This window comes from Tsuneonella flava (assembly GCF_002870965.1).
Taxonomy (GTDB): Bacteria; Pseudomonadota; Alphaproteobacteria; order Sphingomonadales; family Sphingomonadaceae; genus Tsuneonella; species Tsuneonella flava.
This window is the reverse complement of the sequence record NZ_PHSO01000007.1, coordinates 1-57,671: the sequence shown is the minus strand read 5'-3', so window position 1 is coordinate 57,671 and position 57,671 is coordinate 1. Positions and strand designations below refer to the sequence as shown.

General features: G+C 61.8%; 53 protein-coding genes and 2 pseudogenes (1 of these 55 running past the window's edge). 30 read left to right on the top strand and 25 right to left on the bottom strand.

Going from position 1 to position 57,671, the window contains the following annotated elements; genetic code table 11:
* Nucleotides 1-638, bottom strand: partial view of a hypothetical protein gene (locus CV013_RS12445; protein ID WP_123639968.1) — the 5' portion only. Its footprint begins 70 nt before the window's first position; 638 of the gene's 708 nt are visible here — the first part of the coding sequence; its start codon is at nt 636-638; the stop codon falls past the left edge of the window.
* Between the two features lie 272 nt (nt 639-910).
* Here CV013_RS12445 and CV013_RS12440 point away from each other — a divergent pair, with 272 nt between their 5' ends.
* Both CV013_RS12440 and CV013_RS12435 read left to right on the top strand, forming a co-directional pair.
* Entirely contained in the window at nt 911-1,645 is a 735-nt protein-coding gene (locus CV013_RS12440; RefSeq protein WP_102156025.1) for a hypothetical protein, read from the top strand.
* Complete coding sequence (locus tag CV013_RS12435) at nt 1,642-8,322, top strand: putative Ig domain-containing protein (RefSeq protein WP_109862140.1); 6,681 nt, start codon at nt 1,642-1,644, stop codon at nt 8,320-8,322. Before CV013_RS12440 ends, CV013_RS12435 begins: the two co-directional genes overlap by 4 nt.
* Before the next feature lie 88 nt (nt 8,323-8,410).
* Here CV013_RS12435 and CV013_RS12430 read toward each other — a convergent pair whose 3' ends face one another.
* Both CV013_RS12430 and CV013_RS12420 read right to left on the bottom strand, forming a co-directional pair.
* On the bottom strand, nt 8,411-8,695 hold the full coding sequence (locus CV013_RS12430; protein WP_223805305.1) for a conjugal transfer protein TraD: 285 nt from the start codon (nt 8,693-8,695) through the stop codon (nt 8,411-8,413).
* Nucleotides 8,696-8,815: 120 nt separating this feature from the next.
* Nucleotides 8,816-10,022, bottom strand: a pseudogene (locus CV013_RS12420) (IS3 family transposase).
* Between the two features lie 210 nt (nt 10,023-10,232).
* Between CV013_RS12420 and CV013_RS12415 the strand changes: the two are divergent.
* Nucleotides 10,233-10,589, top strand: a complete 357-nt coding sequence (locus CV013_RS12415) for a ParD-like family protein (RefSeq protein ID WP_102156023.1) — start codon at nt 10,233-10,235, stop codon at nt 10,587-10,589.
* Nucleotides 10,586-11,173 carry a zeta toxin family protein gene (locus tag CV013_RS12410; protein ID WP_102156022.1) on the top strand — a complete coding sequence of 196 codons (588 nt, stop codon included), beginning with the start codon at nt 10,586-10,588 and terminating at the stop codon, nt 11,171-11,173. The genes CV013_RS12415 and CV013_RS12410 overlap by 4 nt, the downstream gene beginning before the upstream one ends.
* Here the strand turns inward: CV013_RS12410 and CV013_RS15975 are convergent.
* The 3 genes and pseudogenes from CV013_RS15975 to CV013_RS16060 form a co-directional block, all read right to left on the bottom strand.
* Nucleotides 11,162-11,491 (bottom strand): deaminase, encoded by a 330-nt coding sequence (locus CV013_RS15975; RefSeq protein WP_102156021.1) that lies wholly within the window; start codon nt 11,489-11,491, stop codon nt 11,162-11,164. The two genes, CV013_RS12410 and CV013_RS15975, sit on opposite strands and share 12 nt — an antisense overlap.
* Complete coding sequence (locus tag CV013_RS16065) at nt 11,454-11,882, bottom strand: DNA -binding domain-containing protein (protein WP_223805329.1); 429 nt, start codon at nt 11,880-11,882, stop codon at nt 11,454-11,456. Before CV013_RS16065 ends, CV013_RS15975 begins: the two co-directional genes overlap by 38 nt.
* Before the next feature lie 328 nt (nt 11,883-12,210).
* Nucleotides 12,211-12,300: pseudogene (locus CV013_RS16060) on the bottom strand (hypothetical protein); the annotation flags it as partial.
* Nucleotides 12,301-12,600: 300 nt separating this feature from the next.
* Between CV013_RS16060 and CV013_RS12395 the strand changes: the two are divergent.
* The 7 genes from CV013_RS12395 (at nt 12,601) to CV013_RS12370 (ending at nt 18,252) form a co-directional block, all read left to right on the top strand.
* On the top strand, nt 12,601-13,347 hold the full coding sequence (locus tag CV013_RS12395; RefSeq protein ID WP_102156020.1) for a LuxR family transcriptional regulator: 747 nt from the start codon (nt 12,601-12,603) through the stop codon (nt 13,345-13,347).
* Nucleotides 13,348-13,430: 83 nt separating this feature from the next.
* A complete protein-coding gene (locus CV013_RS12390; protein WP_102156019.1) occupies nt 13,431-14,051 on the top strand; it encodes an acyl-homoserine-lactone synthase in 621 nt (206 codons plus the stop codon).
* Nucleotides 14,052-14,062: 11 nt separating this feature from the next.
* Nucleotides 14,063-14,956, top strand: coding sequence for a phytanoyl-CoA dioxygenase family protein (locus CV013_RS12385; protein ID WP_102156018.1), 894 nt, complete (start codon nt 14,063-14,065; stop codon nt 14,954-14,956).
* 10 nt (nt 14,957-14,966) lie between these two features.
* Complete coding sequence (locus CV013_RS12380) at nt 14,967-15,554, top strand: GntR family transcriptional regulator (RefSeq protein WP_157935778.1); 588 nt, start codon at nt 14,967-14,969, stop codon at nt 15,552-15,554.
* Between the two features lie 113 nt (nt 15,555-15,667).
* On the top strand, nt 15,668-15,799 hold the full coding sequence (locus CV013_RS15580; RefSeq protein ID WP_123639966.1) for a benenodin family lasso peptide: 132 nt from the start codon (nt 15,668-15,670) through the stop codon (nt 15,797-15,799).
* A 63-nt stretch (nt 15,800-15,862) separates the two neighbouring features.
* Complete coding sequence (locus tag CV013_RS12375; protein WP_157935777.1) at nt 15,863-16,510, top strand: lasso peptide biosynthesis B2 protein; 648 nt, start codon at nt 15,863-15,865, stop codon at nt 16,508-16,510.
* Nucleotides 16,507-18,252: an asparagine synthase-related protein gene (locus CV013_RS12370; RefSeq protein WP_102156015.1), complete on the top strand. Its 1,746-nt coding sequence runs from the start codon at nt 16,507-16,509 to the stop codon at nt 18,250-18,252. Before CV013_RS12375 ends, CV013_RS12370 begins: the two co-directional genes overlap by 4 nt.
* Here CV013_RS12370 and CV013_RS12365 read toward each other — a convergent pair.
* From CV013_RS12365 to CV013_RS12340, 6 genes are all read right to left on the bottom strand, one after another.
* Nucleotides 18,229-20,310 carry an Atxe2 family lasso peptide isopeptidase gene (locus tag CV013_RS12365; protein WP_157935776.1) on the bottom strand — a complete coding sequence of 694 codons (2,082 nt, stop codon included), beginning with the start codon at nt 20,308-20,310 and terminating at the stop codon, nt 18,229-18,231. The two genes, CV013_RS12370 and CV013_RS12365, sit on opposite strands and share 24 nt — an antisense overlap.
* Before the next feature lie 14 nt (nt 20,311-20,324).
* Nucleotides 20,325-23,261: a TonB-dependent receptor gene (locus CV013_RS12360; RefSeq protein ID WP_102156013.1), complete on the bottom strand. Its 2,937-nt coding sequence runs from the start codon at nt 23,259-23,261 to the stop codon at nt 20,325-20,327.
* Nucleotides 23,262-23,369: 108 nt separating this feature from the next.
* On the bottom strand, nt 23,370-24,383 hold the full coding sequence (locus tag CV013_RS12355; RefSeq protein WP_102156012.1) for a FecR family protein: 1,014 nt from the start codon (nt 24,381-24,383) through the stop codon (nt 23,370-23,372).
* Nucleotides 24,383-24,946, bottom strand: a complete 564-nt coding sequence (locus CV013_RS12350; RefSeq protein WP_102156011.1) for an RNA polymerase sigma factor — start codon at nt 24,944-24,946, stop codon at nt 24,383-24,385. Before CV013_RS12350 ends, CV013_RS12355 begins: the two co-directional genes overlap by 1 nt.
* Nucleotides 24,947-25,396: 450 nt before the next feature.
* Nucleotides 25,397-25,951, bottom strand: a complete 555-nt coding sequence (locus tag CV013_RS12345) for a hypothetical protein (protein ID WP_123639964.1) — start codon at nt 25,949-25,951, stop codon at nt 25,397-25,399.
* Entirely contained in the window at nt 25,923-26,843 is a 921-nt protein-coding gene (locus tag CV013_RS12340) for a HEPN domain-containing protein (protein WP_102156009.1), read from the bottom strand. The genes CV013_RS12345 and CV013_RS12340 overlap by 29 nt, the downstream gene beginning before the upstream one ends.
* 563 nt (nt 26,844-27,406) lie before the next feature.
* Between CV013_RS12340 and CV013_RS12335 the strand changes: the two genes are divergently transcribed.
* The 13 genes from CV013_RS12335 to CV013_RS12280 all read left to right on the top strand — a co-directional run bounded on the left by CV013_RS12335 (nt 27,407) and on the right by CV013_RS12280 (nt 38,875).
* Nucleotides 27,407-27,793, top strand: a complete 387-nt coding sequence (locus tag CV013_RS12335; RefSeq protein ID WP_102156008.1) for an MbcA/ParS/Xre antitoxin family protein — start codon at nt 27,407-27,409, stop codon at nt 27,791-27,793.
* Between the two features lie 2 nt (nt 27,794-27,795).
* Nucleotides 27,796-28,476, top strand: coding sequence for an RES family NAD+ phosphorylase (locus tag CV013_RS12330; protein ID WP_102156007.1), 681 nt, complete (start codon nt 27,796-27,798; stop codon nt 28,474-28,476).
* Nucleotides 28,477-28,915: 439 nt separating this feature from the next.
* Nucleotides 28,916-29,890, top strand: a complete 975-nt coding sequence (locus tag CV013_RS12325) for an ArdC family protein (protein ID WP_102156006.1) — start codon at nt 28,916-28,918, stop codon at nt 29,888-29,890.
* Nucleotides 29,887-30,291, top strand: coding sequence for a DUF2958 domain-containing protein (locus tag CV013_RS12320; protein ID WP_102156005.1), 405 nt, complete (start codon nt 29,887-29,889; stop codon nt 30,289-30,291). Before CV013_RS12325 ends, CV013_RS12320 begins: the two co-directional genes overlap by 4 nt.
* A gap of 102 nt (nt 30,292-30,393) precedes the next feature.
* Nucleotides 30,394-32,178 (top strand): ParB/RepB/Spo0J family partition protein, encoded by a 1,785-nt coding sequence (locus CV013_RS12315; RefSeq protein ID WP_102156004.1) that lies wholly within the window; start codon nt 30,394-30,396, stop codon nt 32,176-32,178.
* Nucleotides 32,179-32,328: 150 nt separating this feature from the next.
* Nucleotides 32,329-32,583, top strand: a complete 255-nt coding sequence (locus CV013_RS12310) for an HNH endonuclease (RefSeq protein WP_102156003.1) — start codon at nt 32,329-32,331, stop codon at nt 32,581-32,583.
* Between the two features lie 439 nt (nt 32,584-33,022).
* Nucleotides 33,023-33,355, top strand: a complete 333-nt coding sequence (locus tag CV013_RS12305) for a DUF736 domain-containing protein (RefSeq protein ID WP_030540676.1) — start codon at nt 33,023-33,025, stop codon at nt 33,353-33,355.
* 175 nt (nt 33,356-33,530) lie between these two features.
* On the top strand, nt 33,531-33,785 hold the full coding sequence (locus CV013_RS12300; RefSeq protein WP_102156002.1) for a helix-turn-helix transcriptional regulator: 255 nt from the start codon (nt 33,531-33,533) through the stop codon (nt 33,783-33,785).
* On the top strand, nt 33,778-34,377 hold the full coding sequence (locus tag CV013_RS12295) for a S26 family signal peptidase (protein ID WP_102156001.1): 600 nt from the start codon (nt 33,778-33,780) through the stop codon (nt 34,375-34,377). Before CV013_RS12300 ends, CV013_RS12295 begins: the two co-directional genes overlap by 8 nt.
* On the top strand, nt 34,365-35,030 hold the full coding sequence (locus CV013_RS12290; RefSeq protein ID WP_102156000.1) for a lytic transglycosylase domain-containing protein: 666 nt from the start codon (nt 34,365-34,367) through the stop codon (nt 35,028-35,030). Before CV013_RS12295 ends, CV013_RS12290 begins: the two co-directional genes overlap by 13 nt.
* A gap of 210 nt (nt 35,031-35,240) precedes the next feature.
* Nucleotides 35,241-35,375 (top strand): hypothetical protein, encoded by a 135-nt coding sequence (locus tag CV013_RS15955; RefSeq protein WP_268968803.1) that lies wholly within the window; start codon nt 35,241-35,243, stop codon nt 35,373-35,375.
* Nucleotides 35,376-35,666: 291 nt separating this feature from the next.
* A complete protein-coding gene (rlxS, locus tag CV013_RS12285; RefSeq protein ID WP_102155999.1) occupies nt 35,667-37,643 on the top strand; it encodes a relaxase/mobilization nuclease RlxS in 1,977 nt (658 codons plus the stop codon).
* Nucleotides 37,644-37,789: 146 nt separating this feature from the next.
* A complete protein-coding gene (locus CV013_RS12280) occupies nt 37,790-38,875 on the top strand; it encodes a hypothetical protein (RefSeq protein ID WP_102155998.1) in 1,086 nt (361 codons plus the stop codon).
* Between the two features lie 16 nt (nt 38,876-38,891).
* On the opposite strand, the gene CV013_RS12275 is transcribed toward CV013_RS12280, so the two are convergent.
* The 12 genes from CV013_RS12275 to CV013_RS12220 form a co-directional block, all read right to left on the bottom strand.
* On the bottom strand, nt 38,892-40,286 hold the full coding sequence (locus tag CV013_RS12275) for a hypothetical protein (protein ID WP_102155997.1): 1,395 nt from the start codon (nt 40,284-40,286) through the stop codon (nt 38,892-38,894).
* Between the two features lie 382 nt (nt 40,287-40,668).
* A complete protein-coding gene (locus CV013_RS12270) occupies nt 40,669-41,082 on the bottom strand; it encodes a DUF2513 domain-containing protein (RefSeq protein WP_102155996.1) in 414 nt (137 codons plus the stop codon).
* 150 nt (nt 41,083-41,232) lie between these two features.
* Complete coding sequence (locus tag CV013_RS12265) at nt 41,233-42,069, bottom strand: hypothetical protein (RefSeq protein ID WP_102155995.1); 837 nt, start codon at nt 42,067-42,069, stop codon at nt 41,233-41,235.
* A 138-nt stretch (nt 42,070-42,207) separates the two neighbouring features.
* Entirely contained in the window at nt 42,208-42,918 is a 711-nt protein-coding gene (locus CV013_RS12260; RefSeq protein ID WP_102155994.1) for a response regulator transcription factor, read from the bottom strand.
* Entirely contained in the window at nt 42,911-45,559 is a 2,649-nt protein-coding gene (locus CV013_RS12255; protein ID WP_102155993.1) for a sensor histidine kinase, read from the bottom strand. The genes CV013_RS12260 and CV013_RS12255 overlap by 8 nt, the downstream gene beginning before the upstream one ends.
* Nucleotides 45,560-45,570: 11 nt before the next feature.
* Complete coding sequence (gene kdpC / locus CV013_RS12250; protein WP_102156230.1) at nt 45,571-46,125, bottom strand: potassium-transporting ATPase subunit KdpC; 555 nt, start codon at nt 46,123-46,125, stop codon at nt 45,571-45,573.
* A gap of 28 nt (nt 46,126-46,153) precedes the next feature.
* Complete coding sequence (kdpA, locus tag CV013_RS12245; protein WP_190276531.1) at nt 46,154-47,812, bottom strand: potassium-transporting ATPase subunit KdpA; 1,659 nt, start codon at nt 47,810-47,812, stop codon at nt 46,154-46,156.
* A gap of 18 nt (nt 47,813-47,830) precedes the next feature.
* Nucleotides 47,831-49,840, bottom strand: coding sequence for a potassium-transporting ATPase subunit KdpB (gene kdpB / locus CV013_RS12240; protein ID WP_102155992.1), 2,010 nt, complete (start codon nt 49,838-49,840; stop codon nt 47,831-47,833).
* Complete coding sequence (kdpF, locus tag CV013_RS12235; protein ID WP_102155991.1) at nt 49,840-49,929, bottom strand: K(+)-transporting ATPase subunit F; 90 nt, start codon at nt 49,927-49,929, stop codon at nt 49,840-49,842. The genes kdpB and kdpF overlap by 1 nt, the downstream gene beginning before the upstream one ends.
* 151 nt (nt 49,930-50,080) lie before the next feature.
* Nucleotides 50,081-50,713: a tyrosine-type recombinase/integrase gene (locus CV013_RS12230; RefSeq protein WP_102155990.1), complete on the bottom strand. Its 633-nt coding sequence runs from the start codon at nt 50,711-50,713 to the stop codon at nt 50,081-50,083.
* Nucleotides 50,714-50,905: 192 nt separating this feature from the next.
* Complete coding sequence (locus CV013_RS12225) at nt 50,906-51,808, bottom strand: ImmA/IrrE family metallo-endopeptidase (RefSeq protein ID WP_102155989.1); 903 nt, start codon at nt 51,806-51,808, stop codon at nt 50,906-50,908.
* Nucleotides 51,805-52,128 (bottom strand): helix-turn-helix domain-containing protein, encoded by a 324-nt coding sequence (locus tag CV013_RS12220; protein WP_102155988.1) that lies wholly within the window; start codon nt 52,126-52,128, stop codon nt 51,805-51,807. Before CV013_RS12220 ends, CV013_RS12225 begins: the two co-directional genes overlap by 4 nt.
* Nucleotides 52,129-52,259: 131 nt before the next feature.
* Between CV013_RS12220 and CV013_RS12215 the strand changes: the two genes are divergently transcribed.
* Genes CV013_RS12215 through CV013_RS12195 form a run of 5 tightly spaced genes read left to right on the top strand, consistent with a single transcriptional unit; the run spans nt 52,260 to nt 56,539 of the window.
* Nucleotides 52,260-52,493 carry a DUF2188 domain-containing protein gene (locus tag CV013_RS12215; protein ID WP_102155987.1) on the top strand — a complete coding sequence of 78 codons (234 nt, stop codon included), beginning with the start codon at nt 52,260-52,262 and terminating at the stop codon, nt 52,491-52,493.
* Between the two features lie 52 nt (nt 52,494-52,545).
* The gene (locus tag CV013_RS12210) at nt 52,546-54,123 is read left to right on the top strand and encodes an adenylate/guanylate cyclase domain-containing protein (RefSeq protein ID WP_102155986.1); all 1,578 of its coding nucleotides are present in this window, start codon (nt 52,546-52,548) and stop codon (nt 54,121-54,123) included.
* 6 nt (nt 54,124-54,129) lie between these two features.
* Complete coding sequence (locus CV013_RS12205; protein ID WP_123639961.1) at nt 54,130-54,852, top strand: E2 domain-containing protein; 723 nt, start codon at nt 54,130-54,132, stop codon at nt 54,850-54,852.
* A gap of 17 nt (nt 54,853-54,869) precedes the next feature.
* Entirely contained in the window at nt 54,870-55,805 is a 936-nt protein-coding gene (locus CV013_RS12200) for a TIR domain-containing protein (protein ID WP_102155984.1), read from the top strand.
* 20 nt (nt 55,806-55,825) lie between these two features.
* On the top strand, nt 55,826-56,539 hold the full coding sequence (locus CV013_RS12195; RefSeq protein ID WP_102155983.1) for an adenylate/guanylate cyclase domain-containing protein: 714 nt from the start codon (nt 55,826-55,828) through the stop codon (nt 56,537-56,539).
* A 163-nt stretch (nt 56,540-56,702) separates the two neighbouring features.
* Here CV013_RS12195 and CV013_RS15730 read toward each other — a convergent pair whose 3' ends face one another.
* Nucleotides 56,703-56,879: a hypothetical protein gene (locus CV013_RS15730; protein WP_198591873.1), complete on the bottom strand. Its 177-nt coding sequence runs from the start codon at nt 56,877-56,879 to the stop codon at nt 56,703-56,705.
* A 205-nt stretch (nt 56,880-57,084) separates the two neighbouring features.
* Here CV013_RS15730 and CV013_RS12185 point away from each other — a divergent pair.
* Nucleotides 57,085-57,671, top strand: a 587-nt coding sequence (locus CV013_RS12185) for a type IV secretory system conjugative DNA transfer family protein (protein ID WP_198591872.1), incomplete at its 3' end; no start/stop codon positions are given.

Genomic DNA, 57,671 nt, shown 5'->3' with positions numbered 1-57,671 from the left:
TCACGGCCTGAGGTTTGAGGCGACCAATCGAACGATTTTCCTGCGCGCGTCCACGATCTGACGACCTGTTTCACATTTTTGCCTTGGGTGAGACGTACCATCAGGCATAACTTATCATTCCCGGCATCCTCTGCCGCGAACAAGTCAAGACGGACAATGTTCGCAGACTTTACGAGAAAGTCGCCTGTGCTGACTGACGGAGTCCCGCTGCCCAGTTCGGCCGCTGCCTTATCAAAGCCGAATAGAAACCGCTCGAACATCCGTGGGGCTTCCTGTGCTTTGCGCTGGGTAGTCGGATCGCCCGCAATGTGGCCTCGAAATGCAATCCGGGTCTCGCGGAAAATCTGCACCCGGCCAACTTCATATTCCCGAAAATTGCTACAATCCTTGCCAGCATGAGTGGAGATGATGAAGGGCGGTACCACCAAGGCTTCGCTCGGATCAAGAACACCTCTACGCGATTGCCCCTCCATTCTGGAGCCGGGACCTGCTTCGATACAACCAGCTTTGAGATGATAGTCGGGGATCGAACGGCGGATATTGTTGATGCGCCGATGGTCTTCAGCTGAAAACTGGGGGCACTCTTGTCCAGAACGATCTGCAGCAAAGCTGATTGCCGCTACTGTTGCGATTTGCAACCGTGGCCTTCGAGGCATTCGGCCATGCTCCTGTGAACTGTCCCGAGGTTGGCTTGTGCAATGCTAATGACAAGTTAATGGGCAAGTGGCCTCGATATTTCGACAACGACTTCCAAAATTCAGAAGTGCCGCAAACTGATCATCGGATTTTCTGTAAAATTCGATATTTATAAACACCCGCGACTTGACCAAAAATCGGCTTGCGATAGCTTCCAGTTCTCGGAGGCAAGATCACTGATGAAGATTCGCAGATTGTATAGGAAAATCGCAGGATGAAGCGTCGGCGTTTCCTGTCGGGCGTTGCCGCGAGCGGCTTGGCGTTGTCTCTGCCTGCTTGCAGTTTGACGGACGACACCCCCACCTATCGCTATCGCCTGAAGGTGGAGGTGGAGACGCCTGAAGGTCTCAAGACCGGTTCCAGCGTGATCGAGGTTGAGCAGAGCATGGGTCGTTCGGCGGGGACCGGCTTTGGCGAGATCATAATGCGCCGGGTGCATGGGGAGGCGGTGGCGGTTGATCTGCCCGGTGGGCGCACGCTGTTCGCGCTGCGGCGTTCCGAGGACGAGACCGACTGGGCCGGGAATGTCATGCAATATCTCGCGCCCAAAATAGCAGGCGAGAAATTCAGCGAGCAATTCGACAATGTGCTGCTGATAAAGGGAGAGCATGAACTGCCGCGCTACTGGCCGCCCTTTGCAGGCGGACTGGTCCTGTCCGGCTACCCGATGCTGGTGACTTTCGGTGACCTCGCCGATCCGACCAGCGTGGCGCTGGTAGATCCAGACGACTTGGCCGCGAGCTTTGGCGACGGCTACGCGCTCAAGCGCATTACCGTGCAGATGACCAATGATCCGGTGACCACCGGGATTGAGAAGCGGCTGGGTTGGTTGAATAGATTTCGTAAGTCGTACTTCGATGGATCATCAACCGTGTCCGAAGATATGACGACAGATCGCCTGACTGCACACTTGACTAGCGGAAGTTTTTCAACGGAGCTTGCTCGATGAATCGCGAGGTATTCTTATCCCTACTTGCTCTCGATTCCTACAATCGAGGGTATGGCCAAAATGTTGGTGACCTGAGCAATTCCGGGATGATCGGTAATGCAACGATTGTGCGGCAATCGAACACAGACGAGGCTTCGGACGAAGTAGCCGCCGGTTTCTACGCCATTGCCTATAACTGGGATGGCCAGACAGTCATTTCCTATCGCGGCACCAATTTCGAGATCAACTGGAGTATCAGCGATTTCCTGAACAGTCCTGCGGTGCAGGACGCCTGGAATGGCTGGTCGCTGGGGGCAGGCTTTTCCTCCGCAGGCCAAGGCCAGCTGGCAATCGATTTTTACGAAGCCGTGGCCGGGGTGGATTCGATCTACGATACCAACGGAGGCACGACAATCCTGACCGGCCACTCGCTCGGCGGTGGACTGGCGGGCTATGTCGGAGCTCTTGGTCGAGTCGATTCTGTCGGTTTCGACCACATGCCCTTCCTGCAGGCGGCGCAAGCGCAAGCGATTGCGGTGGCGGTTTCGCGTGCGCTGGCAGCAGCAGCTCAGGAGTTTGGCTCGTCAGTTACCATTCCCGAACTGGCACTTGCAGCCCCTCTTGGTGCCAGCAGTGATTTGTATGACGCCGTCGTTGCGTTCACCGATACATTCACCGACGAATGGAACAGGATCAAGCCAGATACCGACACGATGACGGGGTACTATCTCGAAGGAGAGGTACTTGAGGATGTCCGGAACCTTGATGAGCTGGTCAACGGAGTCGACCTTACCAATTTGTCGGAAATTTTGTTGGGTAGCCTGCTCAACATTATTGGTGTTGCGGGTTCATATTCCGAAGATGTCGTCCAAAAGACAGAGATTTCCAATCGCGATGCTGATCAGGAGCTGTCCCCTGTTTCGCTCCACTCCATGTCGCTCCTCACGATAAATTTATTTGGTGAGAAACAGTGGTCAACAGAAGGCGGCGGAACCGGCTGGGAAACCGCAGCTCAGCACATTTTCCCTTCCCTGAGCAGTGACGACATCGGCGGCGCGCTCGACCTTGACAGCTATCCGGGCGTGGCGAGTGCGGGTGCGAAGATGAGCACCATGATCGCATACTCAGCGATCAATGAAGGCGAGCGTGTCTTTGGCGATACCGGCATTCGGGCTCTTTTCAGCGATGCCGATGATTTCGGAAACGCAATTAGCAAGCTGCCAAGTTTTGTGTCGGATGATGTAAAATCGAGCATTGGTTCGCTCGTTGTCGAATTTGCAGGGCTTCTGGCTCTAAATAAGGTTTTGCAAGCCGATTGGCCTACCGCAGTGCGAGGCGTGCTGAGCTACGGCCCAGGCGAGACGGGCGGAACAGGCTTTTGGATTGACCTGAGCGACAAGACCTGGTCGCTCAACCAGGTCTTGGGCTCTTCATACAAACCGGAATCGGCTACGGGCTTGGCCGAAAATCTGGTTCGCGCCTCGCTCGGACCAGCCTACAGCACCTCTGGTCGGGACTTTATCCTTGGGCAGTTGACGAGTTGGCTGTCGCTCGGCGGGCAGAATACCGATGCTGCTGCTTTCAGGGACGTGACCGGAATTTCCATTAGCCTGACTCAGGGCTCTCTGTTCGAGACCGGGGAAACGGGCGGTCGAAGCCTGATCGTCGGAACGGACGGTGCGGAAAATGTTGCGCTCCGCGAGTCGAATGGTCCGGCCATTGTTCTGGGCGGAGGAGGTGCAGACAACATCACCGGTACGTCTCAAGATGATGCCTTCATTGGTGGAGCAGGCGATGACACGTTTTCTGGCGGTGACGGCAAGGACTGGTTCTTTGCAGGCAGCGGCAATAACATTATCGATGGCGGTGAGGGATATGACACAGCAATCTATAGCGATGCGGGAACGGTAGTCATCAGCTTGGACAGTTCGAGCCCTGGAGGCGAACTACAAATTCATGGCAACGGACCCAACGATACTTTGAGTTCTGTCGAACTTGTAAGAAGTCAGGCAAGCACCACGATCTTTGACCTAAAGGGGGCGATCGGGCCGGATGTCAGCCTGACAGTCGAGGCAATTGGTAACGGTGTTGCCGGTTCAAACGTTCGGCAGATAATTGCCGCTGGCGGTCTCTCGCATGGCATCGGGATTGATCTGAATCGAGTGTCTGGTCAAGGCCAAATCTACAACACCGAAACAGGCGGCGTAATTTCTCTCGTCAATTTTCATACACAGATTGTCGCCACTGAATTTGACGATGAAATAGCTGATGGCAGCGACGCAGAGAAGGTGATAGCAGCCGGCGGCGGCAACGACTTTATCTCGGTTGAGGGAACATCTTCCCAAGCGATCATTTTTGGCGGCGAGGGCGCCGACGCGATCATCGGTGGCGACGGCAATGATGTATTGATCGACTACGCTTATCAGCAGGATGACCTGCGCAGCATTTTGGTTTCCGTTGGCGCAGGGGCAACGACCGAGCGGCTTGGGTATGGCGCTATCACGGCAGGGGCCGGGAATGATACGATTGTCGTCGGTCGCGATCTACCAGAAGTGGATGAACTCGGACTAATCCCGTACGGTCCGATCGGGGCCGGCTTCCATCTTGACCCCGGTGCGGGGGACGATACGGTCCACCTAGTTGGTGGCGACAGTGTGTATTACTATCGCTACAGTGCCGGAGATGGAAACGACCATATATTTGCCAACAGCAAGGTTTCTATTGTTCCTATTGGACCGCGACGGGACGGCTCATATTATATCGCTACACGCCTTGTTAATCAACGGGTTTTTGCATTCGACCTTTCAGACTATGCTTCGTCTGAAATCTCCGGCTCATTCCAGATTTCCAGCATCTACACGCTTGAACCGGGCGTCGAGGAAATATTGACCCCCGAAGGTATGCCCCCCCAACTTCACGAAATTTCTGGCAGCCTGACCATCTCCCTTGCCGATGGGGGGGCAATTGTCCTGTCCGGCTATATAATCAACTATCTCGGAAACCTTGACGACCTGTTTCAAACCGATGTGTTTTCCGTCGACCTTCCCTGGCGTATCGAGGCCGCGGACTTCGGCGAAATCAATTTCACATTTGGTAGCCCATCCCCATCCCCATCCTCTTCCCCTCCGCTAGCCGCTGCGGCCAGCTTTGCCGCGGTGAGCCAGGGTGCCACGGCGTCTCAGGGCGACAACTTCATGGTTGTCGGCGATCAATCGCTGATAGGCGGCGAAGGGACTGATCGGCTCATTGTGACCTGGGCGCTTGACACGCTTACTTCCACACTCGACGGCAATTCAATCACAATTTCAGACCGGTGGGGCCTGATTGGTTCAACTACCTTGACTGATTTCGAAGAGATTTACGACGCAGCTGAGGACAAGACCTACACCATCGAAGAATTCCACCAACTCCTTCTTAGCGGTGCCAATAATGATGATACGGAAGGCACTGAAAACGATGATGTCCTTGAGGGTACGGACGCGCGTGACCGCATCTATGGATATGAAGGCGACGATGCCCTCACAGGCCTTGCAGGCAACGACTTGCTTGATGGCGGGGTCGGCGCTGACGAAATGGCGGGCGGCACGGGCAACGACACCTACATCGTCGATGATGCGGAAGACATAGTTACCGAAAATGCCAACGAAGGAACGGACTTGGTCCGCAGCAGCATCGACCTCACACTTGCGGCCAACGTTGAACGCCTCGAACTGCTTGATGGTGCAGCTAACGGTACCGGCAACGAGCTCGACAATCGCATTACGGGCAATAGCGCTTCCAATGTCCTGTCCGGCCTTGATGGCGATGACAATCTGATTGGCCTGGCGGGCGATGATACGCTCCTGGGCGGGAGCGGAAGCGATCAACTCATTGGAGGTGACGGCGATGATACGCTTGACGGTGGGGACGGCAATGACACCCTGCTAGGCGGCGCGGGCGCTGATACGATGTCGGGTGGTTTGGGCGATGACAGCTACTTTGTCGATGATGCCGGAGATAGTGTCGTTGAGGCAGTCGATGAAGGCAATGATACGGTTTTCACGTCACTTGAGGACTATCAGGCGCCGGACAATATCGAGAGGGTCGTGCTGCGCGATGGGGCAGTCGATGCCTACGCCAATGATACCGGAACGGAAATTCAGGGCAATGAGCTCGACAATCTCCTCCTCGGCAGCATTGGCAATGACCGCCTTTACGGGTCGGACGGCGATGACGAGCTCTATGGTAACGAGGGAAGCGACCACCTCGATGCTGGCGATGGATCGAACTACGTCGAAGGCGGCGACGGTGATGATGTTATCAGAGCGGGAGGCGGAGATGATGTGCTCTTCGGCGATGAAGGCAACGACACTATCTATGCCGGGACCGGTTCCAACTATGTCGAAGGCGGCAACGGTGATGATGTCATTCATGGTGGTGACGAAGTAACCGACTGGAGTTCACCAGATCAGGGTGCCGCGCACTATGATGTTCTTTATGGCGACGTTGGTAACGATACCATCTACGGCTATGCTGGTGACGATAGACTTGTCGGTGACGATGGTGACGACATTCTCCTCGGTGGGGGCGGTTCGGACTGGTTCTACGGGGGTGCCGGAGACGACCTGCTCATCGGAGATGGGATCGCAACGCTCGCTGATATCGGCAGCTATGTTTCGAGTCAGGACTCCGGCTACAATGTCGACGACGTAGACATCGTTTTTTATGATAGAAACCGGCAAGACTTCACGATCACGGCACTGGGCAACAACTGGTTCAGGATCGAGGACGCAACGGGTACTACGACCGACGTCGACTATGTCGTCAATGCGGAAGCAATTGCGTTCAACCAATATGACCCTGTTACAGGCGATTATCTCGATACCGACTATATCTCGCTGCTAAGCGAAGACACTGCTTTCTCGCTCGTTCCGCCACTTGACCTGCCAGAAGGTGAGGTGGCCGAGTATCTGATCACTCTCGAAAATGGCGATCCTACCCCTGACTGGATCACGGTTGTTGACGGCCACATCACTGGCACTCCGCCGGAGAACTTCTTTGGCCAGGTGTCACTGCTCGTATCTGGTTCTTCTGCAACTTGGTCTGACCAGGATATCATGACCCTTGACTTCTTCCCGGTGAATGACGCGCCAACTGCGCAGGGTTCGCTTGCCGATGTTGAACTCGATTTGTCGCAAACATTCGCATTTGATATTTCGACCGTCTCGTTCAGCGATGTCGATGGCGACGATTTGTCTGTCACAGCCACGCTTGCTGATGGCAGCCCCCTGCCCGAATGGCTTTCCTTCGACGGGATGGTTTTCTCAGGTACGTCTCCGGATTCCGATCCAGGAGGTCTCGCAATCCTTGTTCATGCTTCTGACGGCACTCTGGAAGCAACCAGCGGTTTCATGCTCAGCTTCGCTCAATCGTACAATCCGATTGAAAGGACCGAAGTTAACGACACGCTTTATGGCACTGCGCAAAGCGACGCCATTTTAGGGCTTGCGGACGACGACTACATCTTCGCTGGCGACGGCGACGGCGACGGCGACGGCGACGGCGACGATGTGCTCGATGACGGTGATGGCAATGACACGCTGATCGGCGGAGCAGGAACAGACATTGCTCGCTTCTCTGGTGCCATGAGCAGCTATTCTATCACTACCTTGGGCGGTTCGCTCAGGGTGACGGATAACGCGCCGACCGTTGATGGCGACGATGGAACCGACACAATCATCGGCATCGAGCAGCTCGAATTCGAAAATGGGGAGACTGTCTCGGTTGCATCCCCCATCATCCTGGATCTGGTTGGTGACGGTATTGAAACCGTTAGTGCTGTGAGCAGCGACGCGAGGTTCGATCTTGACGGCGATGGGCTGGCTGACAACACTAGTTGGATCGGCGCAAACGAAGCCTTCCTGTTCATGGACCGTGACGGCAACGGGACCGTGTCCGGTGTAGGAGAAATCAGCTTCGTTAATGATGTCGAAGGGGCTGCTTCGGATCTTGATGGTCTGGCCGCATTCGACCACAATGGCGACGGGGTGCTTGATGCAGATGACGAGCGGTTTGCAAATTTCGGTGTCTGGCGCGATGCGAACGCCGATGGTTCGGTCGATGCTGGCGAGACCTTCAGCCTGACAGCAGCAGGGATTGCTTCGATTGATCTTCACGGAACGGCGATCGATGGCATCAGCAAACTGGGTGAAGCCACAATCATCAACATCGGTAGCTACACGCTCTCAAATGGCGAAAGGCGAGATTTTGCCGATGCGGCACTGACCTACTTCTCGGCAGAGGACAGTCAGCCTGAACCAGAGGTGTTCTGGTCGGGCCCCAATGCCGACGATGTCAGTTCAGGCACGGGCCGGGAACAGCCAGGGCTGGAGCACTTGTTCGAACGCTTACGGCGCAATGATGATCTGCGCGATGTGTTCGACAGGTATGATCCGGAGTTTACACGCTTCAACTCCGCTGGCATCTTGCCATCGCGGGGCGCACCTACAGTCGGCAATGGGAGCGCAAACCCAACGGGAGCCGTTCTGTCGGCACTGATCGATGAGGATGCCTCGTTGTTGTCTGATCAGTTGGCAATCGACGTTGGTGGGCGCCTTGCATTGATCCGCCAACACCTCGCATCATTTGGAGTCACAGGTGCCGAGGATATGCATGGCATCAACCGTCGTAGTGGCGAAGTTGTGGACTGGTTCGCTTGAAGGCAATGGGGAATTGGTGTGCTCCAAAGTCGACGTCATTCCCAACGTCCAGTGCAATGATATTGGGGAGGCTTCGCAAAGGAACAGGTCAAAGTCCTGTTTCTTTGCCCTGTTCAGCCTCAAACGCCCGCCCTCCCTTGCGTCGAAACAGCACCAGCGCCTGCGCGCTATCCGGCCCGCGCAGCTTGGCAGCAACGGTGAGAAATGCACTGTAGAGCGCCGCGCGATCATCGTCGGGCAGTTCTACCAGATCGGCCTTGGCGAGCAGGCCGCCCAGCTCAATCAGTTGCCGGGTTCGTTCGCGTCGTTTGACCTGCCATTCGCGCATGTCGGTTCGTGTCTTTGCTGCCTCAAGCCGATACCGCGTCGCCATCGAGCGGGAGAGTGCCTTCCGGCTGCTGGCGAGGTCCGCTCGCAGTGTGGCGCCCTTTGCCTTTGACGTGACCCCCAGCTTTCCCTCAGCTGGGATTAGAGCCGTGCGGTTGTTGCACTGCTACCCAACCTTGGACCGCTCAGGTCTAGAGTTTTCCGCCTTACTCGAGTCCGGTGGGCTGGTCACACCGGCTGAGTTTACCAGCATGATCGGGGGGATATTCCCGATCGCACTGTGCGGTCGTTCTTCGTTGTAGTGTCTACGCCAGGCCTCCAGCTTTTCGCAAGCATCTTGCAGCGACAGGAACCAGTGGGCGTTCAGGCATTCGCTGCGCAGCTTGCTGTTGAACGCTTCGATAAAGGCGTTGTCTGTGGGCTTGGCAGGGCGGGAGACCCGAAGGGCGGCGAAGCCAACTCCAGGATCACACCGCGCTGGTAAGCCCACAGATCCATGTCCCGCGAGATGAACTCGCTGCCATTGTCTACCCTGATCGGCTTGGGATAGCCGATCCTTCTGCATGCCTGATCCAGTGTGGCAACCACGTCCTCACCCCGATAGCTGAACCGGGGATCAATCACCGGCAATAGCCGTGAGAACGTGTCGACCACCGTCAGAATGCGCAGCTTTCGACCTGTCGCCAGCTGGTCGTGCACAAAGTCCATCGCCCAGACATCGTTCGACCTGATCGCAGGAGCACGGTCTTCGCGGAGCTTCGCCTTGACCTGCCGCTTCGGCGTCTTGTTCCGCAACGGCAGGCCCAACTCCCTGTAAAGTCTGTAAACCTTCTTCATGTTCACATGCCAACCATCACGGCGAAGGATGTAATACACCCGCCGGTAGCCGTAGCGCACATGCGTCTCGCATATCTCCTTGATACGCTTCTTCAGAAAGGCCGGATCGGTGCGACGGGACTGGTAGTGATAACTGGAAGTGTCGAACGGCAAAGCCCGGCAGGCCCTCCGGATCGACACGCCCCAGTCCGCCAGCATCCCGTCGACCAGCTCGCGCTTCCGATCCGGCCTCAGAGCTTTCGGCGGATGACGTCCTGCAACATCTCGTGATCCAGTGTCAGATCGGCGACGATCTTCTTCAGTCGGCCGTTCTCGTCTTCCAGTTCACGCAGCCGCCGCATCTCAGACGGCATCAGCCCTGCGTATTTCTTCTTCCAGTTGAAGTGAGTCGCCTGGCTGATCCCTGCCTTGCGGCAGATCTCCGCCACCGGCGTTCCTTCCTCACCCTGCTTGACGACGAACGCTTTCTGCGCGTCCGTGAACTTCGATGCTTTGGCTTCGCCTGCCTTCGGCTCATGCCGTAACTCCTCGCCCAGCCAAGGATGTTTACGGCGGAAAACTCTAGCTGCGAATGGTCCAGTTTTCAGGTGGCAGAGCAACGTCAATATTTCCGAAAATCTCGCGTCGACTTCTGCGCCATTGCCCGGCGCCATCTCGAAGTCGCCGTGCCGCGCTTTGATACAACTTTGCACGACGTGCTTGAAAAAGGGGTGGCAAAATGCTACCTCATGGGCTGGAGGTGACCTATGGCCCAGTCCATCAAACTTGCTGACGACATCATGAAGATCGTCCGCCGCGAGTCCGAGTTACAGAGCCGCTCGATTGCTAGTCAGATCGCGCATTGGGTGCGCATAGGCCGCGCCATCGAAAAATCGGGCAATTTCGATCATGCCCGCATCACCGCCGCACTTGCGGGCGACATCGAGACAACCGACCTCACTGATGAGGAGAAGGATGTCTGGCTCGACAGCTTTGTCGAGAAGCTGGCGCAGCCGGGATCAGACGAAGACGCTTTCTTTGCCCGGCGGCGGCAGCTTGGACTAGGTGTTGGCCTCGATGCAGCCGGCAATCTCGTGCGTGAGAAGGCCGCGCATAAGGCATGACGCCGACGATGATCGTGCTTGCCGGACCCAACGGCGCAGGTAAGTCGACCCTCTACCAGACCCGCGTAGCACCAAGCTTCGCAGGACCATTCATCAACGCCGACATCATCCAGCGCGACGAACTGCGCGATCCCTCTCCAGCCGCGTCTTACGAAGCAGCCAGGATCGCGTCTTCGCGCCGGGATGAGTATCTTTCTCGAGGTCGCGATTTCGTGACCGAAACTGTCTTCTCGCATCCCTCCAAACTTGAGCTGATCGACGAAGCACGGACCAAAGGTTTCACCGTCATCGTGATGCATGTCGGCGTCGATACGCCAGACCTCTCCGTCGCGCGTGTCGGTACGCGCGTCGAGGAAGGCGGACACATCGTACCCGAGGACAAGATCCGCGCCCGTTATGCGCGTGGCGCGCCATTCATTCGCGCCGCGGTCCTTAAAGCAGATCGGGGCATGGTCTTCGACAATTCGCGCCTCAATGAACCGCCGAGCCATTGCCTGACATTTGCGAACGGGCGACTGGTCTTCGCATTGCCTCGCCTGCCCAACTGGATCAGAACGGTTTATGAAACCGACTTAGAGAGATAAGGCGACGTGCAAATGATGGCCGGCAGGCTGCCTGGCGCGCGCCGCAGCGTGTCGGTCCGTTGCGAACCGGACAGTCGAGATGCACGACCAGTAAATGGCTGACATGCACATGGGGCAAGGTTCGGAGCTTAAGTACAGAATGCAGCCATTGAGGAATGGCGCTTCGAGCGTCTTGCAGGCGCTCCGAATTACAGCGATCTCGGCATGGGCTGTCGGATAGAAGGCAGCATAAACGTGCGGGTTTCCGCAGTGGGCCGCCGGTAGCCTTGCTCCCAACCGCTTACCCCTCGCGAGGCGCGCCTGTCTTCTCCTCTCCATCTTTTGCTGCTGCGGCTCCGGTCGAAGCAGGAGCGAGCAAGGTCCGCCACCCGCCTGCAGTCATGCCAGCACCCAAGCGCAGAAGCCTCCGGATCCTGGAGCGCAGATGATCTGATGCTGCGTCCCAATCGCGTCGGACGGGTGCAACTCCGAACAACGCTTCGGCCACTTCACGTTGGCTCGCGCCGTGCGCCCTCGCATCGTGCGCACGCAAGGCGAGCGTCCAGCGGTCCGCGCGCCGTTCGGCGGGGAACAAGTAGCGGGGCATACGCCCTAATCGCTCGAAGGCGGCAAGCCGGCGGAGCGTCGTTAGCGGCGCGCCGATCCTTGCCAATCCGGTAAAGCAAAACCGCAGCGCTACGGGGCCCTCGCGCAGACTGCCGCCATGCACATCGAGGCGCACACGGCGAATGCCGTCGGAGAGCAGCACATGCTCGCAAGGGTCTTCGCCGTGCAGCAGTGCTGAAAAGCACCCCGTGTGCAGCAGATCGACGCGATCCGCGTTGCCATCGACGATTTCGCAGGGCAGCACCCATGCATCGGTCGCGGCATCGAAGAGGATTGCGGCGTCCTGGGCCGAGTGGGTGGGGTCCTCGGCGAAAGAGCAACCCCCGATGCGGATCGGGACTGTCCGCCGGAAGGAAGAGCGGTGCCGCACAGGCTTGTGACTCGGTTCGCCGGGCGCCGCGATAGTCGGGATCCCGGCGCAACCATTCCCAGGCCCAGCCTTCGCGGTCGAGCGATGCAAGCCAGCGATAAGCTTGTGGATCGCTGCCGTCGGGCGCGCGCAGTTCGGCCCGATCAGCCAATTCTCGGTTTCCCGGGGAAACTGCTGTAAATAAACTGCGAATAATTCGCAAATATTTGCATTTTGGAAGCGGCTGTGGTCAGATGGCGCATGATCGGCATCTCCATAAAGATACCGCAAGCACAACATGATATGGAGCGCCGCGCTTTCCCCTGAAATGGGGAACAGGTGAACAGGATGTCGGGAAGGCGGCGGTGTAGCGGGTTCTGGCGCGCGCCATGAGAGCGATGCCGCCCGACCCATAAAAGGCGATCTGCGGGATCCGGCGGGTTGGGAAACGCCCCCTTGGTCGATGCGGACGATGAGTGGACTATTCATAGCCAGGGAGTTTTTCGGCCTGGCGCGACAGGCGTCGACGAACGCCGATCTGATGCAGGCGCTGGCTTGTGTCTCTATCAGCATGGGTTTCGACTATTTTGCGCTGACGCATCATGTAGACTTCGCGGCGGCGGGCCATGCGGCGGTGCGTCTGCACAACTACCCCGATGACTGGGTCGCCTGGTTTGATGCGCGCCGCCTCGGGGTGAGCGATCCGGTCCACCGGGCCAGTCAGGCGACGAGCATCGGCTTTACCTGGCAGCGCGTGCCCGAACTGATCCGGCTTACCCCGGTCGACCGGCATGTGCTCGATTGCGCGCGCGAACGCGGGATTGGTGATGGCTTCACCGTCCCGGCGCATGTGCCGGGCGAAGCAACCGGCTCCTGTTCGTTCGCGGTGGCGACGGGGCGCTGCGTGCCGTTCGACAATCTGCCGCTTGCGCAATTGACGGGCGCCTTCGCCTTCGAGGCAGCGCGCCGGATCAACGGTACGCGGAGCTTGGACGCGCAGGCGCCAACGCTCACCGAACGCCAGCGCGACTGCGTGTTATGGATGGCGCGCGGCAAGACCGATTGGGAGATCGCGCGGATTCTGGGATTGAGCCAAGAAACGGTCACCCAGCATCTCAAACAGGCCAGAGAGCGCTACGATGTGCCCAAGCGCTCAGTGCTCGCGGTGCGTGCCCTGTTCGACGGACTGATCTCTTTCAGCGATATTTTCCGACGCTAGTGCGCCCTATCCCCAGAAATGGGGATAGGGCGCAAGGGCATCTGGAGAGAGGATCATCCGTCCATCAGACGGGAGCGAAAATCATGTATTTGACGACCCTTAGCGGCACGCAGGGCGTGCCCAACGGCCTCCTTGCCGCAATGTTCGAAGCGCGCAAGCGGATCTTCGTCGACTTGCTCGGCTGGGATGTCCCCGTGGTAGCCGGGCGCTTTGAGGTGGATCAGTTCGATGATCCTCACGCTGTCTATCTCATCATCTCCGACGAGGCTGGCAAACATCTCGGCTCGGCGCGGCTGCTCGAAACCGAGCGCCCGCATATCCTCGACACACTGTTTCCCGAGCTTTGTGAAGGTGCGGTGCCGAAAGGGCCGACGACACGGGAGATTACGCGGTTCGCTCTGGACCCACGCCAGAATGCTCGCCAGCGTCGCCGGGTGCGCGACACCCTGGTCTGTGCTCTTGCCAACCATGCGCTGGCAAACGGTATCGAGGCCTATACCGGCGTCGCCGAGATTGCCTGGCTGCAGCAGATACTTGCTTTCGGCTGGCACTGCGAGCCGTTGGGACTGCCCCGCGAGAATGGGGCGACATTGCTCGGCGCGCTCCGGATCGCGATCACCTCCGAGACGCCGACACTGCTCGTGCGCGCCGAACTCGTTCCCGAGCCGGTCGTCACGCCGCGCCCCGTCCGCGACGCGGCCTGAGGAGAAGGATCATGGCAACGCAAATACAACGCCCGTTCTCTGCCGCCGAATATTGGCAGGCCGAGCTTCAGATGCACGGCTACTGCGTCGTGCCTGATCTGGTTTCATCTGCGCAGGTGGCGGCGCTCGCCGCCGATCTCGCCCCGCAATTCGCGGCGATCGATTTCTGTCGTGGCGATTTCTACGGCGAGCAAACCAAGCGCTTCGGTCGGCTGCTGACGCGCTCGGAACATGCCTCCGCATTCATTCAGCATCCGCTAGTCCTCGATCTCGTCGAGCGTGCGCTGGGGGCGTGGTGCGATACGATCCAGCTCAACCTCACCCAGGCAATCGAAATTCACCCGGGCGCCCCGCGGCAAGTGCCGCACCGCGACCAGGATATGTGGGAAGGGGTGAAGGGCGAGGTCGAATATCTGGTCAATGTGATGTGGCCATTTACGCCCTATACTCAGGCGAACGGCGCGACGCTTGTCTATCCGGGCAGCCATGGCGTGCGCGCACTCGATCCCGACGAGCCGGAACTGAGCGTCGCTGTCGAGATGACGCCCGGATCGGCGTTGATCTTTCTCGGATCGACGCTGCATGGTGCGGGCAATAATCGAACCGACACAATCCGGCGCGGAATGATCGTCTCCTATTCGCTCGGCTGGCTGAAGCCCTATGAGAATCAGTGGCTCGCCTATCCGCCCGAGGTCGCAAGGCGCTTCCCGCGGGACCTCGCCGCATTGGTCGGCTATCGCCAGCACCGCCCCAATCTCGGCAATTGGGAAGGGCTGTGTCCCTCGGTGCTGCTCGGCGAGCGCCTTCCCGAGCGGATTGGCGCGGTCGATGCGTTGCGCCCCGACCAGACGGAGATGGTCGGCGCGTTCCGCCGAAGCCTCGACGATGCCGATGGTAGTTGCTGAGCGTTTCGCGATGAATGCGGCACCGGTTTTCGATCGTGTCTATGGCGGCCTCAAGCGGATGCTGCGCGAGGGGCGCAGTTCGCCCGGCGCGCGGCTCGATCCGGCGGCGCTTGCCGACGAGCTCGCCGCGAGCATCACCCCGGTGCGCGATGCGCTCTATCGGCTGACCGGTGAGCGCATGGTCGATGCGGCGGGCGAGGGCTTCCAAGTGCCCTTACTCACCGAACCCGACCTGCGCGACCTTTATGCCTGGAACCTGCAACTGCTTCTCGCCGCGCCACGCCCTGTCGAACTGCCGAGGGCGCAAATCGACGCAGACCCGCCCATGTCCATCGCCGAGCGCGCCGAAGCGCTCTTTGCAGGGATTGCGCGGCTGTCGGGCAATTGCGAGCAGCTCGCTGCGGTCACCGCGCTCAACGACCGGCTGCATGCGGTGCGGATCGGCGAGCAAAGCTGGTTCGGCGATTGCGACGAAGAACTCGCGAGCTTGGCGCAGGCCGAAAGCCGCGAGATCCGCGTCCTGCTCGGGCGCTATCATCGGCGGCGGATTGCTGCGGTGCCCGAACTTCTACGCCTGCGTTACCGTGCGCATGGCTGAGATATTGCCGCCGAACTTCCTGCAAATATGCTCCATATAAACTTGGGATTTGTGGACGCGGTCCGGACTCTTGGGCTGCCGCGACTCATCGCGGCGGAACCAAGGAGATGATCATGGACACGCAAGACCTTCGCGAACTCGTCGACCTCGGTGCGGCCACGGCTGAAACGCAGGGCTTCCCGATTCCCGAAAACGACATCGTCGGCGTCGGGCTTCTGGCCGCCGGTCTTTCCGACGAGGACTGACGAACCAGGCGCCGGCGATCATTTCGGTCGTCGGCGTCGCGGTGTCTCATCATGGCGTGGCAATTGGCCCCGAATGTAACCTTCTGTATCACCTCGGGAACGGTGCTGTTTCTCGATGTCGGCCGCGATCGATATTTTGCCTTACCCGACGCATTGTCTCCGGCGTTTCTGACCTGGCTCGAAACGGCTGAAGTGTCCGACGCCAGTGAGAAAGCGATGGCGTTGTTGCGCGACGCTGACATCGTTCGGACCGTAGCTCAGGCGGCCAACCTGGGCCCGGCCCGTATTGCGGTGCCGGGCAGAACGCTCGACGAGGCTACGCGCGCATCCTTACGGGCACCCTCACTCGCTGTCTGGAGCAGGGCACGGGCAAGCTACTGCCGAACCCGTAGGAACCTGCGCCGATCGGGGCTGAGCGGATTGATCGCGACCGCGCGAGCATCCAGGCCCGTAGGTAATATCGTCCCGCACCCCGCTGTTGCCGCGAGAGAATTTCAACGCGTACGGGGACCAAGAGCGCTCGAAGGAGATTGCCTCGTCTCATCCTTTGCGATGCTGGACTTTCTCCACCGTCAGGGATCCGACGCGCGCGCGGTGTTCGGCGTGATGGCAAAGCCGTTTCGCGCGCATTGCTGGGTTCAATCGGAAACAGAGATCCTGAACGACGATGTCGATCATGTGCGCATCTTCACCCCGATCCTCGTCATATGAGACGCGACGGCTTTGTGGCGCTCGTCGGGCCGAACGCGCTTGCGGAACGAGCCCCAACTTCGGACCTCGAGCAGAGACTGCGCCTTTCGCACACTCAACAATTTCCAGACTTACACTTCGACGGCGCTCGGATCGGCGACGCGCTGCTTCTGCCGGATGGACTAGGTATCGTCTGGGGTCGACTGTTTGATCGAAGCGGCAACCCGGTGCGCACGGTCAGCCCGGACACGGCACGGGACTGGATTTCGTCGGGCGGTCGCGATCTCGTCGCGACCTTCTGGGGCAGCTATATCGCATTGCTCGTCGGCGAAGATCATCTGCTCGCGATTCGCGACCCATCGGGGGCGACTCCCTGCTACTATGCCTCGACTGCTGGAGGCGTGGTCCTTGCCTCGGATGCGGAGCGCGCGCGATCGGCTGCGGCACTTCCGGTTGCAATCGATTGGACCGAGATACGCTCCGAACTTCAACATATCGGCCGGCGCACGGCGCGGACGGCGCTTGCAGGCTTCTCCGAACTGCTGCCCGGTACGGCATTGCGGATCTCGGAACGCGAAGCGCGTGTCGCCACGCTCTGGTCGCCCTATCAATTCGTCGGAGGCTGGCGCGCGCCGTCGGACTTTGGCGACGCCGCGCACAAGGTTCGCGAAGTCGTGGCACAAACGGTCCGGGCGCTTACCAGCGATTGCGTCCGGCCGCTCAGTGAAGTCTCGGGCGGAGTAGATTCCTCGATCGTTACGGCAGCACTCAGCCTTGCCGGGCGCAACGCGCGCTGCGTTACCGTGCGGGGCGGAGACAGCGATCTCGACGAACGCCCCTATGCGAAGGCCGTGGCAGTTCGATGCGGCTTCGCTTGGAAACAGGTCGTGCTCGATGTCGATGACGTCGACATCCGGCGAAGCGACGCGTTCGCGCTGCCACGCCCCAGCGCCCGAGCCTTTTCGCAGGCCGTCGACGAAGCAAGCCTGCTTGCCGCCCGCGAGATGGGGTGCGACGCCTTCGTGTCGGGTGGTGGTGGCGACAATGTGTTCTGGTACTTCCAGAATGTTCTTCCGGCGCTCGATCGCCTTCGTTGCCAAGGCGTAGGCGGTTTTCTCGCGACGGTACACGACCTCGCCTGGATGAGCGGGGTATCGCGCGCCGAAGCGCTGCGATTGTCGATCCGCCGCCTGTTCCGACGGGTGCCGCGTCCCTGGCCGCACGACATTTCGCTGCTTGCGCCCGAAGCATGCTCGATCGAACCGATGTCCTTACATCCTTGGCTGCCGGCACCATCTGGAACGGTGCCGGGCGTACAGGCCTATGCCAGGCTGCTGGTTCTCATGCAGGGACAATATGAGGCGGCACGCCGCGCCGAAGCGGGCACCATCCTTGCCCCGCTGCTCGCGCAGCCCGTCATCGAAACTTGCCTCGCCATCCCGAGCTGGTTCTGGTGCCGCGAGGGCCGCAACCGCGCCGTGGCGCGAGCTGCCTTCGCCGATCTGCTGCCCTCGGAAATCCTCGCGCGTCGCTCCAAAGGTGGCTTTGACGGATTCGCCTATGCGGTGTTCCTGCGCAACCGCGTGCTCGTTCGCGAAATGCTGCTCGACGGCGCGCTCGCGCAGCAAGGCCTGCTCGATCGACCCGAAGTCGAGCGCCTGCTCAGCGGTTCGGCAGAGGAGTCCAATCTGCTCGCCAATCGGCTGCTGCGGCTCGTGTCGATCGAGGCCTGGCTCGCCTCATGGAGTGGGCGCCTCGGCTGATGCGTGGCCGGCGCGCATCGCACGCCACCGTGCATATTGCGCTTCCTTCGCCGGATCGGGATCTTCGCGGTTGCGCAGCCAGAAGTCGAGCCAGTCGAGCACCCGCTGGTAGATTGCGTAGCGGTGACGCGGCTGCCATTTGATGTGGTACTCGTCCGGAAACACATAGAGTTCGACGGGCTTGTCGGCGTGGCGCAGCATAGTCACCGTCTCGAGCGCCAGACGATATTCGCGGTCGGCCGCCTGGATGAGGATCGGCGCGGCGACGCGACCGGCGTTTCGCGCGAGCGAATATTCCTTCCAGAAAGACACATCGTCTGTCCCCGGGGGCGGATAGCCCCAGGCGCGCGTTTCCTCGGCAAAGGCCGGACCGGTCGCGAAGGCAACGGTCGAGGGATCCTCGCAGCAGGTGCTGAGGATTGCGGTCCGGTAGCGGTCGCTGTGCAGCAAGGTCCATTGGATGGTGGCGATACCGTCGCTCAACCCGGTTATGGCGATACGGCTCTGGTCGACCGCGCTTGTTGCGATAGCTTCATCGACCAGCGCTTCGAGCGCTGAAAATGCCCGGCGCCGATCGGCCCAAACGCGAACATTGGTCCGCTGATAGTCATTATGGCTGGCTGCCGCGCTGCCATAGGCAGGTGGGGTTGGACGCTGGAAACTCAGGACGGCGTAGCCGCGTGCCGCCAGCAGATGCACAGGATATTCGTCGCCGGTTCCCCCACGCAGAAAGCCGCGCGTGTTATATTGGACGATCACCAGCGGGTGGCGCTCGCTGGTCTCGTGCTCCGGCGGCAGCACCAGATCGGCGAAGGCGGGTGCGCCATCCGCCGCTCGGGCAGAAAGCCGCGTGACCGCGCCGAACTGCAGCGCTCCGAACTCGGGATTGGGATCGAAGATCACATGCGACTGACCTGTCGCCGGCGTGATCTGGACGAGGCGGCGCGGCTGGGTGGCGGATTCGCGACCGCATAGAAAGCTCGAACCTTGCCGCAGGCAGCCATTGAGCGGGTCGGTCGTCCGGTACAGCGAGACCGGCGCTTCGCCAGGGTGCCAACGGAAAAACTCGACTTCGCCGCGACGCTGCGTTCCCCAGTCGCGCAGGAACAAAAAGTCACCGTCATTCCAGGCCCAAAGCCCGATGATCCGGTCGCTGCACGCTGCATCGCTGCAATCGAACTGCGCCGGGCCGATACGCGCATGCAGCGGTTTCGGACCGAGATACTGGCCCTGCGGCCGTTCGGTCCAGGCAAGCGCACCGGTTTCGCTTTCTGCGTGGAGCATCGCGCCAGGAGGCAGGCGGGAATCGCCGGACGGCAAGAGTGACCGCTGCTCCTCGCCGGAGGCAGCGCGATCGGCCCCGCCATCGGCTTCGACCGTGCGGAACTCGAACCCCAGTGTTGCCGGAGGCTGCGGCACGCTTGCGGACAGGGGCCAGAAGCTTTCGTCATAAAGATAGCCGCCGCCGCTGTCGAAATCGGTTACGGGCGTTTCGCGAACGACGTACACCAGATGCCGGCTGTCGGGTGCCCAGTCGAAGCGACGGACATCGCGTGCGCCATGCGTGACTTGCTCTGTCGCGCCGCCATCGCTGCGCACGCGCCAGAGTTGCGTGACGCCCGCAATTCGGCGCTGATAGGCGATCCACTGCCCGTCGGGCGACCACTGCGTCCGCAGCGCATCGAAGGCACCGGTGCCCTGGTCAGCCAGCCCGTGCATGTCGGCAACGATGAGCGTGGGCTCGCCACCGACATCGAGTAGCTGCCGGTCGCCTGTCGCGAGATCAATCACGAGCAATCCGATGCAATAGCTGTTGTGCTCGATATCGGCGCGCCGCAGCAGCATCGCGAGGCGGTTGCCGTCGGGCGAAAGCGAAAAGGGTGGCTCGCCTCCCGGAATATCGATCGCGATACCGAAGTCGCGCAATTCGATGAGATCAGTTGCGGTCACTTGACGTTTCGGTGTGTCCGCCACGCCCTGGGGCGGAAGCAGCCGCACGCGGCAATCCTGCGCAGCAGCCGGCGATGCGATCAGGAGCAGCAGTCCCGCGGGCAGCAACTTCCTGCAATGCCTCACCATTGCTTGCTCAGCTGCAGCGTAACGATCCGTCCGAGCGGACTGGCATTCTCGACATCATAGCCGACCGTGGTCGTGCCGAGCAGATAGGCGGTGCGCGGGGGGGCGCGGTCGAACAAATTGGTGACGCTCAGTGCGAGCGAGACGCCTGGGACAACAAAATCGCTTTCGGTCTCATACTCCATTTGCAGGTCGATGGTCAGCCAGCTGTCGACCGGCGTCGCGGTCGCACTCGCATTGTTGGCGTAGCCGTCAACATAATTGGCGAAGACCGCGGCGCCGATGCCGCCACTCGATACCGTCGCGCGCCCGCGCAGGCGAAGATCGGGCGGATTGCCGATCGTATCGACGAGCGCGATCGACGGTGCGTCGACCGTCAGCTTCTGCCGGAAATCGATCAGATAGCTTCCGCTGATGCCCAATTCCGCTGCGCCTTCGGAAAAGGGGAGCCGGTACGCAACATCAAAATCGAGACCGGACAGACGTTGCGACGCGAGATTTTGGGTTCGCGCATCGACCACCGCAGTAACGGCACTTGCCGGTATCGGCGTCAGCGGCAGGAAATAGGGGCTGGCATAATAATCGGCGACCGCCGCCGGGTCGGGACTGTCGTCGATGATCGGCGCGTAGACATCGCGGTTGGTGAAGAAGCTGAACAGCGCCGAAGAGGGATTCACGATCCGGTCGCGATAGGAGATGTTGAAATAGGTCAGCGCTGCGGAAAAGCCTCGGCTGGTATCGGGGCAGACGTCGAGCCCCGCAGTCCAGCTCGTCGCGCGTTCGGGGCCGAGATCGGGGTCGTTACCGCGCAGGATCAGCGCGTTGGTCACCCCGCCCACTGCGGCCGGGTCGGGCAGCGGATAGGCAAAATAGCTAGTGGACCCCGAATCCTGACGCAAGTCGAGGAAGCTCGGCGCGCGGAACGAGGTGCCCCAGGTCCCCCGCAGTCTCAGTGCGTCCACCGGCTGCCAGGACAGACCGAATTTGGGGTTGAAGGTGTCGCCGATCCCCGCGTAGCGTTCGCCGCGCAGCGCGGCGGAGGCATCGAGACGCCCGATCGCGAGCCCGCCGCCGTCAAAGTCCGACAGCGGCACTGCGAGTTCGGCATAGGCTGCGGTTACCTCGCGCGATCCGCTAAAAGCCGAACTCGTCGACACGCTCGGCGTGAGGCTGGTGATATCGAGCCCGGCCGGATCGCTGGTGTAGCGCTCACGTCTATGCTCCGCGCCGAGCGCCAGCCGGACATCGCCCGCCGGCAAGGCAAGCAGCGGCCCTTCGCCGCGCAGCTGGAACGACCAAACGTGATAGCGTCCGCCGCTGGTTAGCGTACCTCGGATGAAATCGATCGTAGCCGGGTTGTTGGAGCTGCCATCTCCAAAGAGATTGAGCGCGCTCGTGGGATCGGTGTCGGTGAGCGCAACTGCCGCGCGTGCGGTGTTGACGAGGTTGTAGACGGTGAGACCGTTCCGTTGCTGACCGTAGGTGGCGCCGAGAGTGACTGTCCACGAGCGGAGCTGCACATCGGCGCCGAGCGAAGCGCCGACGGCCTGGCTGTATCCTCGCCCGCTCTCCGGACCAATATCGTTCAGAAAATTATAGGCGACCTGCACCGGCCCGTTGGTGCCCAGCGGGTCGACATAGAAGGGGTTGGTGACCGGAACGGTGAGGGTCAGCGCATTGCGCGACGTCGGACGACGCACGTCGTAGCGCCGATCGCCGAACAGCGCCTGACCGTGCAGTTCGACATTCGCGCCGATTTCCTGCACGAAGTTCGCAAAGACTGCATGGCGGGCCTGGCTTGGCAGGATGTCCGCACCGGCATAGCGATCGGAAACATTGACCTGGCCTGCGATCAGGGCGCTAGGCTCAAGTGCCGTCCCGTCCTGCCCGGCGGGGATGCCGAAGTGCTGCCCGCCGGCAGTGATGGTTCCGGGAACACCCGCGGCTGTGCGATAGTCGCCCAAACCATAGTGACGCAGATCCTCGCTGACATAAGCGCGATCGGTGGCGGCAAGGCGGCTGCGGTGGTAATATTCATAGGCGATCATTGCATGGCCAGTCGCCCAGCGCGTGCCGGCAAGCGCGCTCGCCTGCCATTCATCCACGCCGTCGCCAAGACCGTAGCGAACATTTGCTGCAAGGCCCCGAAAGCCGGTGCGCGGGATGATATTAACCATGCCTGCGACCGCGTCGGAGCCATAAAGTGCCGAAGCGCCGTCGGGTAGGACCTCGATCCGCTTGATCGCGCTCACAGGGATCATCGAGAGATCGGTGAAGATGCCCGCGATCCCTGCCATGGGAGGACGCTCGCCGTCGAGCAGGACGAGCGTCGAGGACGGGCCGAGCCCGCGAAGATTGATGCCCGAACCATAGCTTGTATTGGCATCGGCTCCGTTGCGCGCCGTCGCGGCTGTGGTCTCGTTCGGGCCGCCGCCGAAATTCTGCGGCAGCGCCTGGAGAATTTGCTGCGTGGTTGCATATCCGCTCTGCTCGATATCGTTGCGATCGATCGTGGTGACCGCGGCGCCAGCGGGTGCGCGCCCGCGAATGCGGGTGCCGGTGACGACGATTTCGCTGTCACCGGCACCCGGTGCCGCCGCGTCCTGGGTGCGATCGGTAGGGACACGCTGGAGGACGAGGGCGTCCCCAACGCCCGTGACCCGCAGGGGCGTGCCGGCGATCAGCCGGGCCAGCGCCTGCTCGGGGGTGAATTCACCGCGCAGCGCGGGCGCGCGTAGACCCGCAAGAAGGTCGGCAGATGCCACGATCGTCGCGCTCGATTGATCGGCCACGGCACGGACCGAGCGCGCGAGGTCCTGTGCAGGCAAGTCGTAATGCTGCCGCTCGGCGCTTTGTGCGCAGGCGGGCATCGCCATGCACAGCGCGACCGCTGAAATTCCCATCTGAGCCAAATGATATCCGCCATGCCCCATGCCGCTGTCTCCTCCGCGCCCGCACCATGCGGATCGCTTGGGGTGCCTGACGACAGCGGCGGGGGTTTCCCCCGGGTCACGCGAAATTTTTTTGAGATGCCTCCCCGGCTAGGGGCGGACCAGCACCGGATCACCCTCAGAATCGGGCTGCACGCGCAGCCCGAAGCCAGAGGCCAGCGCCTGGGCCAGCTGGTCGGGATCGCCCGCGCGAAAGCCCCCGGTGAAGCGCAACCTGCCGAGAGAGGGATCGCCGAGCCGGACCTGGTGGACGGTGTAGCGATTAGCTTCGGCGAGCACGCTCTCAAGCGACGCGTTTTCGAAGCTGAGCGTCCCGGAAACCCAGCGCTCGCCCGCCACTGGTGCGGTTTCGGGCGGCACGGGTCTATCTACCAAAGCCATCTGCCCCGGTTTCAATCGGACAGCAGGGGTAGCGGCATCACTTGTTGCTCCGGACTCCGGTCGGCGCACTTCGACCGAACCTTCAAACAGCCGCACGTGCGGCCGACCGCCAATCAGCGAGACGTCGAACTGCGTCCCGGTGGCGACGACTTCGCCGCCACCTGCCGCGACGATGAAGGGACGGTCGGCATCATGCGCGACTTCGAAGCGCGCGCGGCCGGCAATCAGGCGCAATCGCCGCTCGCCGGGGGTGAAGGCGATAGCGATGCGGCTATCGCTGTCGAGCGTGACCACCGAGCCGTCGGCGAGCGCCACACGGCGGATATCGCCGCGCGGGGTTTCGAGGGTGTCGCTGGCGACGATTTGCGTGCCTGGATCCCCACTCGGCAGCGTGTCCCGCGCAGAAAGCAGCACCGCGCCGAGTATCAGGATCGCGGCGACCGATGCGGCGAGGGCCAGCGCGCGGAGCGGAACGCGCCGTCCCGGCGCCTTGGGCAATCCCTGCCGCGCCTGTCCGGTGGGCGTGTGTCCGACGAGCCCGCCCTGATCCCAGCGCAGCCCCATCCGGTCATAGGCGGCGGCATGGGCGGGATCGACGTGATACCAGGCCTTGAATTCGGCGCGATGGCGCTCGGCATCGGGCCCGCGCATCCGTGCGAACCATTCGGCGGCAGCAAGGCGTGCGTCGTCGTCCGGCGAAGCTCCCGGCGGGGGCGGAGCCATCAGCGCGGACCGAGCGTGCGGTCGAGTGCGACCATGGCGCGAGCGATGGCCTTTTCGACTTGTTTGATTGTGAGGCCGGTGCGTCCGGCGATCTCGGCGTAAGTGAGCCCTTCGAGGCGGTGGGCCATGAAAACCTCCCGTGTGGTGTCGGGAAGCTCCAGCATGGCAAGGTCCAGCCGGTCAAGCATGTCGCGCACCTCGAGCAAATGAATCGGGTCGGTTGCAGCGGGAAGATCGTCGTCGGCGGAAACGTGCAGATTTGCCGAACGCCGCCGCGCGATCTTCGCCTGGTCGCGCAGAAGGTTCTGGGCAATGCGCGTCAGATAGCCGCCGGGATTGCGGACCTTCGTTTGCCGACCTTGCCCAAGTGCTCGGGTGAAAGTCTCGTGGACGAGGTCCTGGGCTTCATCGGGACTGGTCGCGCGCCGCCGAAAGAACCGCCACAAGCGCGGCGCCTCGGCCTCATAGAGCGCCGCCACATCCGCCGCCTGCCGAGCCTCCTCGTCAGCGGCATCCGCTGCCGCCGCGTCAAGGCGCTCGGTCTCGGTCGGGTTCACCCGCATGTCAGGCCCGGGCGGCAACGCCGCCCCACCAGACAATCGAAACCTGCAGTTTTCTCCATCGACCGGCCTCCACTTGCGAGGCTCGGCCTTTATAAAGCCGGGTGATGAGAACGTGCTTGGGAAAACACGCGCCGACGCCTTTAGCCGTGCACGGCCTGGACATGCACGCCGACCACCCGGCCGCAGCAAGCAACCGATGACTTGTCCCAAGCGAGGTTCTCACGCCTCGGCGCCGCCTTCATCGCGGCGCGCTATAAGACTATACCGCCTTTGCCAGACTGCAAGCCGTGGCTGATCAACCAACCATAATGTCGGGGAAAATGCGGCATGGCAGTCACAAACCCGCAAGCAGCGTCCACATGAAAGCACCCTCGCGGGAGGCCATCGGCGGGGCGATGGGTTCATGATCTCGCTTGCGCGTATTCCGCTGATCCCGCCGTTCGGTAAATCTCAGTAGCGCAGGCTCTCCTTGGGAAGGCAGGGGTCGTTCTCCTCTCGCCTCCGCCAATATTGCGCGCAGCTGCGACTTCCCAACTCGGTCATCGATGCGAAGTCGGGATCATCCTCGCTCACAATGAGGAGCTTCAACCGGAGCAGAGGATTGACGCTGCCCGACGCGACGGTTCGATCTTCCAGATCACCATTCGCCCTGACAATTGCCCATCGCTCGCGTCCGTCCACGATCAGTCGACGCACACCGATCGGCGTATGCGGGCCTTCGGGCCCCGGCCGGAAGCTGAGGCTGGTAAGCAAGCTCCGACCGCGCGGTGGTATCTCTTCCCAATCGAGACGGTCTTTCGGCTGGGCCGCGAAGACCGGTTCGCCGCCGTCGCGTCCAAGAATAAAGGCATCGACCAGCGCTCGCTCGATCTCGCCGATCGTATTCTGTGACCAGCCATGTTTGCGCGCCGCACGGTCACGCGAGATAATCGTGCGCGCCTTTTCCTTCAATTCGGCCCGCAAGCGCGGATATATCCTAGGGGCCGCCATCAGGGATACCTGCATCGGCGCGAAGCAGCGCCAAACGCTCGTGGCATAGCGTTTCAACGATATCGCGAAGCTGCTTCACCGATGAAGCCACCGCATCCAAGTCCTCGGCGTCAATCACATAGCTCGCTGAATACCGCGCTTCGACATAGGCGCGCTTAAGCAATTCGAAGCGCCGCCTGTCCAATCGCGTCTCGCGTGGCCATGCGTCAATCAGGCGGGGCTCTTTGTCCTCCGCGAGTGAGCGCAGGAATTTGATGTTGTGCGAGCGCGGGAAGTAGAGCGTTTGCGCGAGAAGGAAGCAAATATAAGCGCGTTCCGTTGCTTGGTGAAGGGTGAACGCGCAATCCTTTATCTCTCCTTCGCGTCGATAGAATTCCGCACCCTTTATCGCGCTATCTATCTTCGCGATCCAATCCTCAAAATACCCAAAAGCCATTTGATAGGCGTCCATCGGCGCCAGCGGCTTCGGCGCTGCCAGAGCGTGGTTCGGCAGTTCATAGACCACTATGCCGTCGCGGACGATATCGACCCAGAAATACTCGCCGCGTTCGAGCGCCTGGTTCACCTCCTGCAGCGTGTGGACGATGATGTTGACCGGGCGGCCGATCGCCGGGTCATGCAGGATTTTGTCCTCGGCGATGTACCAATAGTCGGCAATGTCGGTCAGGCTGTCGTGATTGACGATGATCAGCAGATCGAAATCCGACTGATACCCGTTCTCCGGCTCATCGACCCAATCGTCGCGCGCATAGCTGCCGAACAGAATGATCTTGAGAATGCGCCCGTTGCGCTTCCACGGCTGCGTCGCCCCCGAAATCGCCTGTGAGAATTCAGCCATCAACGTCTCGCGGACGCGTGCGAGCTCGGCTTGCTGTACTTCGGGAAGGTGATCGAGATCGACGCGCATACTTGTCCTATCGGCGAATACTCCAAGCATATAGCTTAAGACTTCGCGGCTCAATGGATAGCTCCGCCCGGGCGTTGAGAAGTCGCTTGGAAACAACCGCCGACGCCCTTAGCGGAAGCCGCCTGGACACAGCGTCGGCCACCCGGGCAGAGCCAGGGCCAGTGTGGCGGTTTGTTTCGTAGAAGGGAAGCGCCAGCGATTCCAGTGAGAGCGAGCTGCAGATCAGTTGTGCAGGCGTCATGGTTGCCACTGTTGCAGAACACTTGTTTTGAGATGGCGGCGACCTGTTCCATGGTCATGGCGTCTCGCCCGCCCGGGCGGGCACCGCGCTCTATGCCACCTTGCTGACGCGGCGGCGCCACCGGGCCGGCCACGCCGTCCCGGCCGCAGGTGACGATCGCTGTCGTGTGCGAGGCCGCCCCAGTCTGTGGGCGGCATTCCTTCTTGGTTGTTCAGTCCCGGCATATGATGGGTTAGCCACGAGCTATTGATTACATTACACGCCTGACATTGACATATGTTCACAATATACACATATTCGCCATGTAAGGAGACAAGGCATCATGGCTGTCGCGTCTGTCGTCAAAGCAAAGGATCGTAAGGACCTTACCGGTCCTGCGCTGCGGACCTTCTTCCGCATCGCCGATGCCTGGGGGCTGAAGGAGCAGGAGCAGATGCGACTGCTTGGTCTCGACAGCCGGTCTACGCTGCAGGCCTGGAAACGTGGCGCTATTGCTGCCCTTTCAAAGGATGCGCTTGAGCGCATTTCCTACGTCATGGGCATCTACAAGGGGCTCCATATTCTCTTGCCCAAAACGGCGGACGAGTGGGTGCGAAAGCCCAACACGGCCCCGATCTTCGCTGGGCGTTCAGCGCTCGACCGGATGTCCTCGGGCAATGTCGCAGACCTCTATGTGGTACGCCAGTATATCGACGCGCAGCGCGGCTGATCGTGAACATTCCTGTCTCCGCCGTCCGTTGGCAACCCTGCTACCGGATCATCCCGAGCCGTTTTCCGCCGATCGGATTATTCGAGGCCGTCGCTGATCCGGCCGACCTTGAGGCGGTGTTCCGGATCGAGGCGATGACCAATGATCGTCTGCGCGAGGAGGTGGGAGAACTGACTTTGGTGCCGGTCGAGGACCGTGTGGCGGGGCCGGGCACCTCGCCGATCATGGCTGCCTTCACCCACCTCAATCCGGCAGGCGATCGTTTCACTGACGGCAGCTACGGCGTATTCTATGCCAGTTTGACCATCGAGACCGCGATCGCGGAAACCAGGCATCATCGCACGCGCTTTTTGGAAGCGACCCAAGAGCCGGCACAGGAGATCGACATGCGGGTCTATGCCGTCGACCTTGACGCCGATCTTCACGATATCCGCGCGATGCGCGACAGCTATCCCGCCTATTATCACCCTACAAGCTATGCTGTCTCCCAGGAACTGGGGCGAGCCTTGCGTGACGCCGGATCAGATGGCGTCGTTTATAGGAGCGTACGGGATGAAAGCGGGGAGTGCGCAGCCGTCTTCCGGCCTCGGCTCCTGTCGAATTGTCGGCAGGAACGTCATCTCTGCTATGTCTGGGATGGTCGCGTCATTTCCACCATCTATGAGAAGAAAAGCCTGGACTGAACAGGTCATGGCGTCTCGCCCGCCGGGCGGGCGACCGCGCTCTATGCCGCCTTGCTGACGCTGCGGCGCCACCGGGCCGGCGATGCCGTCACGGCCAGAGGTGACGATCGCTGACGCGTGCCGGGTCCGCATGCGGACCCGGTCTGTAGGCGGCGCGCGCAGGCTGCGCGCCGGCGCCACTTTTGGGCAGTCCCTCTGGGCGTGCCGGGTGGTCGGCGCTTCCTCCTAGGCCCGCCGCGGCCGGCGGCAAGCCTGGCGCTTGCGCTGGGCTGCTCCACTTCGTTTCGCCCCTGTGCCCGCCCCGTCGCGTGCCCGCGCCGGGGGCCTGGGCTTGGGTGCCGCCCGCCGCTTCGCGCGGGCCTTTCCGGTCGCTTCTGCCGCCCACCCGCCACGCCCGGCGGGAACTGCGGCGGGTTTTGGCCAGTGAAGGAGGCAGATCATGGGAGTTTCCCGCAAGCGCCGTGCAGGCGGCGAGGTCGGCAACAAGGATCGTCAGGAAGCAGCGCAGACGCGCGTCAACCTTTACGACGAGGTGACCGCGAAGATCATCGCACAGCTGGAAGCCGGTCGCTTCCCATGGGTTCAACCTTGGGATTCCAGCCGGTGCGGCGGACCGGGCCTTCCCGTTAATGCGCTCACCGCAAGGGCCTATTCGGGCATCAATGTGCTGCTGCTCTGGGGCGCTGCGATCAGTATGGGCTATCCCTCACAAAACTGGCTTACCTTTCGGCAGGCGCTGCAGGCAGGCGGGGCGGTGCGCAAGGGCGAGAGGGGCGTGACCGTAGTCTATGCCGACCGCTTCATTCCCGAAGCGGAGAAAGTGCGCGCCCATGAGAGCGGAGACGACGCCCGCGCGGTGCCGTTCCTGAAACGCTTTACCGTCTTCAATGTCGCGCAGTGCGAAGGCTTGCGCGAGGGGCTGGTCACGCAGAACGCACCTTTGCCCGAACGTGAAATCATCCCCCATGCCGAGGCCCTGATCGCGGCAACGGGTGCGGATTTCCGCATCGGCGGCGCGCAGGCCTATTATTCGCCCAGCGGCGATTATGTCGCGGTGCCGCCGCAACCCGCCTTTCGCGATCGGGTGAATTTCTACCGCACCGCCTTTCATGAACTCTCGCACTGGAGCGGGGCAGGGCACCGGCTCGGTCGCGACCTGTCCGGCCGGTTCGGCTCCAAAGCCTATGCGCGCGAGGAATTGTGCGCCGAGATTTCCGCTGCGTTCATCTGCGCTGCCTTGGGGATCGCGCCGACCGTGCGACACGCCGATTATGTCGGATCGTGGCTCGAAGTGCTGCGCGAAGACAATCGCGCGATCTTCCGCGCGGCGGGGCAGGCGAGCAAGGCGGCAGACTATATCCTTGGCCACGGCGAGGCGATGACTGGCGATGAGCTGGGGAGGCAGGCGGCATGATCTTGGCTTCCGACGATCTTCGCCGCCGCTTGCTGGCACAGGGCGAGGCGCGCGGTGCGCAACAGGTGCCGCTGCTCAAACTCTTCAATCCAGTGGGCGCGGCCAGGTGGCTGGCCTCGGAACTCGATGCCGATGGCGACACGCTGTTCGGGCTTGCCGACCTCGGTTTCGGATGCCCGGAACTCGGTTCGTTCAGTCTCGCCGAGATCGAAGCCTTGCGGCTTCCCTATGGGTGCCAGATCGAGCGTGACCTCACCTTTTCCACCCGCTTCCCGCTCGTTGTCTATGCCGAAGCCGCAAGGCTGAAAGGCCGCATCGTCGAGCGCGAACGCTGGCTGTCCGAGGCCGCCATTTCGCTTGGCCTCGACCCCACGCAATTCCGGGCAAACCCGCACGGATGAGTCGCGCCGCTCTTGAAGGCGCTTATCCCGGCTGCCCCCGCGAGCCCTTGCAAGACGCAGCGGATGCAGCCGGTCCACCCCCAATAAAAGGAGTGAATTCTCATGCAACTGGCAAATATCGATCTTGGCAAGCTGTTCGTCAGCAAGACCAATATGCGGCACGGGACAAAGCCGCCCGACGTGTCCGACATTCTCGCCACGGTGAAGGCGCGCGGCGTTATCGTGCCCCTGATCGTGCGCGCGGGCGAAGACGAGGGCAGGCCCGGCATGTTCGCCATTATCGCCGGAGCGCGGCGCTTCCATGCCGCGACACTTGCAGCCAAGGAAAGCGGGGAGGCCGACGCGCTCCCATGCGCGATCATGGAAGCAGGCGACGATGCCGCCGCGCTCGAAGCCTCGCTGATCGAGAATATTGCCCGTCTTGATCCCGACGAGGTGGCGCAATGGGAAAGCTTTACCTGGTTGATCCAGAAAGAAGAGCGCAGCGTCGAACAGATCGCCCAGACCTTCGGGCTGACCGATCTTCATGTCCGCCGCGTTCTGGCGCTCGGCAATCTGCTGCCCCGCATCCGCACTCTCTATCGCGAAGGCGAGATCAACGCCGCCAGCATTCGCCATCTGACGCTCGCCACCAAGGCGCAGCAGAAGGCATGGCTGGCGCTGTTCGACAGTGAGGACGATTATTGCCCGACCGGGCACCAGCTCAAGTCATGGCTGTTTGGCGGCGTGTCGATTCCCACGAAACACGCCCTGTTTCCGCTCGAAACCTACAAGGGGCGGATCATTGCCGACCTCTTCGGGGAGGATGGTATATTCGCCGACAGCGACCAGTTCTGGCGCGCGCAGAATGCCGCCATCGCAGCGAAGCGCGGCGCCTTTCTGGCCGAGGGCTGGGGCGAGGTTGAGGTGATGGAGCCGGGGCAATATTTCCATTCATGGGAATATGAGCGCACGCCCAGAGACAAGGGCGGCAAGGTCTTCATCAGCATTAGCCATCAGGGCGAAGTCGAATGCCATGAAGGCTGGCTGTCGGGCCGGGACGCGAAGAAAGCCCGCGCGCTCGAAGCGCGTTGCGGAGCGACCGAAGCCGACCGGCAGGCGGCGCGCGACCAGCGCAGCGAGACGACCGGTCCCTTGCAGACCTATATCGATCTGCACCGCCACGCCGCCGCGCGGGCCATGCTGACCGATCACCCCGCCATCGCGCTTCGGCTGATGGTCGCCCATGTCATTGCCGGTTCGCCGCTCTGGAATGTGCGGGTGGAGGATCAGCATGTCCGCAATGAAGCCATTGCGACAAGCGTCGAAACCAGCGCTGCGGAAACGCTGTTCGACGAGAAACGCCGCATGGTTCTGGCTCTGCTGGATTTACCGCCCGACGCGCCCAATGTAACCGGAAGCGGCGACGATCTCGCAGCAATCTTCTCGCGGCTCATCAGCCTTGGCGATCATGACGTGATGGCGATCCTCGCCGTGGTTATGGGCGAGACGATGCAGGCGGGCAGCGCCATCGTCGAAGCGGTCGGCAGCTATCTGAAGGTGGATATGGCGCGCTTCTGGACGCCGGACGACGCACTGTTCGATCTCATCCGCGACCGGCAGGTGGCCAACGCGCTGCTGCGCGAAGTGGCGGGCAAGGGAATCGCGGACGGCAATGTCGCGGAAAAGGTGAAGACGCAAAAGGCGATCATCCGTGATTGCCTGCACGGTGCCAATGGCCGTCAACCGGTTGAGGGCTGGGTGCCCAAATGGCTGCGTTTCCCGGCCAGCAGCTATACGGTCAGGCCATTTGCGACACTGGCGAAATGGAAGCAGGTCGAGCCGCTCATCAAAGGCCTGCCAGTGCCGATGCCGCAGATCGATCCTTACGCCATTGCAGCGGAATAACCTGGCAAGGGGGCAGCGCATCGCTGCCCCCGGCTTCGTTGCTGCGACCGCTAGAAAAATTGCCGCCCGCGCATCCTTCGGATTTCGCGCGGGCGGCATGTGTTTTGTCCGGCAGGGCTTTGCCCTATCGCCAGGGCACGGGGAGAGCCTATGCCGAAAAGTGAAGAATTCCGCATCGAACTGGAGCGTCAGATTGCGAGGGCAGAAGCGCGCGGCCTTGCTTTTCTCGAAGTGATTTCCGGCGAACTGCATCGCAATGTCGGTGGCTATCCCGGCCCCGATCACCGCATGCCGGCTTACTGTTCGGTTATGCGCGCAGCGACGCGCGGCGGCGATCAGATCGTCCATACGCCGCCATCGGGGCAGGGCGCGACCCTGCGAATTCGCTACCAGCTTCCGCGCTAGGCGGTTAGCCCGCACGGCCCTGTTCGCCGCTGCCACTTGACGACCATCCCGGCGCTGCAGGTGCTTCCCGGCGTGGCATTGTCTGGGTGCCGGATGGGGTGGAAACCGAGTATTCGCGATCCATACGCACAGGTTTCAGGCTCATGTTCGGGAACAACCGGCGCGATTCAGGCACTGCCCCGCATCCTGATAGGGCCGGAAGCGGCCCCGGCTGCCTCGTCGACCTATGGGCGTGGGCCAAGGCCGCGCAACCAGCCTGGCCGGCCTATTTTCCCCGCCGCGTAAACGCGGCTCCTCGCGCCCGCTTCGCTCCAAAATAGCCCGGCCAGCCCGGTCCTTCGCTGCGCTGCGGCCCTTTGGGTGCGGCCCTTCTCCCGCGCCCATCACGGTCCCGGTATCGCCGGGGATCGGCTCCGGCGAACAGATGAAGGAGCATTCCATGTCCACTCTCGGTATCGTTTCCCGCAACCCCGAAACCAACGAAATGCGTGGGTCAATCGCGCTGCTCGGACGCCGCAATCCGGTCGGCATCGAGATCGTCCCCAACCCCGCCAAGGCGCATGAACGCCAGCCCGACTTCCGCATCTTCAGCGGCGCGAACGAGCTGGGCGCGGGCTGGGTCAAGACCTCGCGCGAGACCGGCAAGCCCTATATCTCGCTGCGCATCTTCCATCCGCAGATCGCACAATGGCCGATCTACGCCAATCTCGGCCGCGCTGCCGGTCAGGACGATGACGACGTGCTGGCGGTGATCGTCAACGAAGCCGCCTGATCGCCTCGCGAGGCTCCGCGTCCCCATCGGCGCGGGGCCTTCGCTGTCCGGCGAGGGGGTCGAAAAGCGATGCACGCGGAATCGACCCTGCCGGGCGCTGCGACGCGCCCGCATTTTCCTGCCTCATCGTGGGCGGTCCCGATCCGTCCGCCTGGGTCAGGAAAGGATCGCTTATATGGATGACGACGTTTTCGACCGGGCCAGAAAGGCCCGCAAGGGCAGCCCGTTTCTGAACGCCAAGCAGGCCGCGCATTATCTCGGCATGCAGGCCAAGACGCTGGCCAATATGCGCTGGCGGGGCGAGGGGCCGCGCTACCGGCGGCATGGCGGGCGCGTCAATTATCATATCGACGACCTCGACGACTGGTCGCGCCGCACCCTCGCTGGTCTGCATTCCGCGAACTCCGGAAAGGAGGCGGGCGATGCGTAAGCCGCGTGCATCTCGCCTGCCGCGCCCCGCGCCTGCGCCCTTGCTCGAATGGGACCCGCCGCTCGCGCGCCAACTGCGCGCCCGGCGCCGTCCGGCGCTGGCAGCGAGCATGGTCGGCCTTGCCCTTCTGGGGCTTGCGGCCGTGCTCGATTTTGCCGTCCGCCCCGCGCCGCGTCTGGTCTGGAACGCTTCGGCGAGCGCTCCGGTCGGGCTCTGGCGCATCGATCCCCATGCGCGGCTTCACACCGGCGACATGGTGCTGGCAAGGACACCGCGCAACGTCCGGGCACTGGCCGCGAAGCGTCGCTACCTGCCTGCCAACGTGCCCCTGCTCAAGCGCATCGCGGCCGAAAGCGGCGATGACGTCTGTGCGTTGGGGCGCAATATTTTCATCAACGGCTTATGGGTCGCCGCTCGCCGCAGCGCAGACACACGGGGCCGTCCGCTCCCATGGTGGAATGGTTGCGAGCGGCTCCATGGTGGCCGGGTTCTGCTGCTCATGGATGCGCCGGATTCCTTCGACGGGCGCTATTTCGGGCCGGTCGAAGAGGATGCGCTGATCGGAAAGGCGACGCCGCTATGGCTGCGATGATCCGCCTCGCCGCGCCGCTTATGGCGGTCCTCGTCATGCCGTGCGGCAGCCTGGCGCAAACGCCTGAGCCGGTTCTGGAAATCACTCCGGCAGTGGAGCGCTGGCGGCCGATCATTGCCGAAGCCTCGCAGCGTTTTGCCATACCGCAAGCCTGGATTGCCGCCGTCATGCAGGCGGAAAGTGCCGGACTGACGCATTGGAAGGGCCGCCTGATCACCAGTCCTGCAGGCGCGATGGGGCTGATGCAGCTTATGCCCGGCACCTGGGACGCGATGCGCCGCCGCCATGGTCTTGGCACCGACCCTTACGATACACGCGACAATATCATGGCTGGAACCGCCTATCTTCGCGCGATGTATGACCGCTTCGGCTATCCCGGCCTGTTCGCGGCCTATAATGCAGGCCCCGGCCGTTATGCAGAGTATTTGCGCTCGCGAACGCCGCTTCCGGGCGAAACGCGGGCCTATATTGCGCAGCTTGCAAGGACACCCGCAACGCCGGAAATGCCGCCTGCCATGCTGTCGGGAACGCGGCTGTTTTTCGCTCTGGAAGGAGCGGAAAAGACGATTGAATCTTCGCCAGAGCCGCCCGGTTCGGAACCGGCCAACCTGATTTTCGTGCCTCTGAACATGTCTTCGGAGCACCGGAAATGAGCGTGTGGCCATGCGGAGAGGGAGTGATATCCGCTCGAGCCTGCCCAGTATCCGGCAGGGAGCAGACCGCCTCAAGGACGACGGTTCCCCCAATTTTGCTGATGCAAAATCGGCTCCCCCATCGCCGCTCGCGCGGCCGCTTCGCGGTCCCTGACCCGGTCTGCTCCCTGCCGGAATCCGCCCCTGTCTTTACGAGATCAGGAGGCGATCATGGAACTTCAGCAGCATATCGAAGAGCTTCGGGCCGAACTTGCGTGGAACGACGATCCCGCGGAGATCGCGCAGATCGAGGCCGAGCAGGAGGCCGCCCTGAGGGAGCTGGAGCAGCATCTGAAAGGCCTCTGATCGGGGCCGGGGAACGGCCCGGTTCGGCGTCGTTCCCGTCTCGGTCGATGGTTGGCTGTGGTGACGGGGAAGGGTGGAGGAGCGCGAGGTCAGGGGGAGGGGGCGTAAGGCAAGATGAAAGAAATGGCGCCATGCCCTGCGGCCTTCTCGCCATAACTCCTTGTCTGCACATCCTTTTTGCGGTGCTCGGCGATGGCGCTATCCGGCAAGCCATAGCGCCATGTGTCGCTAAAACCTTTGGATTACTGCGCTTTTATATGGCGCCATCCGGGCTGATCGCGGATTGCTGCCATGTCGCATGACGACGAGATCGAACCGCGTCTTGGCAAGCCGCGCAGCACGCCGATCCGGCGCGGCCGCAGCTATATGAGTCAGGTGCTCAAGGCCGCCAATCTGGCAGGCGGAATCAAGGTTGCCGGTGGACCGCGAGGGGCCTTCCACGGCAATCGCTCCGGGGTCGGTGTCGGCGTGGGCCGGGTGCTCGCCTCGCGCGATCGGTTCGCGGCCTTCCGTCAGCGCCGCGTGATGGTCAAATCGCGCATCGTCCGGCTCGACCGGGCGAGGGGGATGGACGCTGCCCGTGCGCATCTGCGCTATATCCAGCGCGACGGGGTTACCCGCGAGGGCGCGCCCGGGCAGCTCTATTCCGCCGAGCAGGACAAGGCCGACGGCAGGAACTTCCTCGACCGGCAGACCGGTGACCGCCATCAGTTCCGCTTCATCGTGTCTCCTGAGGACGGTCAGAATTATGACGATCTGCGTGCCCTTACGCGCCGCCTGATGGCGCAGATGGAACAGGACCTCGGCACCAGCCTCGATTGGGTCGCGGTCGATCATTTCAACACCGGTCATCCCCACACCCATGTCATCGTGCGCGGCAAGGACGAGCGTGGCCGTGATCTGGTCATCGCCCGCGAATATCTGACGGTCGGTATGCGTGAGCGCGCCGCGGAACTTGTCTCGCTCGATCTCGGCCCGCGAAGCGATCGCGAAATCGCCGACCGGCTGCAGAAAGAAGTCGGACAGGAACGGCTGACAGGCATCGATCGCCGTTTGCTGAGCGGCATGGACCCGGACCGCGTAGTGGAGGCAAACGACCGCGATCCTTTCCAGCAGGGCTTGCGGGCGGGAAGGCTGCAGACGCTTGGCCGGCTTGGGCTGGCCGAGGAAATCGCACCGGGCAGCTGGCGGCTCGCCGACGGGATGGATGAGACATTGCGACGCATGGGCGAGCGCGGTGACATTATCCGCACGATGCAGCGCGCTTTTACCGAGCATGGACTGGAACGCGCGGCGGCCGACTATGCCATTGCTGATCCGGTTTCCATGACGCCGATTGTCGGACGGGTGGTCGAACGCGGTCTGTCCGACGAGATGAACGACCGTCACTATCTGATCGTCGATGCGAGCGATGGACGCAGCCGTTATGTCGATATCGGGAAGGGAGAAGCCACAGAGGCAATCCCTGCTGGTGCGGTGGTGAGGATTGAGGCCAGATCGACAGCCGCCCGCATGGTGGATCGCACTGTCGCCGAAATCGCTGCGGCCCATGGCGGGCGCTACTCGGTCGACATCCATTTACGGCATGATCCCCATGCCTCGCAGAGCTTCGCCGAAACCCATGTTCGGCGTCTGGAAGCCATGCGCAAGGCAATGGGGGATCTGGAGCGTGAGGCCGATGGTACATGGATCATCGCTGCCGATCATCTCGAACGGGCAGCGGCCTTCGAGGCGCAGCGGGCGAAGGCAGCACCCGTCATCGTCAACACCCTTTCATCATTGCCGCTCTACCAACAGATAGGCAGCGACGGTGCGACCTGGCTCGACCGGCAACTGGTCGGCGGCGAAACCTATCCATTGCGCGATGCCGGCTTTGGGCGAGATGTGCGCGAGGCGCTGGATCGCCGGCGGCAATGGCTGATTGCGGAAGGCCTGGCGCAGGAAGAGCAGGGGCGCATCCTGTTCCGGGCGAGTCTGTTGGAGACGCTTCGCCGGCGGGAATTGAACCGTGTGGCAGGCCAACTCTCCGATGAGCTCGGATTGCGTTATACGGAGACCAGATCGGGAGAGCGGATCGAGGGCGTCTATCAGCGGCCCATCGAGCTTGCATCGGGGCGCTTCGCGCTGATTGAAAAGTCGCGCGAGTTTACGCTCGTGCCCTGGCGTCCCGTCCTCAATCGCCATGTCGGCAAACAGGTCACCGGGATCATGCGAGGGGACGGCATCAATTGGACGATTGGACGTCAGCGGGGAGGGCCGTCGATTTAGTGAAGGGAATGGAAGACATTGGGACTTTCCTGCCTTCCTAGCAACATGTCGAACGAGGGATCTTGTCAGGAGCCGACATTTAGCGTTTGCCCGACCAGTCTTTAGAGGCCCCCTCTCGACCATTGGACTTGCGATCGGAACCTGAAATGAGTCCTACTTCTTCCTATCCCGCAACCACGGATGTCTCGATCCGCAATCAAACTGGCGAGGTCGTACTCTTCTCTTGGTCGGACTTCGTCGAGACGATCTGCGAAGGGCGGGCTTGCTTCATCTGCGGACGAACGCGCGCGGAAGCGGCGTTCAACGACGAGCATATCGTCCCGAACTGGGTGCTGCACGCCTTCGACCTGCACAAGCTGAAGATCACGCTGCCCAACGGCACGCCAACGCTTTATGGAAACTACACCATCCCGTGTTGCGAGCGATGCAATTCGGAGATGTCGCGCGCCCTCGAAAGTGACATGTCTGCTCTGGTGAAGGCCGGTCCAGGGGCGATACAGGATCACGTGGCCGCGCACGGGGGCCTCCTGCCGTACACGTGGATGGCGCTCATTTTCCTCAAGCTCCACTTGAACGATCGGCGGATGAGGATGCATCTCGACCGCCGCAAGGGAGACGCCACGATCTCGGCAGACTACGTCTGGGAGCACATGCACCACGTCCATGCGGTGGCGCGGGCCTTTCACATCGATGCCGATGTCGAGCTCAATGCAATGGGATCCATGTTCGTGTTCCCCGTCGATGGCGGCGACTGCGACTTTGATCTTCACACCTTCACCGAGGCGCAGACTCTCTATCTCCAGCTAGGCCAAACCGGAATGATCGCGGTGTTCGACGATTCACACGCAGCGACCAATCGCGTGCGATGGGTGATCGAACGAATTATGGGCGCTGTGAGCCCCGTGCAGGCGCGCGAACTCGCCGTCCACTTCGCTATGGCGAATCTCGACCTCGAGAATCGTCCTCGCTTCTGGACGCATGTGTCGGCCGACCGAAATCACGTGACGATCGGCGGAACGACGGATGCCGCAGCCATCTTCCGGAGATATGATCGCGGGCTGTTCGGCCATCTCATGGAGGGCGCGTTCCGAACGCCCCCGCCGATCCTGGGCAAGACGACCGAGGAGGTGATGGCGGGACTGGCGGCGGGCGAGATCAGCTTTCTGTTCGACGCCGACGGCGAGTTCCTGCACGACCATCTCCAGATGTCAAAGCCGGACGAGACCAACTGAACCGGCTCATCTCCGGCTACGGCTTCCAGTGTCCGCCCAGGCGCTGCTCCGCCTCGGCATCCAACACTAGGAAGGACTGAAAGAGCGGCGGCGGTGCCGTGGGGCGGATGGCGCGCCAGTCCGTGGTCTCATCGAAGGCCCATCCTTGATCCGGCGGGCTCTCGGGCGCGAGGAAGTGAGTGTAGACGTATTCTAGCGGTCGCTCTCCAGGGTCAAAATCGGCCATGGAGGCGCCGATGCGATCGTATCGCAACGCCTCGACGCTGTCCCCCTCGACCGCTTCGAACCCCACATGGATCACACCGGGACGGTCCAGAGGAAGCTGACCGAGGCCATCCGCGACCTTGCGCAGAACGTCGCGTGCCCGCCCCGAGATCGAGGCGGGCGCGAGCGGCGTCCACTCCAGTATCGTCGCGTAGTCGCATTCTGCAATGTAGCGCGGATTGTCCGCGAACTGGATCCGGAGGGAGCTGATCATGCTTTGGTGACGCTTGTAGCGACCGGTAAGAAGCTCGGCGAGCCGTGTACTGCCATTGAGTATCATGCTGTTCTCGAGCTCCTTCTGGAGCGAGCCGAGATCCAGACGCTCAATCCTGCCTCGACCGTGTTCGTCCTCCCATTCGAAGTCCTCGCAGGAAGACAGCTGCCAGGCCTTAGTCCTTTGGGTCAGATAGTTGTCCGGCAAATTCGCGACCGCAACCCGGAATTCGACCTGAGCAAAGGTGCTGCACATGATGCTGGCTAGGTGGGCAGCCGACGGCCCCCAGAGCGCGCGGACGCGCGCGCGCTCACGCTCGCCAAATTCACTCACCTCCATGCGCTTGCATTCGACTGCGTAGTCGCGGCCATGCAGCTTCACGTCCATGTCGTGAGTGCGCGGACCTCCTCGCTGCTCTGGGACAAACTCGACCGTCCCGCCAGCACGCCCATAGGCGGCAGCCACGAGCAGTTCAAAGAATGGTCCGTTCGGCTGCGCCCTTTCGGCACCAACCATCCTTTCAATCCGATCGGCGATCCCGCCGACTTCCTTTAACAGGTCGACGTTGCGTCCGATGGATGCGAACACCGGCACCACACGAGAGCCGAAAACGGGATCATAGTTCCAGACATGATCGATCGAAGCCTCAGCGAGGAATAGGTGATAGGCGAAGCTGTCCTTCTCATCGAAAAAGCGGCCAGCGGTCCCTGTTTCGGCTCCGTTGATGATGAGTTGATAGACTCGCTGGGCGGCCGCGAGACGCCTGCGACGCCATTCGGCCGGTTCGATGAAGCTACGCAGCCACTCCACCGCGCGACGGACATCGGGATTGTCCTGCCAATACTCAGGCCGCTCACCTTCAAAGTCGAAGAAGTCCTCAGGTATCTCAAAATTCCGCTGCTTGCCTCCCGAGCCTCGTCCTGCAGCGCTCACCGATAGTCCCTCGGATCAATCTGATCGACATGCCGCTGCAGGTCAGGAGACATGGCGACGAGTGCGGCTGCTTCATATTCACTGACGATATCTTGCGCATCCGTCATACCGAACTTCCTGAACTACTTGGACGTCCTGCCCTGATGCTTCCCACGATAATGGATTGGACTACGAGCGGCCATAGCGTTCGACATGCGTCGCCTATCGGCAGCTTATGTCTGAAGCGGACGGTCATGGCGCTGCCGTGAACGGCAATATCTGGTCGGCAGCCGCCGACAATGGCGGCATTCGGCGGCTTGAAACGGTTCCTCTAAACCTTCCTGTCATTCATAAAGTAACCGGGGCGGACAGATAGAGCGGATTGCCCGACTAGGCCGCCAATTTACCCGAGAGTTATTCCTAATTTCTCGACCGCAAGCTGCTTTCCGTAGGCTTTGGCGAGCTCCCAGACAAACGTGATGCTATTATTTCCGACTTTCGCCGCGCCCGCCTTGGCTTGTTTCCAAACTTTTCCGTCCCGTATCGAGCCGAGAAACTCCTGACCGGCCCAAGTGAGGGTTTTGATGCGCCAGACACCGCCATTCAAGCGATTGACCTCAATGAAACCGGCATCTGCCAGCAGCTCTAGATGATATTCTAGGCGAGCAGACTCGGCGGCAGGTATCCCTTCGCCCGGATCGAGACCGAGGGCTTCGACATCGACGTCGCTGATTGTCTCGAACACGCGCTTTCCATCTTCGATCTCCAGCAGCAGGCTGCGGATGAGGTCCATGTCGCGAACGAATGGGGCGCCCATAGTTTTGTCCTTTCCAGTTGAAATGGATTTCTTCGTCCGTGCGCGTGTCGGCGCTGTTGCAGTATAGGCCGCGCCGCAGACACCTCAGTTTCCCAGCCAGCCGCCTATAGGCGATCGGGTAAACCTCGGGGTTAATGTCGGCGACGGCCCCTATTCCTGCCAGACGTCCCGAAACCCAGGAATCCTCCGCATGCGTTCCGGCCAGCGCTCAAACGCCTCACGCATCAGCTCGCTGAGATTCAATCGTTCCCATGACGCCTCAAATGTCACTGTTGTGACTGCTACTCTCGGCTCTGTGCCCAGCAACATGGGGCCGAGCGAAGCAACTTCCGTGGGAGATGACTCCTGGTGAAAATGCGCGATCAGTCCGTCTAGGTAGAAACGAAAAATGGGAATGGTTTTCCCGTGAGGCTGTCGCACATCGGCGATCTTGCGTTGTGCGATGGGAGCCATGTTATGGATCGCGCCGATCGTGGAAAGTTGTGTCAAACTTGCCGGGAAGAAATGCGCTGGCTCAGAATTTCCCTCTAGGATCATGCGCCGGAGCCGCCGCATGTTCGACGCGCTGATCCGGACTTCCGCGAACTCGTGCATGGTGCTGGCGGCTGCACGCCAAAGAACGCTGAGAAGAAAGAGCCTCAGGCGTCCGGTGTCTAACCCTTCGATTATGCGCACGCCGTGAGAAGAGTCGGGCAGCGGATGATGGTCAGCACTATCAAGAGAGGCGCCTCCACCCCATGATTTCCAGATAAGCTTGTGCTTGCGGAGCTCCTCGATCGCCCATGTGTCGAGGTCGGTTAGGATCTTCTCGCCCTTGGCGGTAACGAGTTCCGGGTCGTACCAGCTATCCCAGCGCTTTTTGGGGGCATAGTCGCGCCCAGACTGCGCAAACGGCAGGCCCTTGGTCGCCGGATAGGTCAAAGCCTTGGGGATAATGTGGGCTTTTACAAACGGCCCTTCATCGCCAGTGAGTTTGCACTTGCCCAAATTTCTTCCCTAATTGCTGCACCTAACGCCGACATAGCGGTCGTTCACAGGGGGGCAACGGCACACCTGATTCCTGCCGTACATTCATGGCCGGGAAATGGCCCGAACGAGGCCAATAGCGCGGGCTCAACCCTTTCTTCAGCGAGAGCCCTTCAGACCCTCGGCCTCGGGTGCTGCTAGACGGTAACCCACTCCAGGTTCGTTGATCAGGAGCCGAGGGCTGCTTGGATCGAGCTCCATCTTGCGGCGCAGAGAACGAACCGCGACGCGCAGATAGTCGAGGTCCCGCCGATGGGCGGGGCCCCAGACAGTCTCGAGCAAGGATTCATGCGTGACGACGCGCCCGGGTCGATCGGCGAGTGCCCAGAGAAGGTTGAACTCGCGCGGGGTAAGCTCGATGTGCTCGCCGCGCAGCACAACCCGGTGTGATTCCCGGTCGATCATGCCTTCATCAAATTCGCGCGTGTGAGCAGTGGCGAGTGGGCCGGCCTTGCGCCGCAGCGCCGAGCGGACGCGGGCGAGGAGTTCCTCGCTGTCGAAAGGTTTCGTCACGAAGTCGTCCGCTCCCAGATCGAGAGCGGCGACCTTCTCATCGGTCGCATCGCGCGCGGTCAGCACGATCACCGAAAGCCCTAACCCGGCCAGTTGGGGGACGATTTCGAGGCCGTCGCGATCGGGCAATCCGAGATCGAGCAACGCTACCAGAGGGGGCGGCTCGACGGCTGCGAGACGCAGTCCCTCCCCCGCGTTTGCCGCTTCTGCATGGGTGATCCCGCTACGATCGAGCGCGCTGACGAGAAGCCGGCGAATGGCCGGCTCGTCGTCGACGATCAGGACCTCCTTACGCATTCTCGCTTCGACCTTTCCCCGGTGCGGTGCCGCCCGCCGGCAGCGCGACGGCAAAGGTGGCCCCGCCGCCTTCCCGGTTGGCGGCGGAGATAGCGCCGCCAATCGCCTCGGTGAAGTTCTTGGCGATCCACAGGCCCAGACCGGAGCCGCCCACCCGGTCGCCGCCCTCGAGCCGGTGGAACCGGTCGAACAGCGCTTCCCGCTCTGCCGGAAGACCGGGGCCGCGGTCGAGCACCCGGCATGTCGCGGTGGCTTCGTTGCATTCGAGTTCGACGGTCACCTTGCTGTCCGGCGGCGAGAACTTGAGCGCGTTGTCGATCAGGTTGATCAGGACGTGCCGCAGCAGCACCGGGTCGGTCCTGACCAGCTGGCAATCGGCATCGATGGCTGTCTTCACCCGCGCGCCCGGGCAATCCTGCCGCAGATCGCGAAGCACCGCGTTGATCACATCGGTCAGATCGACGCTCTCCCACCGGGGCTCGATCGTGCCGTGTTCGATCCGCGAGGCTTCCAGCAGGTCGTTGAGGAAGCGCTGGAGGCGGCGGGACTCGCTGCGGGCGATCCGGACTTCCTCCGCGAAGGCACCTTCTGCCGGAACGGCCTCGGCCGCCGCGATGATCGCCGTGAGCGGCGTCCGAAGATCGTGCGCGATGCTGCCGAGCAGCGCCCCTCTCAGTCGGTCGCGCTCGCGCAAGGTATCGACCTGGCGCGCCTCGGCCTCGAGCACCAGCCGCTCATGTGCCAGCGCGGTCTGGTCGACGAGCGAGGCGAGAAGGGTGGCATCGTCGGGCCGGATCACGCGCTGCTGCGAGGCACGGGCGATGCCCAGCGCGCCCATCGTGCCGAGCGCGGTCTTGAGCGGATGAAACTGCCAGTCCGAGGCGTTGAGCGTGCCGGTGTCGCGACCGGTCGACTCTCCCTTCTCGAGCGCCCAGCGCGCGGCCGCCTCGTCCACCATGTCGAGCCGGGTATGGTTCGGATTGCCGCGCACGTTCACGCAATCACCCTCGAGTGCGACGATGATCGCCTCCACGTCGAGCAGACTGCCGATCTCGCGGCACGCCACTCGCGCCGTCTCCTCGTGGTCCGACAGTCCCCCCATAAGCCCCGCAAAACGGGCCAGGGCCGCGTTGAGCCGGGCGACGCCTGCACTCGTTTGTGCCTGGCGGCGCACGCGCCCGGCCAAGGCGCCGATCACACTCGCCACGACTGCCAGGACCATGAAGGTGACCACGTCCGCGGTGCTGTAGATGTCGAGCGTGTGGTACGGCTCGGTGAAGAAGAAGTTGTAGGCCAGCGCAGCCCAGATGGCCGACCAGATCGCCCCGCTCATGCGCAGCAGCGTGGCCGAGGCGATCACCGGCAACAGCAGCAGCAAGTCGACGGCGCTGGGCGATATCCACCCGCCAAGCGCCTGGATCAGCGCGACGGTGGCGCCGACGAGGATCAGCGCCAGCCCGGGGTCGCGGTAGGGATGCGGATCCAGCACCCGTTCCGGCTTTTCGTCGGCTTCGTCCAGCGGCACCACGTGAACCGCCACGCCGCGCGCCTTGCGGATCACGTCCTGCGCGATCGAGCCGTGGCGCCACTCGAACCACCGGCTGCGACGGCTCTTGCCGATCACGATCTGGCTCGCGCCGAGCTCCTCGGCCTGGTCCACCAGCGCCTGTCCCACGTCGGTCGCCGCGACGGTCATCAGCGATGCGCCGAGCGAGGACGCGAGCGCGAGATTGTCCGCGAGCTGTTCTCGCTGGCCGCCCCGTATTCCGCGCGCGCTGCCGCTCTCAACCACGACCGCCGTCCATGGGGCATGGACCATATCGGCGATGCGCTTGGCCTGGCGCACCACGCGCGCCCCGCCTTTGCCGGGGCTGACGGCAACCATGAGCCGGTCTCCGGCCGCGAGCGAGGTCTTCTCGCCGCCGATTTCGAGCCGGTCGGCGAGGCGGCGGTCAACGCTGCGCGCCGCAAAGCGCAATGCCATTTCGCGTAGGGCCGCGAGCTTGGTGGGGGTGAAGAAGTTCGCCAGCGCGCGGCCCGCCGTGTCGGGCAGGTAGACCTTCCCCGCCTCCAGCCGCTCGATCAGCGCTTCGGGCGGCAGGTCGACGACGATCAGCTCGGCCTTGTCGAGGATGCTGTCGGGCACCGTTTCGCGCACGCGTATGTGCGTGAACCCCGCAACGACGTCGTTGAGGCTCTCGATGTGCTGGATGTTGATCGTGGTGGCAACATCTATGCCGGCGACGAGCAATTCGGCGACGTCTTGCCAGCGCTTGGGATGGCGGCTGCCGGGGACGTTGGTATGCGCCAGTTCGTCGACCAGGATCAGTTGGGGGCGCCGCTCCAGCGCCGCATCGATGTCGAACTCCTCGAGACGATGCCCCTCGTATTCGACTGCATGGCGCGGCAGGACTTCGAGCGGCTCCAGCAGCGCGGCGGTTTCGCTGCGTCCGTGCGTCTCCGCAACGCCGACCACGACGTCCAGACCGTCCGCCAGCCGCCGCGCCGCGTCCTGCAGCATGCGATAGGTCTTGCCGACTCCGGGCGCAGCGCCGAGATAGACAGTCAGCCGACCGCGCTCCTCGCTTTGCGCCAGCTTGAGGAAGCGCTCCGCATCGCGATCGGGCTGACCATGGTTCATTGCACCCGTTCCTACTGGGCGAGGCGGTCGAGCGCCAGATTGAGCTGCAGCACGTTGACGATCGGCTCCGGCGCGAAGATCGATCCTGGCGCGAAAGCCGCATCCTGCACCAGATCCCGAACCCGCCCGACTGGCAGCCCTCGCGCTTCGGCAACGCGTTCGGCCTGGTAGAGCGCACCGGCGAGCGAGATGTGCGGATCGAGGCCGCCGCCCGACGCGGCCACCAGATCGGCCGGGATCGGATTGTCGGGCGTCGCGCCGTAGCGGGCGACGGTTTCAGCGGCGCGCGCGGCAAGGTCCTGGCTGGTGGGGGACAGGTTGCTCCCCGCCGCGCCCATTCCGTCGTAATCCGCCGCCGAGGGCCGCGGCCAGAAGTAGCCGGCCGAGGTGAAGTCCTGCGCCACGAGTTCGCTGCCCACGGCCCGGCCGTCCACCTCGATGATCGAGGCGTTGGCCCGGTATGGGGCGAACGTCTGCGCCAGGCCGTAGACGAGCGCCGCGTAGCCGACCACGCAGACCAGCATGGTCACGAGCCAGAGGCGGAGCGAAGGGAGAAGGTAGGTCATCGTGTCGGTTCCTTGTCTCGTGGCCATGTCAGCGCATCAGCGTCAGGTGTTCGGCTACGGGTCCGAGCGCGGCGGCGGGGAAGAAAGTCAGCGCGCCGAAGATGAGGATGGTGATGAAGAGCATGACGCCGAAGGTGCCGCCTTCCACGCTCAGCGTGCCCGCGCTTTCGGCACTGCGGCGCTTGGCCATCAGCGAGCCGACGATGGCGAGCGGGACGATGATCGGCAGGTAGCGGCCGATCAGCATGACCAGGCCGGTGGCGATGTTCCACGGCACGGTGTTGTCGCCCAATCCTTCGAAACCGGAGCCGTTGTTGGCGGCGGCCGAGCTGAACTCGTAGAGGATCTCCGAAAATCCGTGGGCCCCGGCATTGTTGAGCGTGCCTGCGCCCCAGGCGGTCGCCGCAAACAGCGCCGTGCCGCCGAGGATCAGCACCGGATGGCTGATCAGCGCCAGCACCGCGAGGCGCATCTCGCGCCCCTCCACCCTATGGCCGAGGTATTCCGGCGTGCGGCCCACCATCATGCCGGCCACGAACACGGCGACCATGATGTAGAGGAACATGTTGATCATGCCCACGCCCACGCCGCCGAACGTCTCGTTGAGCCACATGCCCGCCATCGGCACCAGACCGGTGAGCGGGTTGAGGCTGTCGTGCATCGCGCCGACCGAGCCGTTGCTGGTCGAGGTGGTCAGCACCGCCCACAGCGGGCCGGTCGTGGCGCCGAGGCGCAGTTCCTTCCCCTCCAGATTGCCGACATCCTGCGCCACCGGCAGGTCGGCGAAGGCCTGGGTAGGCGCCGTCTCGAAGCCGATCGCCGCGGTCATCTTGACCAGCAGCAGCACCGCCATGACGCCGAACACGACACCAGCGTGTTTGATGCGGCCGATCATCCGCCCGAACATCCACACGCAGGCCATCGGGATGATGATCAGCGAGACCATCTGGAAGCAATTGGTCCAGAAATCCGCGTTCTCCAGCGGATGGGTCGAGTTCGGGCCGAAGAAACCGCCGCCGTTGGTGCCGAGCTGCTTGATCGCGACGAAGGCCGCGGCCGGCCCGCGCGCGATGGTCTGCACCGCGCCTTCGAGCGTGGTGACCGTGGCCGCCCCGTCGAAGGTCATCGGAACGCCGCGCAGGGCGATGAAGCAGGCGACGATTATCGCCAGGGGGAGCAGGACGCAGAACGACGCCCGCTGGAGGTCGAGGAAGAAGTTGCCCATGCTGGCCTGCTCGCCGATGCCGCGCGCCAAGGCCGCTAGCGCCGCGATCCCGGTGGCGGCGGAGACGAATTGCAGCCACATCAGCCCGCCGAGCTGGGCGAGATAGCTCCAGGTGCTTTCGCCGGAATAGTGCTGTAGGTTGGTGTTGGTCGTGAAGCTGGAGGCGGTGTTGAACACCAGGTCCAGGCTCGCCGGACCCTGCCCGTCGGGATTGAGCGGCAGCGCGTGCTGGAGCGCCAGCATCGCGAAGACGAACACGAACATCAGCGCGTTGAAGGCGATCAGCGCGAGCGAGTACTGCTTCCAGTCCTGCGCCGGAGCGCCGCCGACCGCGCGGGTGAAGATGCCGTCCGCGGCGGCGAAGCGACCGGAAAACAGGGCGGCCATGTACTTGCCGAGCGGCCAGGCCAGCAACGCGGTGCCGCCGACGATGAGGATGACTGTCAGGATGGCTGTGAACATGATGGATCCTTTCGCCGCTTAAGCGAGGCCGAGGGCGGCCACGGCGATGTCGATGAGCTTGATGCCGATGAAGGGGGCGATCACGCCGCCGGCGCCGTAAATGGCGAGGTTGCGCAGCAGCTGGCTCGCGGCCGGCATCGGGCGGTATCGCACACCCTGGAGCGCCAGCGGCACCAGCAGCGGGATGATGATCGCATTGAAGATGATCGCCGAGAGGATCGCGCTCGACGGGCTCGACAGCCCCATAACGTTGAGCGCACCCAGCGCCGGATAGAGCACCACCAGGATCGCCGGCAGGATGGCGAAATACTTCGCTACGTCGTTGGCGATGGAGAAGGTGGTGAGGCTGCCGCGCGTCATCAGCAGCTGCTTGCCGATGCCCACGACCTCGATCAGCTTGGTCGGATCGCTGTCGAGATCGACCATGTTGCCAGCCTCGCGCGCGGCCTGCGTGCCGGTGTTCATCGCCACGCCGACGTCGGACTGGGCGAGAGCGGGGGCATCGTTGGTGCCGTCGCCGCACATGGCGACGAGCTTGCCCTCGGCCTGTTCCTTGCGGATGTAGGCGAGCTTGTCCTCGGGAGTCGCCTCGGCGAGGAAGTCGTCGACCCCCGCCTCGGCGGCGATGGCGGCGGCCGTCAGGGGGTTGTCACCGGTGATCATCACCGTGCGGATGCCCATGCGCCGCAGTTCCACGAAGCGCTCGCGGATGCCGGCCTTGATCACGTCCTTGAGGTGGATCGCGCCGAGCAGCCGGTCGTTCTCGACCACTGCCAGCGGGGTGCCGCCGGCCTGCGCGATCCTGTCTGTGATCCTGCGCAGGTCGGCGACCGCGGCCTCGGGGTGGGCGCCGAGTTTGAGTACCGCATCGACCGCACCCTTGCGGATGATCCTCTCCGGAAGGTCGATCCCGCTGACTCTCGTCTGTGCCGAGAACGGCACGGGTTCTGCATTGGCCGGCAGGTCCTCGCCGCCGCCAGCCAGCGCGACGATGGAGCGTCCCTCGGGGGTGGTATCGGCGAGGCTGGAAAGGCGTGCCGCCGCGACCAGGTCAGCTTCGGCCACGCCGGGCAGCGGGACGAACTCGCTCGCCTGCCGGTCGCCAATGGTGATGGTCCCGGTCTTGTCGAGCAGCAGCGTGCCGATATCGCCCGCCGCCTCGACCGCGCGGCCCGACTTGGCGAGCACGTTGAAGCGGATCAGGCGGTCCATCCCGGCGATGCCGATGGCCGAGAGCAGGCCGGAAATGGTGGTGGGGATCAGTGCCACGAACAGCGCGATCAGCACCGGCACCGCGATCGAACCGCCAGCATAGGCGGCGAAAGCGGGGAGGGTGCCGACGGCGACGAGGAAGATCAGGGTGAGCCCGGTGAGCAGGATCGTCAGCGCGATCTCGTTGGGCGTCTTCTGCCGGCTGGCGCCTTCGACGAGCGCGATCATCCGGTCGAGGAAGCCGCTGCCGGGCTCGGCCGTGACTTTCACCCGGATCTCGTCGGAGATGACGGTGGTGCCCGCCGTCACCGCCGAGCGATCGCCGCCGGCCTCGCGAATGACCGGCGCGCTCTCGCCGGTGATCGCCGCCTCGTTGACCGAGGCGACGCCGGCAACGACCTCGCCGTCGGCCGGGATCTGCTGGCCCTCGCAGACAAGCACCAGATCGCCGAAGCGTAGCTGCGTCGCGGGGATCTGCTCGGTCGCGCCGTTCCTGCCGATGCGCAGCGCGACGAGCTGGTCCTTGGTCTGGCGGAGCGACTGCGCCTGGGCCTTGCCGCGGCCTTCGGCCAGCGCCTCGGCGAAGTTGCCGAACAGGACGGTAAGCCAGAGCCAGAACACCAGCTGCCCCTCGAACAGCGGGTCGCCGGTGCCGGCGGAGAGGTTGCGCACGAGAATGACCGTCGCGACTGTGGCGACCACGGCCGTGGTGAACATCACCGGGTTGCGCACCATCGTGCGCGGATCGAGCTTGAACACGGCATCGCGCATCGCCGGAACGACGAGCGCGCGCTCGAACAGCGAAGCGCTCTGCATCAGAAGCGCTCCGGCTTGATCAGCACCGCCGTGAGATAGCCCAGCAGGCCGAGCGCGACGAGGCCGGCAAGGACGAGGTCGAAAGTCATGGAAAGGCTCCTTTCAGTCGGAGCCCCTCATGCCCGCAGGCCGCGTGAAATTTCGCCGGGCGCTGGGGCGATCGCGCGTTAAACTTGCGTGAAAATCATCTGATGTAGCCGGCGTGGCCGGCCCTTGACGGCGCCAAAGACCGGCAAGGGGTCAGATCTCAGTTCGCTCTGACAAAGTCAGAGCGTCATCGACATCGACTCCCAAATATCTGACGGTATTTTCGATGTTGGTATGGCCGAGTAGGATCTGGACGGCTCGCAGGTTCCCGGTGGCCTTGTAGATCAGCGAAGCCTTCGTCCGTCGCATGGAGTGCGTACCATACTCCCGCTTGTCGAGGCCGACCGTCGCCACCCATTCGTCGACGAGGCGGGCATATTGCCGGGTACTCAAGTGACCGAGATAATCGATCCTGCTTGGAAATACGAAGTCGCGGATGGTTCCGCCGCGCCGGTCAAGCCATGCTGTCAGGCTCTTGCGCGCTTCTGGCATGATCTCGAATTGCACAGGCCGGCCGGTCTTCTGCTGGATGATCGTCGCGCGGTCACGAAATGAACCTGCGCTCATCAGGTCGCCTATCCTGATCTTGACCAGATCGCAGCCACGCAACTTGCTGTCTATCGCCAGGTCGAATAGCGCTCGGTCGCGCAGACGCTTGTTTTCGTCGAGATAAAAGCGGATTGCCCAGATATCGCGCAGTTTCAGCGGGCGCTTCTGCCCCACGTTCTGTCCGGCATTCCAAGGGTGCCGCTCGTGGACGGCGGGGTCTAGGTCTGAATGTCCCATGATAGTTCTCCGATGGCCGGAATAGGCCGATCCGAGTTTGCCGGACGCAGACGCTGCACGCCGCCGCACTCGCCAACATAGCCGTCGTTCAGCCGTTCAAATTGGCTTCTCGAAAGCTTCCGTTTGTTCATCAAGCTCTCATGGTGGACCGACTGACCAGATCTGGGGACAAAGCCATCGTTGCCCACGCCCCTATTCAATGCGCAACTTGCGCTGCATCAGGCCGAAGGAATCTTCAATCTCGTCTTCGTCCATCCACGTCCGCTTTTCGGCTCGACCAAGATGCAGCAGCGAGATCGTGAAATCGTAGTGGTCGGAGACGAGGGCGATTTCCCCGCATGGCTCGGCAAACCATACGTCTGCGCCATGCTCGATTGCGCCCTTGCTATTCAGAGGATCGGAGCGCGCGGCGAGGGACAGAGCGGGCACCGCAATCGGTGGGCGGCCAACCGTCTTGAAATATGCACCGGTCTTGAGCGCGCGATCACTCGATCTTGCCCAAAGAATATAGCCGTCTCGCGAAACGACGAGCACGGACCGGCGCTCGGTGAATTGAAGCCAACATAACGTCGCCGCTATCAGCGAAACGTCGTATCTCGCAGCGCAAGCGCCGATCTCATCAAGGGTGGGTTTCGCTTTTGGGTCGATTTGTCTGCGGAAATCATCGAGAGGCATAAGCACGCCGACGGCAAATGCGTTAGCCTGTTGCTCGATCTGTGCGTATTCGCTGTCCCAGCGCACCATGTCCTGGTCGCCGCATTCCATCCCATCGGGATATGCAAGGCGGTGAAGCAGGTAGTGACCGAACTCATGTCCCAGCGTGAAATTGATCCGGCCTGGCGACCTGATCGCATCGTTGTAAACGATCCCCCAACCTTTCTTCGCCGATGGGGCGCGGTAGAGCGCGCCATCGAACCCCGGCAAGGACGCACCCTTCACCAGCGTGATCGGGTCGTCAGGGAAACGCTGCTTTGAATATTCCTTGGCGAGCTGTGGAATATTGACCGGAAAACGCTCCGGTGCATCGCCGTACACTGCATTGAGCATTGTCGTGATGGAGTTTGCCCAGCGTTGCGGCGACCAGCTCTTGGTCATGTATCCTCATCCCAAAGCTTTATGATCTGACGCACTTTTGCCTTCGTCGCGGAATCCATCTTTCGATATTGGCGATAAAAACGCGCATCGGCCGCATCTTCCTGCGAGAGTTCATCACCTTCGTCGAGTAAAAACTCGATTGTCGTTTCAAGTTGTTCGGCAATTTTTGCGAGTTTTTCCGCAGACGGCCTTGGAGGGTTCTTGTTTTCCAGCTCCCATATATAGCTTTTGCTCGACCCCGTTAAATCGGCGAGCTTGTCCAGCGTCAATCCCTTCTCTTTGCGCAACTTACGAATCTTTTCCCCAAGGGTATTTGCCAAAACCGCTTCTCCCGCCTTGCCGTGTTCGGTGTAGAGGTATTTTATAGGCTTGACTGCCGAATAGCAACTGTGCAAGCATGTTCGGAGTAGAGGTATAAAGTGTGCCTCGCGAGCTTTACGGAGCACAACTCATGGGCACAGGGCCGAAGTCCCACCACGTCGTACCGAATCCAAACGGCGGATGGGACGTGAAACGGGGTGGAGCAGGACGCGCGAGCGTACATGCGGACACCAAGCGGGAAGCTATTGATCGGGGTCGCGAGATCAGCCGCAATCAGGGCACCGAATTCCGCATCCACAATAAGGATGGCCGCATCGCCAGCAGCGACAGCCATGGCAACGATCCCAATCCGCCAAAGGGCTGATTGCGGTCAACAATGAAAGCGCAGCCTGTGATGCTGCGGAGAGTGAGGTAGAATGGCCTGGAATCAGGAACGTGCAGCACTACGCATCCAGCGGTTCAAAGAGACCGTTCCGCAAGGTGAAATTGTCGTCGAGGATTTTGCCCGGTATCTGCGTGAAAGGCGAGTTCTTAAGGCGAGCGGCGGACTCACTGACGATAAGCTCGCAATTCTTCGTGTACCCCGCAACCGCGCCATCACAACGCACGGTGCGCATATCTATGCGAACCTCATCGATTTCAACGGTGTCCTTGAAGACGCTGGCGTTGAGACCGAAGCGAGCCATCGGCGCGCTTTAGAATTCCTGCATACACACTACAGTGCCTGCGACAGCCTTATCGACGAGTTTGAAATCCAGCGCGTCGATTTCCACGGCTCACGTCTCCATGCTGTCGTGCTAACCCCCGAAGGGCGAGAGAACGAACCGGAGCGCATTCGCAAGGCAATCTCGTTTGCAGCGGCATTTCGCCAGATGGTCGAGCGCCTCGGCAACGATTTCCCCGATTTTCATACGGCGATGCGGGTCGGTATAGACAGCGGTCCGGCAGTGGCAATCGATAGCGGCAAGCGTGACGAGCCCGACCCCCTTTTCATCGGTAGCCCTGCAAACCATGCGGCCAAGCTCGCTGACGGAGACAAAGAAGGCATCTTTCTCAGCAATCGTGTGCAGCACGCGAGAGACCAGAACGCGCCAACTTCCTTCACCGCTCTGGCTAAGGCCGTGGAAACAGGGTTTCTGCAAGAGGGCGTCAGTGCCCGAGGTCAGACATTCGATGCCGACACGCGTCTGGCGAAAGCCTATATTGATTTTGAAGCTCAGATGAAGCGCCGCGAATATCCCGAGCAGGCTTCAGATGCAGCCTTCCGCTTTCACCATAAGGAACCGCCGCTCAAGGACATCGTGTTTGCCGAGCATCCCCCCAGCAACGCGATACGCATGCCACTGGCTTCGATATTCGCAGACATCGACGGTTTCACTGCCTATGTGGATCACGCCATCCAGACCGGAAATGTAGCTGAAGCCGTTGCCAATCTGCATGTGCTCCGCGCCGAGATGGCTGCTGTGCTGCGGGAAGATTTTGGGGGGCGCAAAGTACGCTTCGTTGGCGATTGTGTGCACGGACTTCTCGCAGAGGGAAATTCTCGCGAGACCAACGAGATGGATTCCATCCGTGCCTCAGTGAACGCGGCAGGTGGTATTCGTTCCTCCTTCGATCTTTGCAAGATGGCCTTGCCGGGTATCGCGGGCCTCGGCCTTGCCATTGGCATCGACTTCGGCCCGACACCAATCTGCCGCATCGGGCTTCGCGGTGCGGCCAGCGTCAGGACTGCGACAAGCCGCGCCACCTGCGTTTCGGAGAATGAACAGCGCCGGTGCACAGGAACGGAAACCGCGATAGGCGAGAAAGCCTATGCGGTTGCGCCTGCCGTCGTTCGGCAAATCTTTGGGAGTGAGCGCGTCATTTCCAACATGGATTATGATGCGTCGGCAATGCTTCTGGGAACAATGGCATCGCCTTACGTTTCGTCTGTGCAGGCGGAGCCGATGCGCGCGCACGCACCCGAGCCAATGAGGGCACATGCGAAGCTGTGAGCGGCCATGCCATCCCGTCATTTAGAAGGCAAACGCCCCGCCTGGTTTTCGATAGAAACATCGTCGTCGCTGATTCTTGTAGGCACAGCGTATGTGCCCGGCACTCTCTGGTCGGGCTCCGGCATCAAATTGCACATACAGGGATATTCGACGCTCAGCGTTAGGGAAGAATCTCCCGGCACAAAATTCCCGGCCCGTTGTCCCGAACGCCACATACAACGCGATCAGACCTTTTGTCTGGGCCTGCATATTCTCGAAGTGGTATCGGACGAGACGGCCATTCAATGGTGGGAGCAACTAAGACAGTACCTTTGCTGCCAGTCGATTGCCGAAAAGACAGGTATCTGGCCGCCAGCGCACGCGCTCGACCATGGCGGTGCAGGCGAATGGCACGAAAAGGCGCTCATTGCGGCACGCGAGCTTGGCTTTGAAGAGGAATACGCCGCCGCCTATCTGGGCGAGCCCTCATGGATCACCGATCCCAATCTTCGTTTTTTCGACAAGAAGGGCAACCCGATCAACGGTCGGGCACCATGCCCAAGAGGGTGCAAGCACAAAAGTCGTCGCAAGTGGCCAATTGTGCGCAAGGACTGCAAGAAGCGGACGCTAATGCTGGAACTTGTCTCTTGTGAGCAGAAGAGGAAGTTTCATCTTGAAAAATACTGGCAGGATGCCCGCGCTTTGGGCGAAACTTGTTGCGGTAAAATGAAGTCGTGCGGATTACGCTGAAAGTATTGGAGGATACTATGGGCGCATTGCTGGATAGATTTAGTGGAGACGAAAACAAAGGCAGGCTCATAGAAGCGGTTTGCAGCCAGGATTTGGTCGCGAATGACAAGGACCTTGCCGAACAGATCGTTGCCGCTGGGGTGTTGCAGGAAATTGCCGATGGCGATGTCATCATCAAGCAAGGCGACTGGGACGACGACCTGTTTCTCATTCTTGCCGGAAAGATGCAGATCACCATTAACGGACGTCCGCAGGCGGTACGCGAGGCTGGCACGCATGTAGGGGAGCTTACCGGTACATCCCCGGCGCGGCCTCGCACGGCTACCGTTTCGGCGATCGGCGAGGCGCTAGTACTTCGCCTCAAGCACACTGCGCTGGATGAGATTACGCGCGATAGCCCTGCCTATTTGAAGCGGATGCTTGATGTGGTCGCAGGACGGCTTGACGAGCGAAACAAGGGCATTGGGCAAACAAATGACAATCCCAGAATTTTCGTGATTTCGTCATCTGAGAAGATCGGTGTCGCGAATGAAATCGTGCGGAATCTCGATTCCAAGGAAATTGCAGTTCAACTGTGGGATAAAGGGACATTCGGCATTTCCGATTATCCCATAAGCTCGCTGATGGACGCGATTGAATCGTCCGACTTCACGATTGCCGTTGTCGGGGCGGATGACACCCTCACCATGCGAGGCGAAACCCATCAAGTTGCTCGCGACAATGTCCATCTTGAATTTGGGATTTCTCTCGGCGTGCTGGGGCGTCGGCGATCAATGCTTCTGGTTTGCGCAGATGACGGCGTTCGTTTGCCGAGCGATGCAGCAGGTTTGACCACGTTGCGATATCGGACCGGTTCCGACGATGAAATGAAGCGCACGGTGCGCAACGCCTGCATCGAAGCGAAGGAGCATATTGAAAAGGAAGGCGTGTTCACCGACAGGCGCGCCCGCTGATTGCTTGATATGAGGTCCGAATGTCTTCTTTCGTCGATACGTTGAGCGATTCCGTCGATGACATTTTTTCCGTCGCCTGGGATGAGCGCGAGGGTCGGACCGTGCCGGATTCCGACAGCGTGACGCTCCGCAACGGTGCCGTGAAGCTCGATGCTGTGTTCCTCTACGCGGATTTGGCTGGATCGTCTCGCCTTGCCCGCGTTTGCCAATGGCAAACGACGGCGAAGATTATCCGGGCCTATCTTGACGTTGCCACCCGCCTCATCAGGGCCTGGGGCGGAGAAATTCGCAGCTTCGACGGTGATCGCGTGATGGGGGTCTTTATTGGAGACACGCCAAACAGCAACGCTGCGAACTGCGCAAGAGAGATAGACTACGTCGTTGAAAAGATCATCGCGCCGAAAGCACGGGAAAAATTTAAATCTGTGCGCGACAACGACTTGCAAATCACCCACTGCGTAGGGATCGACGTGGGTGTGGCCCGCGCCGTTCGCGCTGGCATCAGAAATAATAACGATCTCATTTGGATAGGAAAGGCACCGGCATTCTCGGCCAAGCTTTCCGATGTGCGAAACTATCCCTGGTGCGTCTATATTTCTTCGCGTTCCTATAAGAAACTCTCGGATAGCGCCAAATACGATGGCGACGGCAAAGATATGTGGGTCGGTGTCGAACGCACAGTCGGCGACGTTAAAGAAACTGTCTACAAAACCAAGGTGATCAGAAAGCCTTGATGTCCGTGGCTGCCGGACTTTTCCTGCGTTGCGAATTCCCCGTTTAACTCTCAATACCTGCCGATGACTTATTGCCACGCCCTTGTGGGCCGGGCTCTCGTGAACCGCGCCAACCCTTGGCTGTCACGGTCGGTCGAGTGTCCGGACCGTCACTACATTCCCTTCAACGGCGCCAATCACCGAATGAACGAACGGCAAGTCCGGCCAGATAGACAAAGAAACCGGCCTTTCCAGATCGTCCAACGACCACGTCACTCCGGTTCACCCTGACGATAGTGACCAACGATTGGTTCCGACGGTCAGATTCTTCATCATGAATAGCGGCCAGGTCGGCGGTCATAGGCATTGAAAGCAGAACCTTATAGCTCAAGGTCCCCTCACGAACCATTCGCCTGGCGCATTTCACAATATCCCCTTCGTGGCGAAGACCGGGAAGGGAAGGGACCATCAAGGATGGTTGCGGGCATCACGCTGATCCCTTGACCTGATCCAGCTTCGGCTTCGTTCGCGCCGCCTGTTGCGGTCCGTGAGTCGGAGCCTCGTTCATGACCCCCACCAAGCTGCTTGTCGGCCAGATTTTCGCCGTTTTTGCTATCGTCATTCTGGGCGTGTGGGCTGCAACCCAATGGGCGGCTGCCATGCTTGGCTATCAGGCCCAGCTTGGTCAGCCGTGGGTGATGGCATTCGGGTATCCGGTCTATCGGCCGTGGCAGCTCTTTGCATGGTGGTATCACTATGAGGCCTATGCGCCGGAGGTTTTCGACAAAGCAGGCATGCTGGCCGGAGCCAGCGGCTTCCTTGGTTGCGCTTCGGCGATTGCCGGTTCGCTCTGGCGGGCCCGGCAGAACCGGCATGTCACCACCTATGGTTCTTCACGCTGGGCGTCGCGCAGCGAGATCGGCAAGGCCGGGCTCTTCCGTGATGCGGGTGTGTTTCTTGGCCGCTATCGAGGCGATTATCTGCGCCATGATGGTCCGGAACATGTCATGGCCTTCGCGCCGACCCGGTCGGGCAAGGGCGTCGGACTGGTGGTGCCATCGCTGCTGTCATGGACCGGCAGCACCGTAGTTCACGACATCAAGGGCGAGAACTGGCAGCTAACCGCCGGATGGCGCTCGCGCTTTTCGCATTG

Coding starts and splice junctions, on each gene's coding strand:
- CV013_RS12440 (WP_102156025.1), top strand. CDS start 911: ATGAAGCGTCGGCGTTTCCTGTCGGGCGTTGCCGCGAGCGGCTTGGCG.
- CV013_RS12435 (WP_109862140.1), top strand. CDS start 1,642: ATGAATCGCGAGGTATTCTTATCCCTACTTGCTCTCGATTCCTACAAT.
- CV013_RS12430 (WP_223805305.1), bottom strand. CDS start 8,695: ATGGCGACGCGGTATCGGCTTGAGGCAGCAAAGACACGAACCGACATG.
- CV013_RS12415 (WP_102156023.1), top strand. CDS start 10,233: ATGGCCCAGTCCATCAAACTTGCTGACGACATCATGAAGATCGTCCGC.
- CV013_RS12410 (WP_102156022.1), top strand. CDS start 10,586: ATGACGCCGACGATGATCGTGCTTGCCGGACCCAACGGCGCAGGTAAG.
- CV013_RS15975 (WP_102156021.1), bottom strand. CDS start 11,491: ATGGAGAGGAGAAGACAGGCGCGCCTCGCGAGGGGTAAGCGGTTGGGA.
- CV013_RS12395 (WP_102156020.1), top strand. CDS start 12,601: ATGAGTGGACTATTCATAGCCAGGGAGTTTTTCGGCCTGGCGCGACAG.
- CV013_RS12390 (WP_102156019.1), top strand. CDS start 13,431: ATGTATTTGACGACCCTTAGCGGCACGCAGGGCGTGCCCAACGGCCTC.
- CV013_RS12385 (WP_102156018.1), top strand. CDS start 14,063: ATGGCAACGCAAATACAACGCCCGTTCTCTGCCGCCGAATATTGGCAG.
- CV013_RS12380 (WP_157935778.1), top strand. CDS start 14,967: ATGAATGCGGCACCGGTTTTCGATCGTGTCTATGGCGGCCTCAAGCGG.
- CV013_RS15580 (WP_123639966.1), top strand. CDS start 15,668: ATGGACACGCAAGACCTTCGCGAACTCGTCGACCTCGGTGCGGCCACG.
- CV013_RS12370 (WP_102156015.1), top strand. CDS start 16,507: ATGAGACGCGACGGCTTTGTGGCGCTCGTCGGGCCGAACGCGCTTGCG.
- CV013_RS12360 (WP_102156013.1), bottom strand. CDS start 23,261: ATGGGGCATGGCGGATATCATTTGGCTCAGATGGGAATTTCAGCGGTC.
- CV013_RS12355 (WP_102156012.1), bottom strand. CDS start 24,383: ATGGCTCCGCCCCCGCCGGGAGCTTCGCCGGACGACGACGCACGCCTT.
- CV013_RS12350 (WP_102156011.1), bottom strand. CDS start 24,946: ATGCGGGTGAACCCGACCGAGACCGAGCGCCTTGACGCGGCGGCAGCG.
- CV013_RS12345 (WP_123639964.1), bottom strand. CDS start 25,951: ATGCAGGTATCCCTGATGGCGGCCCCTAGGATATATCCGCGCTTGCGG.
- CV013_RS12340 (WP_102156009.1), bottom strand. CDS start 26,843: ATGCGCGTCGATCTCGATCACCTTCCCGAAGTACAGCAAGCCGAGCTC.
- CV013_RS12335 (WP_102156008.1), top strand. CDS start 27,407: ATGGCTGTCGCGTCTGTCGTCAAAGCAAAGGATCGTAAGGACCTTACC.
- CV013_RS12325 (WP_102156006.1), top strand. CDS start 28,916: ATGGGAGTTTCCCGCAAGCGCCGTGCAGGCGGCGAGGTCGGCAACAAG.
- CV013_RS12320 (WP_102156005.1), top strand. CDS start 29,887: ATGATCTTGGCTTCCGACGATCTTCGCCGCCGCTTGCTGGCACAGGGC.
- CV013_RS12315 (WP_102156004.1), top strand. CDS start 30,394: ATGCAACTGGCAAATATCGATCTTGGCAAGCTGTTCGTCAGCAAGACC.
- CV013_RS12310 (WP_102156003.1), top strand. CDS start 32,329: ATGCCGAAAAGTGAAGAATTCCGCATCGAACTGGAGCGTCAGATTGCG.
- CV013_RS12305 (WP_030540676.1), top strand. CDS start 33,023: ATGTCCACTCTCGGTATCGTTTCCCGCAACCCCGAAACCAACGAAATG.
- CV013_RS12300 (WP_102156002.1), top strand. CDS start 33,531: ATGGATGACGACGTTTTCGACCGGGCCAGAAAGGCCCGCAAGGGCAGC.
- CV013_RS12295 (WP_102156001.1), top strand. CDS start 33,778: ATGCGTAAGCCGCGTGCATCTCGCCTGCCGCGCCCCGCGCCTGCGCCC.
- CV013_RS12290 (WP_102156000.1), top strand. CDS start 34,365: ATGGCTGCGATGATCCGCCTCGCCGCGCCGCTTATGGCGGTCCTCGTC.
- CV013_RS15955 (WP_268968803.1), top strand. CDS start 35,241: ATGGAACTTCAGCAGCATATCGAAGAGCTTCGGGCCGAACTTGCGTGG.
- rlxS (WP_102155999.1), top strand. CDS start 35,667: ATGTCGCATGACGACGAGATCGAACCGCGTCTTGGCAAGCCGCGCAGC.
- CV013_RS12280 (WP_102155998.1), top strand. CDS start 37,790: ATGAGTCCTACTTCTTCCTATCCCGCAACCACGGATGTCTCGATCCGC.
- CV013_RS12270 (WP_102155996.1), bottom strand. CDS start 41,082: ATGGGCGCCCCATTCGTTCGCGACATGGACCTCATCCGCAGCCTGCTG.
- CV013_RS12260 (WP_102155994.1), bottom strand. CDS start 42,918: ATGCGTAAGGAGGTCCTGATCGTCGACGACGAGCCGGCCATTCGCCGG.
- CV013_RS12255 (WP_102155993.1), bottom strand. CDS start 45,559: ATGAACCATGGTCAGCCCGATCGCGATGCGGAGCGCTTCCTCAAGCTG.
- kdpC (WP_102156230.1), bottom strand. CDS start 46,125: ATGACCTACCTTCTCCCTTCGCTCCGCCTCTGGCTCGTGACCATGCTG.
- kdpA (WP_190276531.1), bottom strand. CDS start 47,812: ATGTTCACAGCCATCCTGACAGTCATCCTCATCGTCGGCGGCACCGCG.
- kdpB (WP_102155992.1), bottom strand. CDS start 49,840: ATGCAGAGCGCTTCGCTGTTCGAGCGCGCGCTCGTCGTTCCGGCGATG.
- kdpF (WP_102155991.1), bottom strand. CDS start 49,929: ATGACTTTCGACCTCGTCCTTGCCGGCCTCGTCGCGCTCGGCCTGCTG.
- CV013_RS12230 (WP_102155990.1), bottom strand. CDS start 50,713: ATGGGACATTCAGACCTAGACCCCGCCGTCCACGAGCGGCACCCTTGG.
- CV013_RS12225 (WP_102155989.1), bottom strand. CDS start 51,808: ATGACCAAGAGCTGGTCGCCGCAACGCTGGGCAAACTCCATCACGACA.
- CV013_RS12215 (WP_102155987.1), top strand. CDS start 52,260: ATGGGCACAGGGCCGAAGTCCCACCACGTCGTACCGAATCCAAACGGC.
- CV013_RS12210 (WP_102155986.1), top strand. CDS start 52,546: ATGGCCTGGAATCAGGAACGTGCAGCACTACGCATCCAGCGGTTCAAA.
- CV013_RS12205 (WP_123639961.1), top strand. CDS start 54,130: ATGCCATCCCGTCATTTAGAAGGCAAACGCCCCGCCTGGTTTTCGATA.
- CV013_RS12200 (WP_102155984.1), top strand. CDS start 54,870: ATGGGCGCATTGCTGGATAGATTTAGTGGAGACGAAAACAAAGGCAGG.
- CV013_RS12195 (WP_102155983.1), top strand. CDS start 55,826: ATGTCTTCTTTCGTCGATACGTTGAGCGATTCCGTCGATGACATTTTT.
- CV013_RS15730 (WP_198591873.1), bottom strand. CDS start 56,879: ATGACCGCCGACCTGGCCGCTATTCATGATGAAGAATCTGACCGTCGG.